Source organism: Streptomyces sp. H27-C3, from assembly GCF_030063415.1.
Taxonomy (GTDB): Bacteria; Actinomycetota; Actinomycetes; order Streptomycetales; family Streptomycetaceae; genus Streptomyces.
On sequence record NZ_JASITA010000020.1, the window covers coordinates 57,672 to 113,058 of the forward strand.

51 protein-coding genes and 9 pseudogenes (1 of these 60 running past the window's edge) are annotated in these 55,387 nt (G+C 69.3%); 28 read left to right on the forward strand and 32 right to left on the reverse strand.

What is annotated here, in order from left to right; genetic code table 11:
- Nucleotides 1-762 precede the first annotated feature (762 nt).
- Nucleotides 763-1,878: an AI-2E family transporter gene (locus QMK30_RS20915; RefSeq protein WP_283519809.1), complete on the forward strand. Its 1,116-nt coding sequence runs from the start codon at nt 763-765 to the stop codon at nt 1,876-1,878.
- 12 nt (nt 1,879-1,890) lie between these two features.
- On the opposite strand, the gene QMK30_RS20920 is transcribed toward QMK30_RS20915, so the two are convergent.
- From QMK30_RS20920 to QMK30_RS20935, 4 genes and pseudogenes are all read right to left on the reverse strand, one after another.
- Complete coding sequence (locus QMK30_RS20920; protein WP_349362101.1) at nt 1,891-2,409, reverse strand: S41 family peptidase; 519 nt, start codon at nt 2,407-2,409, stop codon at nt 1,891-1,893.
- A pseudogene (locus QMK30_RS20925) lies at nt 2,386-2,660 on the reverse strand (hypothetical protein); the annotation flags it as partial. The pseudogene QMK30_RS20925 and the gene QMK30_RS20920, both read right to left, overlap by 24 nt.
- A gap of 138 nt (nt 2,661-2,798) precedes the next feature.
- The gene (locus tag QMK30_RS20930; protein ID WP_283519810.1) at nt 2,799-3,194 is read right to left on the reverse strand and encodes a hypothetical protein; all 396 of its coding nucleotides are present in this window, start codon (nt 3,192-3,194) and stop codon (nt 2,799-2,801) included.
- A 570-nt stretch (nt 3,195-3,764) separates the two neighbouring features.
- Complete coding sequence (locus tag QMK30_RS20935) at nt 3,765-4,688, reverse strand: MurR/RpiR family transcriptional regulator (RefSeq protein ID WP_283519811.1); 924 nt, start codon at nt 4,686-4,688, stop codon at nt 3,765-3,767.
- 599 nt (nt 4,689-5,287) lie between these two features.
- Here QMK30_RS20935 and QMK30_RS20940 point away from each other — a divergent pair.
- The 5 genes from QMK30_RS20940 (at nt 5,288) to QMK30_RS20960 (ending at nt 10,684) form a co-directional block, all read left to right on the forward strand.
- Nucleotides 5,288-5,845, forward strand: coding sequence for a hypothetical protein (locus QMK30_RS20940; protein ID WP_283519812.1), 558 nt, complete (start codon nt 5,288-5,290; stop codon nt 5,843-5,845).
- Nucleotides 5,846-6,172: 327 nt separating this feature from the next.
- Nucleotides 6,173-6,325, forward strand: coding sequence for a hypothetical protein (locus QMK30_RS38500; RefSeq protein ID WP_349362096.1), 153 nt, complete (start codon nt 6,173-6,175; stop codon nt 6,323-6,325).
- Between the two features lie 158 nt (nt 6,326-6,483).
- The gene (locus QMK30_RS20950) at nt 6,484-6,828 is read left to right on the forward strand and encodes a type 2 periplasmic-binding domain-containing protein (RefSeq protein ID WP_349362097.1); all 345 of its coding nucleotides are present in this window, start codon (nt 6,484-6,486) and stop codon (nt 6,826-6,828) included.
- 248 nt (nt 6,829-7,076) lie between these two features.
- Nucleotides 7,077-9,812 (forward strand): AfsR/SARP family transcriptional regulator, encoded by a 2,736-nt coding sequence (locus QMK30_RS20955; protein ID WP_283519866.1) that lies wholly within the window; start codon nt 7,077-7,079, stop codon nt 9,810-9,812.
- A 134-nt stretch (nt 9,813-9,946) separates the two neighbouring features.
- A complete protein-coding gene (locus QMK30_RS20960; RefSeq protein WP_283519813.1) occupies nt 9,947-10,684 on the forward strand; it encodes a DUF4232 domain-containing protein in 738 nt (245 codons plus the stop codon).
- Nucleotides 10,685-10,736: 52 nt separating this feature from the next.
- Here QMK30_RS20960 and QMK30_RS20965 read toward each other — a convergent pair whose 3' ends face one another.
- The 4 genes from QMK30_RS20965 to QMK30_RS20980 form a co-directional block, all read right to left on the reverse strand.
- Nucleotides 10,737-11,054, reverse strand: a complete 318-nt coding sequence (locus QMK30_RS20965) for an SRPBCC family protein (protein WP_502963185.1) — start codon at nt 11,052-11,054, stop codon at nt 10,737-10,739.
- Entirely contained in the window at nt 11,051-11,356 is a 306-nt protein-coding gene (locus tag QMK30_RS20970) for a hypothetical protein (protein ID WP_283519814.1), read from the reverse strand. The genes QMK30_RS20965 and QMK30_RS20970 overlap by 4 nt, the downstream gene beginning before the upstream one ends.
- Nucleotides 11,357-11,484: 128 nt before the next feature.
- Entirely contained in the window at nt 11,485-12,432 is a 948-nt protein-coding gene (locus tag QMK30_RS20975) for an AraC family transcriptional regulator (protein ID WP_283519815.1), read from the reverse strand.
- 43 nt (nt 12,433-12,475) lie between these two features.
- Nucleotides 12,476-13,399 carry an NADP-dependent oxidoreductase gene (locus tag QMK30_RS20980; protein WP_283519816.1) on the reverse strand — a complete coding sequence of 308 codons (924 nt, stop codon included), beginning with the start codon at nt 13,397-13,399 and terminating at the stop codon, nt 12,476-12,478.
- 350 nt (nt 13,400-13,749) lie between these two features.
- Here QMK30_RS20980 and QMK30_RS20985 point away from each other — a divergent pair.
- Nucleotides 13,750-14,478 (forward strand): annotated as a pseudogene (locus QMK30_RS20985) (NAD(P)-dependent oxidoreductase); the annotation flags it as partial.
- On the opposite strand, the gene QMK30_RS20990 reads toward QMK30_RS20985, so the two are convergent.
- The 5 genes and pseudogenes from QMK30_RS20990 to QMK30_RS21005 all read right to left on the reverse strand — a co-directional run bounded on the left by QMK30_RS20990 (nt 14,450) and on the right by QMK30_RS21005 (nt 17,207).
- Nucleotides 14,450-15,247: an SDR family NAD(P)-dependent oxidoreductase gene (locus QMK30_RS20990; protein WP_283519817.1), complete on the reverse strand. Its 798-nt coding sequence runs from the start codon at nt 15,245-15,247 to the stop codon at nt 14,450-14,452. The pseudogene QMK30_RS20985 and the gene QMK30_RS20990 sit on opposite strands and share 29 nt — an antisense overlap.
- A gap of 104 nt (nt 15,248-15,351) precedes the next feature.
- Nucleotides 15,352-15,782 (reverse strand): annotated as a pseudogene (locus tag QMK30_RS20995) (Rrf2 family transcriptional regulator).
- A gap of 177 nt (nt 15,783-15,959) precedes the next feature.
- Complete coding sequence (locus QMK30_RS21000; RefSeq protein ID WP_283519818.1) at nt 15,960-16,268, reverse strand: SCO5918 family protein; 309 nt, start codon at nt 16,266-16,268, stop codon at nt 15,960-15,962.
- Nucleotides 16,269-16,421: 153 nt separating this feature from the next.
- Nucleotides 16,422-16,577: pseudogene (locus QMK30_RS38840) on the reverse strand (DEAD/DEAH box helicase); the annotation flags it as partial.
- A 426-nt stretch (nt 16,578-17,003) separates the two neighbouring features.
- Nucleotides 17,004-17,207: a cold-shock protein gene (locus QMK30_RS21005; RefSeq protein ID WP_006604711.1), complete on the reverse strand. Its 204-nt coding sequence runs from the start codon at nt 17,205-17,207 to the stop codon at nt 17,004-17,006.
- Nucleotides 17,208-17,863: 656 nt separating this feature from the next.
- On the opposite strand from QMK30_RS21005, the gene QMK30_RS21010 reads away from it, so the two are divergent.
- Nucleotides 17,864-18,013: a hypothetical protein gene (locus tag QMK30_RS21010; RefSeq protein ID WP_283519819.1), complete on the forward strand. Its 150-nt coding sequence runs from the start codon at nt 17,864-17,866 to the stop codon at nt 18,011-18,013.
- 11 nt (nt 18,014-18,024) lie between these two features.
- Entirely contained in the window at nt 18,025-19,023 is a 999-nt protein-coding gene (locus QMK30_RS21015) for an aminoglycoside phosphotransferase family protein (RefSeq protein WP_283519820.1), read from the forward strand.
- 50 nt (nt 19,024-19,073) lie between these two features.
- Here the strand turns inward: QMK30_RS21015 and QMK30_RS21020 are convergent.
- Both QMK30_RS21020 and tgmA read right to left on the reverse strand, forming a co-directional pair.
- Nucleotides 19,074-20,004: pseudogene (locus tag QMK30_RS21020) on the reverse strand (MvdC/MvdD family ATP grasp protein).
- Between the two features lie 15 nt (nt 20,005-20,019).
- Nucleotides 20,020-20,210 (reverse strand): annotated as a pseudogene (tgmA, locus tag QMK30_RS21025) (putative ATP-grasp-modified RiPP).
- 315 nt (nt 20,211-20,525) lie between these two features.
- Here tgmA and QMK30_RS21030 point away from each other — a divergent pair.
- Nucleotides 20,526-20,720, forward strand: coding sequence for a hypothetical protein (locus tag QMK30_RS21030; protein ID WP_283519821.1), 195 nt, complete (start codon nt 20,526-20,528; stop codon nt 20,718-20,720).
- A 286-nt stretch (nt 20,721-21,006) separates the two neighbouring features.
- Nucleotides 21,007-21,615 carry a DUF4383 domain-containing protein gene (locus QMK30_RS21035; protein WP_283519822.1) on the forward strand — a complete coding sequence of 203 codons (609 nt, stop codon included), beginning with the start codon at nt 21,007-21,009 and terminating at the stop codon, nt 21,613-21,615.
- Nucleotides 21,616-21,729: 114 nt separating this feature from the next.
- Here QMK30_RS21035 and QMK30_RS21040 read toward each other — a convergent pair whose 3' ends face one another.
- The 3 genes from QMK30_RS21040 to QMK30_RS21050 form a co-directional block, all read right to left on the reverse strand.
- Complete coding sequence (locus tag QMK30_RS21040) at nt 21,730-22,242, reverse strand: SRPBCC family protein (RefSeq protein WP_283519823.1); 513 nt, start codon at nt 22,240-22,242, stop codon at nt 21,730-21,732.
- Nucleotides 22,243-22,394: 152 nt separating this feature from the next.
- A complete protein-coding gene (locus QMK30_RS21045) occupies nt 22,395-22,955 on the reverse strand; it encodes a GNAT family N-acetyltransferase (RefSeq protein ID WP_283519824.1) in 561 nt (186 codons plus the stop codon).
- Between the two features lie 55 nt (nt 22,956-23,010).
- Entirely contained in the window at nt 23,011-23,637 is a 627-nt protein-coding gene (locus tag QMK30_RS21050) for a flavodoxin family protein (RefSeq protein ID WP_283519825.1), read from the reverse strand.
- A 166-nt stretch (nt 23,638-23,803) separates the two neighbouring features.
- On the opposite strand from QMK30_RS21050, the gene QMK30_RS21055 reads away from it, so the two are divergent.
- Nucleotides 23,804-24,148, forward strand: coding sequence for a MerR family transcriptional regulator (locus tag QMK30_RS21055; RefSeq protein WP_283519826.1), 345 nt, complete (start codon nt 23,804-23,806; stop codon nt 24,146-24,148).
- A 28-nt stretch (nt 24,149-24,176) separates the two neighbouring features.
- Here QMK30_RS21055 and QMK30_RS21060 read toward each other — a convergent pair whose 3' ends face one another.
- From QMK30_RS21060 to QMK30_RS38510, 3 genes are all read right to left on the reverse strand, one after another.
- Nucleotides 24,177-25,019: an aldo/keto reductase gene (locus QMK30_RS21060; protein ID WP_283519827.1), complete on the reverse strand. Its 843-nt coding sequence runs from the start codon at nt 25,017-25,019 to the stop codon at nt 24,177-24,179.
- On the reverse strand, nt 25,012-25,434 hold the full coding sequence (locus QMK30_RS38505; protein WP_349362098.1) for a Rossmann-fold NAD(P)-binding domain-containing protein: 423 nt from the start codon (nt 25,432-25,434) through the stop codon (nt 25,012-25,014). The genes QMK30_RS21060 and QMK30_RS38505 overlap by 8 nt, the downstream gene beginning before the upstream one ends.
- A 75-nt stretch (nt 25,435-25,509) precedes the next feature.
- Nucleotides 25,510-25,911, reverse strand: coding sequence for an NAD-dependent epimerase/dehydratase family protein (locus QMK30_RS38510; protein WP_349362099.1), 402 nt, complete (start codon nt 25,909-25,911; stop codon nt 25,510-25,512).
- An 86-nt stretch (nt 25,912-25,997) separates the two neighbouring features.
- Here QMK30_RS38510 and QMK30_RS21070 point away from each other — a divergent pair.
- Nucleotides 25,998-26,504 (forward strand): annotated as a pseudogene (locus tag QMK30_RS21070) (Lrp/AsnC family transcriptional regulator); the annotation flags it as partial.
- 386 nt (nt 26,505-26,890) lie between these two features.
- On the opposite strand, the gene QMK30_RS21075 reads toward QMK30_RS21070, so the two are convergent.
- Both QMK30_RS21075 and QMK30_RS21080 read right to left on the reverse strand, forming a co-directional pair.
- Nucleotides 26,891-28,096 carry a D-alanyl-D-alanine carboxypeptidase family protein gene (locus QMK30_RS21075; protein WP_283519828.1) on the reverse strand — a complete coding sequence of 402 codons (1,206 nt, stop codon included), beginning with the start codon at nt 28,094-28,096 and terminating at the stop codon, nt 26,891-26,893.
- Nucleotides 28,097-28,299: 203 nt separating this feature from the next.
- On the reverse strand, nt 28,300-29,253 hold the full coding sequence (locus QMK30_RS21080) for a polysaccharide lyase (RefSeq protein WP_283519829.1): 954 nt from the start codon (nt 29,251-29,253) through the stop codon (nt 28,300-28,302).
- Between the two features lie 592 nt (nt 29,254-29,845).
- On the opposite strand from QMK30_RS21080, the gene QMK30_RS21085 reads away from it, so the two are divergent.
- From QMK30_RS21085 to ligD, 3 genes are all read left to right on the forward strand, one after another.
- Nucleotides 29,846-31,642 carry a S8 family serine peptidase gene (locus QMK30_RS21085; RefSeq protein WP_283519830.1) on the forward strand — a complete coding sequence of 599 codons (1,797 nt, stop codon included), beginning with the start codon at nt 29,846-29,848 and terminating at the stop codon, nt 31,640-31,642.
- A gap of 180 nt (nt 31,643-31,822) precedes the next feature.
- Nucleotides 31,823-34,753 carry a helix-turn-helix transcriptional regulator gene (locus QMK30_RS21090; protein WP_283519831.1) on the forward strand — a complete coding sequence of 977 codons (2,931 nt, stop codon included), beginning with the start codon at nt 31,823-31,825 and terminating at the stop codon, nt 34,751-34,753.
- Nucleotides 34,754-34,929: 176 nt separating this feature from the next.
- Nucleotides 34,930-35,883: a non-homologous end-joining DNA ligase gene (gene ligD / locus QMK30_RS21095; protein WP_283519832.1), complete on the forward strand. Its 954-nt coding sequence runs from the start codon at nt 34,930-34,932 to the stop codon at nt 35,881-35,883.
- 351 nt (nt 35,884-36,234) lie between these two features.
- On the opposite strand, the gene QMK30_RS21100 is transcribed toward ligD, so the two are convergent.
- Complete coding sequence (locus QMK30_RS21100) at nt 36,235-36,828, reverse strand: hypothetical protein (RefSeq protein ID WP_283519833.1); 594 nt, start codon at nt 36,826-36,828, stop codon at nt 36,235-36,237.
- A gap of 368 nt (nt 36,829-37,196) precedes the next feature.
- On the opposite strand from QMK30_RS21100, the gene QMK30_RS21105 reads away from it, so the two are divergent.
- Nucleotides 37,197-37,754, forward strand: coding sequence for a MarR family winged helix-turn-helix transcriptional regulator (locus QMK30_RS21105; protein ID WP_283519834.1), 558 nt, complete (start codon nt 37,197-37,199; stop codon nt 37,752-37,754).
- A gap of 69 nt (nt 37,755-37,823) precedes the next feature.
- Here QMK30_RS21105 and QMK30_RS21110 read toward each other — a convergent pair whose 3' ends face one another.
- Nucleotides 37,824-38,165: a DUF5713 family protein gene (locus QMK30_RS21110; protein WP_283519835.1), complete on the reverse strand. Its 342-nt coding sequence runs from the start codon at nt 38,163-38,165 to the stop codon at nt 37,824-37,826.
- A 460-nt stretch (nt 38,166-38,625) separates the two neighbouring features.
- Here QMK30_RS21110 and QMK30_RS21115 point away from each other — a divergent pair, with 460 nt between their 5' ends.
- A complete protein-coding gene (locus tag QMK30_RS21115) occupies nt 38,626-39,855 on the forward strand; it encodes an ATP-binding protein (protein ID WP_283519836.1) in 1,230 nt (409 codons plus the stop codon).
- A gap of 86 nt (nt 39,856-39,941) precedes the next feature.
- Here the strand turns inward: QMK30_RS21115 and QMK30_RS21120 are convergent, their stop codons facing one another.
- A complete protein-coding gene (locus QMK30_RS21120) occupies nt 39,942-40,331 on the reverse strand; it encodes a VOC family protein (RefSeq protein WP_283519837.1) in 390 nt (129 codons plus the stop codon).
- A 106-nt stretch (nt 40,332-40,437) separates the two neighbouring features.
- On the opposite strand from QMK30_RS21120, the gene QMK30_RS21125 reads away from it, so the two are divergent.
- The gene (locus QMK30_RS21125; RefSeq protein ID WP_283519838.1) at nt 40,438-40,959 is read left to right on the forward strand and encodes a GNAT family N-acetyltransferase; all 522 of its coding nucleotides are present in this window, start codon (nt 40,438-40,440) and stop codon (nt 40,957-40,959) included.
- A 513-nt stretch (nt 40,960-41,472) separates the two neighbouring features.
- Here QMK30_RS21125 and QMK30_RS21130 read toward each other — a convergent pair.
- On the reverse strand, nt 41,473-42,312 hold the full coding sequence (locus QMK30_RS21130; RefSeq protein ID WP_283519839.1) for an aldo/keto reductase: 840 nt from the start codon (nt 42,310-42,312) through the stop codon (nt 41,473-41,475).
- A gap of 300 nt (nt 42,313-42,612) precedes the next feature.
- Here QMK30_RS21130 and QMK30_RS21135 point away from each other — a divergent pair, with 300 nt between their 5' ends.
- Nucleotides 42,613-42,930: a hypothetical protein gene (locus QMK30_RS21135; protein WP_283519840.1), complete on the forward strand. Its 318-nt coding sequence runs from the start codon at nt 42,613-42,615 to the stop codon at nt 42,928-42,930.
- A gap of 73 nt (nt 42,931-43,003) precedes the next feature.
- On the opposite strand, the pseudogene QMK30_RS21140 reads toward QMK30_RS21135, so the two are convergent.
- Nucleotides 43,004-43,255, reverse strand: a pseudogene (locus tag QMK30_RS21140) (oxidoreductase); the annotation flags it as partial.
- A gap of 156 nt (nt 43,256-43,411) precedes the next feature.
- Here QMK30_RS21140 and QMK30_RS21145 point away from each other — a divergent pair.
- The 4 genes from QMK30_RS21145 to QMK30_RS21160 all read left to right on the forward strand — a co-directional run bounded on the left by QMK30_RS21145 (nt 43,412) and on the right by QMK30_RS21160 (nt 47,488).
- The gene (locus QMK30_RS21145; protein WP_283519841.1) at nt 43,412-44,998 is read left to right on the forward strand and encodes a molybdopterin-dependent oxidoreductase; all 1,587 of its coding nucleotides are present in this window, start codon (nt 43,412-43,414) and stop codon (nt 44,996-44,998) included.
- Between the two features lie 82 nt (nt 44,999-45,080).
- A complete protein-coding gene (locus QMK30_RS21150) occupies nt 45,081-45,725 on the forward strand; it encodes a fasciclin domain-containing protein (RefSeq protein WP_283519842.1) in 645 nt (214 codons plus the stop codon).
- A gap of 483 nt (nt 45,726-46,208) precedes the next feature.
- On the forward strand, nt 46,209-46,745 hold the full coding sequence (locus QMK30_RS21155) for a sigma-70 family RNA polymerase sigma factor (protein ID WP_283519867.1): 537 nt from the start codon (nt 46,209-46,211) through the stop codon (nt 46,743-46,745).
- Nucleotides 46,742-47,488: an anti-sigma factor gene (locus QMK30_RS21160; RefSeq protein ID WP_283519843.1), complete on the forward strand. Its 747-nt coding sequence runs from the start codon at nt 46,742-46,744 to the stop codon at nt 47,486-47,488. Before QMK30_RS21155 ends, QMK30_RS21160 begins: the two co-directional genes overlap by 4 nt.
- 238 nt (nt 47,489-47,726) lie before the next feature.
- Here QMK30_RS21160 and QMK30_RS21165 read toward each other — a convergent pair whose 3' ends face one another.
- Both QMK30_RS21165 and QMK30_RS21170 read right to left on the reverse strand, forming a co-directional pair.
- Nucleotides 47,727-48,422 (reverse strand): L,D-transpeptidase family protein, encoded by a 696-nt coding sequence (locus QMK30_RS21165; RefSeq protein ID WP_283519844.1) that lies wholly within the window; start codon nt 48,420-48,422, stop codon nt 47,727-47,729.
- A 132-nt stretch (nt 48,423-48,554) separates the two neighbouring features.
- A complete protein-coding gene (locus QMK30_RS21170; protein WP_283519845.1) occupies nt 48,555-48,821 on the reverse strand; it encodes a hypothetical protein in 267 nt (88 codons plus the stop codon).
- Nucleotides 48,822-48,969: 148 nt separating this feature from the next.
- Here QMK30_RS21170 and QMK30_RS21175 point away from each other — a divergent pair.
- From QMK30_RS21175 to QMK30_RS21185, 3 genes and pseudogenes are all read left to right on the forward strand, one after another.
- Nucleotides 48,970-49,742 (forward strand): annotated as a pseudogene (locus QMK30_RS21175) (FAD-dependent oxidoreductase); the annotation flags it as partial.
- 591 nt (nt 49,743-50,333) lie between these two features.
- Entirely contained in the window at nt 50,334-52,130 is a 1,797-nt protein-coding gene (locus QMK30_RS21180) for a transglycosylase domain-containing protein (protein ID WP_502963186.1), read from the forward strand.
- A gap of 60 nt (nt 52,131-52,190) precedes the next feature.
- Nucleotides 52,191-53,477 (forward strand): polysaccharide deacetylase family protein, encoded by a 1,287-nt coding sequence (locus QMK30_RS21185; protein ID WP_283519846.1) that lies wholly within the window; start codon nt 52,191-52,193, stop codon nt 53,475-53,477.
- 43 nt (nt 53,478-53,520) lie between these two features.
- Here QMK30_RS21185 and QMK30_RS21190 read toward each other — a convergent pair whose 3' ends face one another.
- A complete protein-coding gene (locus QMK30_RS21190; protein ID WP_283519847.1) occupies nt 53,521-54,330 on the reverse strand; it encodes a maleylpyruvate isomerase family mycothiol-dependent enzyme in 810 nt (269 codons plus the stop codon).
- 66 nt (nt 54,331-54,396) lie between these two features.
- On the reverse strand, nt 54,397-54,906 hold the full coding sequence (locus QMK30_RS21195; RefSeq protein ID WP_283519848.1) for a MarR family winged helix-turn-helix transcriptional regulator: 510 nt from the start codon (nt 54,904-54,906) through the stop codon (nt 54,397-54,399).
- A gap of 97 nt (nt 54,907-55,003) precedes the next feature.
- Between QMK30_RS21195 and QMK30_RS21200 the strand changes: the two genes are divergently transcribed.
- Nucleotides 55,004-55,387, forward strand: the 5' portion of a protein-coding gene (locus tag QMK30_RS21200; protein WP_283519849.1) for an organic hydroperoxide resistance protein. 30 nt of this gene lie beyond the right edge of the window; only the first 384 of its 414 coding nucleotides appear in the window; the start codon lies at nt 55,004-55,006; its stop codon lies off the right edge, out of view.

Sequence of the window (55,387 nt, forward strand, 5' to 3'; positions counted from 1 at the left end):
CTGCCCGGGCCGTAGCCCGGTGAGATCTGTCGCAACCGTCCGGTCGACGGCCGCAGGATCCTGTCGCTCGACCACCGTGTGCCCCGCTCTCGGCCACCAATGCATCGGCAGTCGAACGGCCGCGGACCGTGGACAAAATGCCTCTGCCACTCCAGGCCCACCGCGCGCATCCTGTGCCGCGCGCCCCGTCGGCCGTGCGAAGTGCCGGCCGTGCTCTCCGTCGGCCGCCGTGCTCTCGCTCTCGCCGTCGCGGAGTTCGGCAACGGCGTTTCGGCGGGGGGATGTCGGCGCACCGGCCGCCATGTCAGTGCCCGCACCTAGAGTCTTCGCAAGTGATCACGGTGGCGCTGTGGCCGGGGTGCGCTGTGCGCCGGGACCGCGGCCCGACCGCCGGGCATCTGGCGTGGACGATGGGAGACAGCACAGGGCATGGTTCCCGGCGGGCGACTACGAGGTCGCCCTCGACGATGGAAAGGTCGTCTGCCGCAACGCGGCCGGATCTCCGTGGCGGAACTTTCGGCCGCGCCTGGGCCCGGGTCCGCGAGGGCGACGCCCCCGCGTTCGAAGAGCTCACCACCCGGACCACTCCGAAGGGACTTCACCGATGACCGACCAACTCGCCACACCTGACAGGGAGTCAGCCGACAGGACCGGCGGGAACGGCAAGCCTGCCTCTGACTACAGGACTGTCTCTGACTACAGGACTGTCTCTGACTAGCAGCGATACCGAAGCGCGACCGGCGTACCAACTAGGGTGACCCCATGCCCGCCACGTTGAGTTCCACAAAAGCCACCGCCACGCTCCGAACATCGGCGCGTGTCTCCGTTGAGTTGCTGCTGGTCCTCGTCATGGCTGCGACGGCACTATGGGTTCTTGGCCAGATGTGGTCGATCGTCTGGCCACTCATAGTGGCCCTGTTCCTCACCACCCTGACCTGGCCTCTGGCTCGCCTGCTGCGCGGGCGCGGGTGGCGTCCCGCCTTGGCCGCGTCGGTCGTCACCGTGCTGTTTCTCCTGCTCCTCAGCGGCATCGTGGCGCTGATCGCGGTGCCGGTGGCGTCCCAGTCCGGTGAGCTGGCCGACGGCGTGGTCGAAGGCATCCAGAAGCTGCGCGAGTGGGCCGCCGGGCCGCCGCTGAACATCGGCGACGACCAGCTCTCAGGTGCCTTCGACGCCTCGATCGACCGTATCCAGAGCAGCGCAGGCAGCATGGTCACCGCCGTCGTCACGGGAGTGAGCACGGTCCTGAACGGCGTGATCACCGCCGTCCTGGCGCTCTTCCTGATGTTCTTCTTCCTCAAGGACGGCCCGCGGTTCCTGCCGTGGCTCACCCGCCAGCTCCCCGGTCGCCTCGCCACCGACGTTCCGGTCGTGACCGCGCGCTGCTGGGACACCCTGGGCGCGTTCGTGCGTTCCCAGGCGTTCGTCGGCCTGCTCGACGCCGTCTTCATCGGCCTCGGCTTGTGGATTCTGGGGGTCCCCCTGGTACTCCCGCTGGCGGTGCTGACGTTCGTGTCCGCGTTCGTGCCGATCGTGGGCGCCCTGTTCGCCGGCCTGGTCGCGGTCCTCATCGCGTTGGTGTCGAACGGCCTCACGGACGCGCTGATCGTGCTGGTGATCATCATCGTGGTGCAGCAACTTGAGGGCAACGTATTCCAGCCCATGATCCAGAGTCGCGGGCTCGGCCTCCACGCGGCGGTGATCCTGCTGGCGGTGACGTTGGGCGGCAGCCTGGCCGGCGTCGTGGGCAGCCTCCTCGCGGTACCGCTGGCCGCGCTGATCGCGGTGGTCTGGAACTATCTGCGCGAGCAGCTGAGCGACCCGCCGCAGGAGCCGGAGAGCGACCAGGCGCACCCGGGTACCGACGTCCCCGCGTAGTCGACACCTGTCCTACCGGGAGCGGAACTCTCGCAGGGCCCGGTTCAAGGCGGGGTCGCGGAGGTGCTTGACGTCGTCCTTCGCGTAGACCGGCTCGGCGTGTCGGGGCGGGATGCCCGCTCCGTCGTAGCTGGAACCTGCCGCGTTGAGGTACTTCTCGTTGGGCAGGGTGAAAGTCCAGCCGTTCGGCAGCGATCGGTCCATGGTGTCCGAGAACACCCCCTGAGTGTTCTCGCCGATCCGCAGCGGGGCGGGGTGGCGGCCCGTCAGTGACTGGGTGAAGGTCTCCCCGGCGCTGATCGTCAGCGGTCCGGTGAGCACCGCGACGGGTCCGGTGTAGCGAGGGACACCCGGCGCCGGCCCGACTCGGATCGGCTGCCCGGCGGTGCAGCTCGCGGGGTCGCCCGGGTTGTTGCGGGCGCGTTTGGTGTACGCGGTGTACGGGCGGCCGGTCAGCCGCTCGGCAATCTGGATGCCAAGGGCGTCCGAGCCCCCGCCGCCGGGCTCAGGTCGCGGCGACGGCCACGGGATGAAAGGCAGGGGCGGCATTCCAAGAACCGGCGCGACGAAGGCGTTGGCTTCTTCTTCCCAGGTCGTCGCCCAGACCAGGTCGAAGGGGAGCGCGGCGAGCGCCGGTCCGTGGTCCGGATTGAGCCACACGCGCAGCGGCTTCACCGGTCTGTGAGGCAGCCCCCACTCCGTCAGCCGACGCCGCTCGGCGGCTTCGCGGCGTACGGATTCAGCGGCCCGTCCACATCCACGAGCAGCACCGGGCGCACCAGGTCCCCCCCTCCCCTTGATCTGTCCCCGCACGGTACGTCGCCAGGCACGTTGGCCGGATCGGCCCCAACGGCTGCGGGAGGTGCACGCCGCCGGCCTGCCCGGGCAGGCTCTACGAGCGGGACCAGGAGGAAATGCGCCTAGAGGCGCGAGCGCCTGCGCTGCGGCTGGCTTCCCGCCAGGAGCGCTTCGGTGATGAGCCGTACCCCACGGGCCAGCCGGTTGAGCTGCTCCAGCTCGACGGCGTACAGCCTGATGGTGCCCTCAATGATCGTCTCGGCGACCCCGAGCGTGGGCAGCTCCGCCCGGCAGGTCTGCAGCGCCACCCGCACGGCGCGGATCTCGTGCTGTATCTGCAGCTGCGCATGACGTGCCAGGAGGATGGGGTGCCGGGTGAGCGTCGAGTAGCCGGCATAGCGGGCCGGCAGGAGGTCTCGCAGCCAGCGGGCGGCTGTGCGCTCCCAGTCCGGGCTGCCTGGAGCCTTGACCTGGCACGGCCAGTCCGAGCTGATCGATGAGGTGGTGGTCGGGGACATCGTCGTCGCTTCCGGAGGTGGTGCGGATGGGCTCTGACCGCGGGGTGTTGTGGCGGCCCCGGCCCAGGGGTAGACCGGGGCCGCCGGGGGTCGGGCGTCCGCAAGTGGACGGAGCACCCGACGGGAACGCCATGGGACGGCGCGAGGAGGACAGCGCGGCCCCATGGCGTTCAGTCACATGGCCCGCCGAAACGCGGGCGATCGCGGTGCCGGGCGTCACCGGGACGGCGCCCGGCGTGGCGGCCCCGCAACGCCATGGCGTCGGACGAGGCGGATGGAGAGGTGATGTGCATGGTGCGGACCGTCGACTTCTCTTCATTGAGGGGGACAGGTCTGGTCGGCGCCTACGGTGCACCGTAGAGCCACGAGTAGTAAACATATATACCGTCGAGTACGCAAGGGCATGAAAACATTCATGCCTTTTCCGTGCGAATGGCCACTCTCCGTGAGCGATCCCCACCCGCCGCCGCCCTTGCGGTGGCGCGCCGCGCAGGACCCGGCATCCCTCCCCGCGAGGGCCGAAGGCGCAACGGTCGGAGGACAGCCTCGGAGGTCGGTCCTTCTCGGCGGTCAGTCCTCAAGGAAGAAGTCGTGCTGCTCCGCGACCTGTTCGTACCCCTCTAGACGCACCTGCGTCCGTTCGGGCTCGGCGTCCGCCATCGCCTGGAGCACGGCGGCCGCCATGACACCCGGCGCCGAGTACGAGTCGAAGACGAGCCGGGATCCGGTGGCTGCGCTGAGCGTGGCGTCGGCCTCGTCGACGAGTGTTCCGAGCGTCAGGTCCGTGATCAGCGCGACGCGCAACCCTGTACTGCGGGCGGCCCGCATCGCCGCCAGGGTCTCGTTGGCATGCCTGGGCATCGCGAACGCCAGGACCCACGTCCCGCCCACTGCCCGCGACTGGAGCAGCGCGTCGTAGGCGACACTCCCCCCGCGCGTCACCAGCCGTACGTCGGGATGGATCCGCCGTGCGGCATACGCGAAGTACTCCGCCAGTGAGGCGGAGATCCGCAGTCCCAGGATCGTCAGAGGCACCGACCGGGCCAGCTCGCGGCCGATGTCGAGCACATGGTGGGGGTCGGCGAGAACACGGCGCAGATTCTCCAGATTCTCGATCTCCGCGTCGACGGCCGCCTGCAGCTCATTGCGCCGGATCTCTTCCCGCGTGTCCGGGGAACCGGCGACCGCGCTGAGCGCGATGGGCTGCAGAGCCTCCCGCAACGCGGGGAACCCGCTGAAGCCCAGCGAGGACGCGAAGCGGGTCACCGAGGGCTGGCTGACTCCCACGCGCTCGGCAAGGTCGGTGATCGACAGGAAGGCCGCTTCAGTGAGGTGATCGACCAGGTACTGGGCGATACGCCGCTGCGCAGGGGAAAGCCGGTGGCCGCCGAACAGGGCGAGAACTCTGTCCGTGGGAGCCGCCTCGGTGTCGGGAGACGGCTGTCCCGGCGTGATCACAGACGCCTGTGCGCGTGCCTGCTGCCCTGATGGCACCGGCGTGCCTCCTTCTCGTCCCAATCGTGTTCAACATAGCTCACCCACCGTGGGCGCAGGCGGCTGTGCCGGGCGGAACACGGGTGAACCGGAACAGACGGGCCCGGTTGGAGCGGTCGGTTCGGGCGTACCCGCCTTGCAGCCGGCACCCGTGACCGTCGTGCAACCGCGGGAGTCACCGCGTCTTGAGCGTGCAGTGAGGGGGGCGGGCGCGCAGAGCCCGGATGTGCCCGGCGACGGGGCTCGCCCTGATGGCAGTAGTCATCGGGGCAGGTTCGTTCGCGCCGACGGCGCCCTCGGCCTGGCCTCCTGCGGTCCCGGTTTCGCGACAGCGGCACTACGCACCATTCGGTGCGCCTGAACCGACGGCGCTGGACGAACACAACGAGCCGGCCCGGAGCTGATGGGCTCTCATGTCATTTTCAGGACACGGTAGTTACTGATTTCCACCGGTCGCATTCTTCGCCTTTGGGGCGGAGTAGGGTCCTCTCTGATCCACTGCCGGATGCTCTCGGACATCGAGAGAGAACACCTGAGCAGGGCCATGGAACGGGTGTGAATTGAACAGTCAATTCCGTCGCTCGCAGAGTCGTACGACGATGTCGGTCCTCCGAAGCAGGTTCGCCGCGATGCTCGGAGCGGTCGCGATGTTCGCGGCCGTCTTCACCGGTACGGCCACCGGCACGGCGGGCGCCGCCGAGGCCGCCCCCGCGGCAGGCGGGTGGACCTGTCCCGGGACACCCGTTCCGTCCGGGTACGTCATCACCGCCTTCAATCGCAGCGGCTGCAACGGCTCGGGGTCCTGGTTGCAGGAACCCGCCCGTGACGGCATCTGGACCTGCGCGGGCTCGCCGATCGTGCCCGGGTACGTCACCACCAGCTACATCAGCAACGGTTGCAGCGGTGTCGGGTCCTGGCTCCACAATCTCGCTCGTGACGGCATATGGACCTGCGCGGGCTCACCGGTCGTGAGCGGGTACGTCACGACCAACTACATCAGAAACGGTTGCGGCGGCATCGGGTCCTGGTACCACCAGCTCGTCCGTAATGGCATCTGGACCTGCCCCTACTCCCCCATTCCGGCGGGCTATCGCAGCACCACCTACAACGCGACCGGATGTGGTGGCCTGGGCGCCTGGTACACCGTGCGGGCCTGACCTCGGTCGCAGGCTCACCGCACCCGTGAGCACCGAAGGCGCCACGTGCCGTGTGGTGCCTTCGGTCCGTCATGCGGGAGATCAACCATCTCGCCGTGGGGTGTGTGGCGTGGCCGACGGCAGGAGCCGAAAATGACTGGCTCCTGCCACATACCCGGTCGCTACTGTCGGCCCCCATGAACCAGCGCCATCAGAAGAAGCTCTCCCCGCGTCTCTTCGGAGCGATCCCCCCGGGGTGACACCGCCGCAGTCAAGGCGATTCCGCGGGGTGGAGCCGACCCGGACCGACGGGACAGCGAGGGCACCACCCCCCTGTATGAGGCATCCGTGAACGGAAAAGCCGAGATCGCACGCCTGCTCCTGATGGCCGGGGCCTCCCCCCAACGCCGAGAGCAGGGGAGTTGGCGCGGAAGGCGCGCCCTTGTGCGGAGCCGCATGCTGGGGGCATACCGAGACGGTGCGCCAACTGTTGCATTCTGACGGGCCGCCAATGGCTCGCCCCCCGAATACGCACCTCGCAGCAGCGGTACGTATTCGGGGGCGCCGATATCGACCCGTACCGGTGGCGCGATCCTCCCGACACTCCGCTGTACGGCCCACCGCGCCCCGGTCAGGGCGAGTCGGCCCGCCAACTTCGGGTGACCTGCATCCGCTCCATGCGGATCACAACGGCTGCCATCACCCGGGATCTGGCGCCGAACGGCGTGCTGCGAGCCTCAAGCAACCTGGGGAATGCGGTACTTGCCCAGGGAACGCCGACGGCACCGACCGGCATCACGGTGAACATCGCGCGGGAGGTCGGCGCGCGGCTGGAAGTACCCGTGGAGCTTCTCTGCTTCGACGCGGCGCGCAAGTCGTACGAAGCGATGTCGGCAGGCCGGGCAGACCTGTGCTTCCTGGCCATCGAGCCCGCACGCGAGATGGCCGTCCGCATGGCGATTGCGGTACGCGGACGAGACGCCCGGCCACCGTACTGCCGCTGAGAGCGCACGTGACGGCGCTCGCTGCGACGAGGGCAGGACGAGCGCGAGCACAACCGAACGTTCCCTACCGGTCCGCGAAACACCGGCGTACGGACGCTCTTCGATCGTCGCGTCACGGGGCACGGGCTCCGCCGCCCCGGAAGCCGCGGGCACCAGTGAGAAACGGCACGACCGGTCGTCCCGCGAACGCGAAATCACCCCCGCGCACCTCCGATAATCTGGCTCTTTCCCCAGAAGGAGTTACGTCAGTGGAGTTCCGGTTGCTCGGAGCGGTTTCCGTCGCCACCCGATCCGGCGAACTGCCACTCGGTCCCGCCAAACGGCGCAGCCTGCTCGCCGCTCTGCTGCTGAGACCCAACCGCCCCGTCCCGGTCGACCAGCTGATGGCCACGCTGTGGGATCACGAACCGCCGCCGCGGGCCCGCAGCGTCATCCAGGGACACGTCTCGCGACTGAGGGTCCTGCTCGCCGAGGCGGACGCGGAGATGTACGGGGTCGAACTGGCCACTCAGGGCACGGCATACGTCCTGCGGATGCCGGAGAGCCTGCTGGACGCGCACCGTTTCGAGGAGTTGGTGACGCTGGCCCGCGGTCAGCGTGCGCCGACCGACGCCGTGGCGATGTACCAGGAGGCGCTGTCGCTGTGGCAGGGGCCCGCCTTGACCGGCGCCTATCCGAGTCCGCCGCTGGAGGCCGCCGCGCACGCGTTGGAAGAGCTGCGGCTGGCCTCCGTCGAATCGCTGGCCGCGGGCTACGCACGGTTGGGTGAGCACGCCCGAGCCGCTGCTGTGCTGCGCGCGGAGGCCGACATCCAGCCGCTGCGCGAATCGTTGTCCGCCGCTCTCATGACGGCACTTCAGCGGGCAGGGCGCCGCTCGGAGGCACTCGACTGGTTCCACCGCACCCGACGGCTGCTCGCCGACGAACTGGGTGTCGACCCGGGCCGGGAGCTGGCCGACGCCTACGCTGTGGCGCTGCGCGGCGAGGGTGAAGAAGCCCAGGAGCCTCAGGTCTCTGCCCCGGCGCCCGTGCCCGTACCGGTGCACGGGCCGCCGAGCTCTCCCCTCCCCAGCACGGTCGACCTGCTGCCACGCATGCCGCGCGGTTTCCACGGTCGCGCCGGCGAACTCACCGCACTGTCCCGCGCCGCCGTCGGCGAAGCACCCGTCTGCCTGGTCACCGGGCCCGCAGGAGTGGGCAAGACCGCCCTGGTGGTGCACTGGGCACACCGCAATCGCGCGGGATTCCCCGGCGGCCTGCTCTACGTCGACCTGCGGGGCTTCAGCGATACGGGAGAGCCTACCCTCGTCGAGGTGCTGCGGGAGTTCCTGCTCGCGCTGGGTGTCGCGCCGCGTCGGATCCCGGAGTCGGCGAACGGCGCGTCCGCGCTCTTCCGGTCCCTTGCCGCCGATCGTCGTCTTCTTGTCGTACTTGACAATGCGCGCGGGTCCGAGCAGGTCAGAGAGCTACTGCCGGGCGGCGTACGGTGCGTCACCGTGGTCACCAGCCGGTACCGGCTGCGCGGCCTGATCGCCTCCGACGCCGCCCGTCCCGTCCCCGTGGACGTACTCGAACCGGAGGACGGCACGGCCCTGCTCGCCGCGGTGCTCGGCAAGGAGCGGGTGCTCGCGGAGGCGGTGGCCGCCCGTCGGCTCGCCGAGCTGTGCGGCGGACTGCCCCTCGCACTACGGGTGACCGCCGCCAGGCTGGCGGATCAGCCGGACTGCCCCCTGAGCGCGATGAGCGCCGAACTGTCCGACGAATCCAGCCGCTTGGGCCTTCTGGACGTGGAAGACACCGGCGTACGGGCCGCCCTGCGGCTCACCGTGCGCCGACTGCCCGAGGACGCCGCACACCACTTCGCACATCTCGGCCGCCATCCCGGCACCCACGTCGACCGGTACACGGCGGCGGCCCTGGCCGGCACCGACCCCGCCGCGGCCGAGGCCGCGCTGGACAGGCTGACCGCGGCCCACCTCGTCAACCGGACCGCCGCGGGCCGCTGGACGCTCCACGATCTCGTACGGCTGTACGCGCGTGACCTGGACGCCGAACCCGACGCTGTCGTCCGGGTACTCGACCACACTGTGGCCACCGCCCTGGCCGCGGCGGACGCGGTCGAGCCCGGCGACGAGCCGTGCTTCGAGCTTCCCGCAGACTTCCATCCGCCCCTGGCCATCAGGGAGTTCACGGACCGCGACCAGGCCATGGCCTGGTATGCGACCGAGCGCGACGACCTGACCCTGGCAGCGACCGCAGCGCACGCCGCCGGGCTGCACAGCAGAACCTGGCGGATCATCCTGGCGCTGTGGCCGCAGATGGTGTGGCGGGTCCTCGACGGCTGGACTCCCCTGCTGCAGACGGCACTTGAGGCGGCGAGGGCCGACGCCGATGCCCGCGCCGAGTCGCGGGTCCTGGCCCTGCTCGGATGGGTGCTGACCGAAGAGGGCCACACCCGTGAAGCGCTGGTCCATCTGGAGGCCGCCCCCGCGCTCGCCGCCAGGGCCGGCGATCGGCGCGGGGAGGCGACGGCACTGGTCAACCTCTCGCTGGCCCAAGCGGCACTCGGCAGCCCGGAAGAGGCGGCCGAAGGGTGCGTACAGGCGGCTCAACTGGCGCGCAGCGCCGGCGACCGGCACACCGAGCGGCTGGCCCTGCACCACCTCGCCCGACACCGACTGGACGCCAGGGAATGGCAGCCCGCTCTCGACACGACCATCGCCGCGCTCGCCCTCGACGGCTCGTCGGACGCACCGACGGCGTCGAGGGTGCTGTTGCTGACGGCGGCCGGCGAGGCGCTGCTGGGGATGGGCGACGAGGCCGAGGGCATCCGACGGCTGGAGGGCGCGGCACGCGAGGCGGAGTCGTTCGGCTACGACGAGGGTGTGGTGCGGGCGCTGGGCGCTCTGTTGCGGGTGTCGGCGGATGTGGCGCTGCGGGCACGGTACGACACGGCGATGGTGCGGCTCACGGCCGAGACGTGAGCGGGCCGCGCGGACCGTGGCGTCAGCGCGACATCAGCGGAGCGTGAGCGGAACACCAGCGGCTGCGACCAAGCTGGTGCCCACAGCGGGGACACGCCCGCGCTCCACGCACCACACTACGGGGGAATCTCAGCATGCCTACATCCCGCATCCGCACTGCCGCCCTGGCCGCCACCACTGCCGCCCTGGCCCTGACTTTGGCCGGCTGCGGCGTCGGCTCGGACCGCTCCGCCGACGGCGGCAGCGGTCTGCAAGCCGACGTGAGCAGCAGCGGGGACGCCGACAGCTCGAAGGGCTCGGAGACAATGGAGAGTGCGGGCGGCGAAAAGGCGGCGGAGCCTGCCCGGCCGTCCGCCGAGAGGGGCACGTCCGAGGCCGGCTCCGACTCGGGCACTGGCACCGTCACCAGCTCCGACAAGGTCGCCGCCGGGTCGGCAGGCGGCGCCCGTCCGTGCAACGGCGACGAGATGTCGTACGCCGTACTGCACCGCTTCGCGAGGCAGCAGGGCGAGCACCTGCTGATCACCGCGCACAACGCCGACAGCAAGCCCTGCTGGGTCACTTCGTACCCGTCCGTCATCCTCGGGGACACCTCGAACGTCGTGCGCCACTCGGCCAAGGACGCCCCGGGCGGCAGCATCCGTATCACGGTCAAGCCCGGCGGCACGGTCTACTCGGCCGTGAACCTCTTCACCGACAGTGCGAAGTCCCACACGTCGGTGACCTTGTCGCTCGCCCTGCGCGACCGGACCGGCGACACCGGTCCGGGCACCGAGCACGACGCCTTCGACACCAAGGGCGCTCCCACGAAGTTCACTTGGTCCAGCGCCGACGTACTGAACTGGAACACCGCCAAGCCCTACGATTTCTGAGCGAGTTCCGCCGTGGTGCGTTGGTGGCCGGCGCGGGCTTCGGCGGTGGTCTTCAGGTCGCCCAGCCATCCTTGAGGCCCTCGCATGGCGTCTTGGTCGCGGTGGGGACGTCCGCATCGACCTGGGCTCCGGTGTGGGTTTCTTCCGTACGCACGAGGACGCCGCCTTTGACCTCGGTGAAGTTCCACACGTGGACGCCGTCGATGCGCGGCCCCTCACCGGTCGCGGGGCCGGTCCAGCGGATGCAGGAGTTGCGCTTGATCTGCGGGCGGTCCTTCCGGCGAAGGCTCCTGCCGGTGCCGGGGGTCCTGCACGGCGTCGGTGACGCGGATGAACGGGAGTTGGGCGGCGATCCGGGCGGTGGTGTCACCGCGCGGGAAGGCTCCGGCGGGCTCGGTGGAGGGTCACGATGAAGGCGGCGGACGCGGCGACGATCAGCCCGGCGAACACGGGGTGCATGTCCTTGGACAGGCTCTGCGCCCCGTTGGGGCGCGTCAGCCATACGATGAGCGGGATCGTGAACAAGACGGCGACAAGTGTGGCCGCCCGGCGCACCGCCCGGTCGGGGACCCGGCGGACCGCGCCGACCAGCGCGATCACGACTGGGACGGCCGCGATGAGGGCGAACTGACCGACGACCATGACGGGGACCGCCCAGGCGGAGACGGTCACGGACAGCGGAACGCGTCGGCGGACCCCAAGACCCGGGCCTCCACCGCCCCCGCCGCCGCCGCCGCGTCGCGGCTAATGGCCGACCCGGTCGGTCGGCTGCGGGATCGAACCCGCCGATCGGACTCGCCCTAGGCTGCTCCGACCTGGCGCCGATAGCCGCCGGGCGCCAGTCCGTACTCCCGCTTGAAGGCTTTGGCGAAGGCGAACTCCGAGCCGTACCCCGTACGGGCGGCGACTGTCGTCAGCGGCGCGTCGGACTCGCGCAGCAGTCGGGCGGCGGTGGTCATGCGCCAGCGGGTCAGGTAGGCCATCGGCGGTTCGCCGACCAGCGTGGCGAACCGCCGGGCGAAGGCGGCGCGGGAGAGCCCGGCCCGCTCGGCCAGGGATTCGACGGTCCACTGGGCGGCCGGGTCGTCGTGAATGGCGGACAAGGCGGGCGCCACCGCCGAGTCGCCCAGTGCCGCGGCCCAGCCCTGGACGGCGGCCGGGGACTGGTCGTCCAGCCAGGCCCGCAGAATGTAGAGGAGCAGGGAGTCGATCAAGGTGGGCACGATGCCGTCCGAGCCGATGCGCGGGTTCTCCAGCTCGGAGCCGAGGAGTTGTACGGCCGCGCTCAGCTCGGGATGGCGGCCGTGCCGCGTCGACAGGTGGATCACCTCGGGGAGCTGGCGTACCAGCGGGTGCGGGCGCCCCTGGTCCAGGTGGTAGTTGCCGCACAGCAGGCTGGTCTCGGGGCCGTCACCGCCGATGGTGAGCGAGCGGATCGGCGAACCACCGTGAAACTGCTCGCCCTTGGGCTCCTCGGCCGGGGTGGAGGGGTGGTCGGCGAGGATATGCCCCCGCCCGTCGCGCAGGAAGACGACATCGCCGGGGCTGAGCGGAATCGGTTTCAGGGGTGGTGTGGGATCCGTGGGATCGCGCAGGGGGACCAGCCAGCAGGTGCCGTACAGCACCACGTGGAATCCGGCGCCCGCGACCGGCGACAGCCGCAGACCCCAGGGGGCGCGGCCGTTGGTCCGTACGGACGCCGGGTGCCCCGTACGCATGGAAGCCAGCGCCTCGGTCAGGATGTCCATCGGGCCTCGCCCTCCCTGGAGTGGTCGGTCGCGGTCGGACCGTTCAGACCGTCAGGACAATCTTGCCCTGTACGTGTCCCGCGCCGACCAGGTCATGGGCCTTGCCGACCTCCTCCAGCGGGAAGGTCCGCTCGACGTACGGGCGGATCCGGCCCGCGTCGATCAGCTCGGCGATCGCTTCGAGCGCGGCGCGGTCCGGCTCGACGAGGATGCCGGCGAAGCGCCGGCCGGCCGCCTCGACGCGGGCCGCGAGCTCCTCGTCGCCGTGCTCCAGGATGGTGATGAGTACGCCGCCGGGGCGCAGCACGCCGAACGAGAGATCGCCCTGGGCCATGGAGTCGAGGACCACATCGACATCCTTGACAGTCTCGGTGAAGTCGGTGGTCCGGTAGTCGATGATCTCGTCGGCGCCAAGGCCGGTGACGAAGGCGCGCCGGGCCGCACTGGCGATGGCGATCACATGGGCGCCGCGCGCCTTCGCGATCTGCACCGCGAAGTGGCCGACGCCACCGGCGGCCCGCTGGATCAGCACCCGGTCACCCTCCTTGACGTCGGCCGCCCCGACCAGTCCCTGCCAGGCCGTGAGGGCCGCGAGGGGGACGGCGGCAGCGTGCACATGGTCGAGCGAGGCGGGCTTGCGGGCCAGTTGGCTCGACGGGGCGGCGACGTATTCGGCGTATCCGGTGGCGGCGCGGGGGAAGAACGGCATTCCGTAGACCTCGTCACCCACCGCGAACCCGGCGCCGGGGCCAACCTCTTCGACCACCCCGGAGATGTCCCATCCCACGCCGAACGGCGGCTCGCCGAGCAGCGGGAAGGCGCCGGACCTGACGGCCACGTCCACCGGATTGATCGCACTGGCGTGGACCTTGACGAGGACTTCCCCGGCCAGTGGCTTCGGCCGCTCGCTGTCGACGAGTTCCAGGACCTCGGGGCCGCCGAAGGACTTCTGGATCATTGCGCGCACGGTGGGTCTCCCTGAGGGTCGGCCGGCTGATGTCCGGCTCGGTGTCCTGCTTGATGTTTTCAACCCTAGGGAGATCGAACGAGCCGGAGAATAGCCTTCCGTCTCAGTAACATGTCCCAACGTCTTGCCGGATGAAGTTTTCGGCTATATGCGCGTTCGTGCCGGAACGAACATCCTCGATGCGCATCCCTCTCCGTGTTGGTCCTTGGTCATCCCTGGGTGCTATGCGGGACACCACAGACTAGTCAGCGGGATGTACCTCCATACCCCGGGAGCCATACACACACTGGACGCCGCGGTCGGGCCGGGCCGGGAACGTCACAGCCACCGAGAGCAGAAGGACAACCGACATGCGACTGCGCTGCGCCATCATCGACGACTTCCAGAACATCGCCACCACCGTCGCCGACTGGAGCCCGCTCGCCGATCGTGTGGAGCTCAGTGTCTTCACCGAGCACATCACTGGCGAGGACGAACTGGCCGAGCGGCTGAGGGAGTTCGACATCCTGGTAACTCTGCGCGAGCGGGTCCCGTTCCCGGCGTCGCTGATCGCCCGGTTGCCCCGGCTGAAGCTGCTGGTCGCCTCGGGGATGCGCAACTCGGTGATCGACCTGGCGGCAGCGTCGGATCACGGGGTGACGGTGTGCGGCACGCAGAGCTCCTCGACTCCGCCCGTGGAGCTGACCTGGGCGCTGCTGCTGGGCCTTGCCCGGGGCATCGTGGGTGAGAGCAACGCGCTGCGTGACGAAGGCCCGTGGCAGTCCACGGTCGGGGCGGACCTGCACGGGCGTCGGCTGGGCCTGCTGGGCCTTGGGAAGATCGGCGGCCGGGTCGCCCGGATCGGGTCGGCCTTCGGCATGGAGGTGACGGCCTGGAGCCAGAATCTCACCAAGGAACGTACCGCCGAGGTGGGTGTGACCCTGGCCACCTCCAAGGAGGAACTGCTGCGGGAGAGCGACTTCGTATCGGTGCACCTCGAGCTGAGCGAGCGCACCCGCGACCTGCTGGGCGCAGCCGAGCTGGCGCTGATGAAGCCGGACGCCTACCTCGTCAACACCTCGCGCGCGGCCATCGTCGACGGGCGGCATCGCACGGGCGACAGCGAACGTGTCCTCGAACAGGTGAAAACGGGCGCTCTGCCCCTCGTGGACGACGAGGTGCAGAGCCACCGGAGTGCTGAAGCGACGTCCCGACGACTTGGCCGCGTGACTGAAGCTGCCGAAGATCGCCACGTCGGGCCCGTCCACCAGGATGTGGTCGATCGCCGCTTCGCTCTCCCCCTCGACGAAGTGGGGGGCACACGGTGCGGAAGTCGACCGGCACTTCCTCGCGGCGCGTGCGCGGGCCCGTCCAGGGGAGGTGATCCGCACCGGGTACGAACCAGTCGATCTGCTCGGCGAATACCTCGGCGACGCCGTCCGTGTCCTGCACGGCCAGCCTGGACAGGAAACGGTCAATTGTGGCGCGCGACAAGCGCAGTGGTTTCAGACATGAGAACTCTCCAGGAGAAGAAGGGAGGGAAAAGGAAGGGCAGGGGCTCGCGGCAGACGATGGTGCGCGAGCCATACCGGCCGGACGGTGGTCGGACTCTTGGCGGGCGGGATCTCCCATACCCGCGTTGGCGACCACGGTGTCGAGACGACGGCCGTCCGCACGGATCGTGCCGAAGAGACGGTCGAGGTCGTCGGCCATGGACACGTCGCACTGAGCGGCGACAACGCTGGAGCCGATCTCCGACGCGGTGGACTCCAGCTCTGCCGCGCGCCGGCCGGTCAGATGGACGCGGGCTCCGTCGTCGGCGAAACGCTGAGCGATCGCCCGGCCGATCCCGCTGGAAGCGCCGGTCACCGAGGCAGCCTGCCGGTCATCTGCGCCATGATTCTCACCTTCGCGTCGTAACAACTACTGTTACATCGAGGCCGCATAAACCCCGCACACGCTCGTACGGGGTTTCACCGGGCAGCGAGGGTGCCCTTGAGGACGTCGGCGACGGTCGTAGTCGCCAGCTCCGCCCGCAGGGTCTGATCGATGCGGCCGTACACACTCTTCAGGGCGGGCTGAATACCGGCCCCTACAACGCACTCCTGATTGGGCTCCGCCCGGTGCATGCCGAACAGGGAGCCCGATCCGATGGCGTCATAGACATCCAGGAGCTGATCTCCTCCAGGCGGCGCGCCAACATCCAGCCGGCCCCGGCACCACGCCGCGAGTTCACCAGCCCCGCCACGCGCAGCTCACCGAGCAGGCGTCTGATCACCACAGGGTTGGTGCTGGCGCTGTCCGCGATCTGCTCCGAGGTGGCGACCTCGTGTCCGCGGCTCTGATAGAGCCCCACCCACGCCAGAGCGTGCAGCGCAACGGTCAGCTTGCTGTTCGCACTCACGGACCACCTCCTGGACAGTCGTTACACTTCCAGTTACGTCAGGTGTGCGCCATTCGGGGCGCCGACTCACCGAGCCTCCCACGCCCCCGAACGCGTTGAGGGCCCCGACCGGATGCACTGGGATGCACTGGTCGGGGCCCTCAACGCTGTCTCGCCTCGGCTGAGACTTTCTCCCGGTTACGCCGGTGCCGGCGCGCCGAGCAGGGCCGACGCCGCCTCGAGCGGGGCCGGCTCAACGGCGGGGGCAACCTCGGCGGCCGCGCGGCAGGTGAAGCCGAGGCGCGTCAGCGCCCTGGTCACCTCACTGGCAGTGAAGTCGCGGCGGTCCTGCCGGGTGATGACTTCGCCTACTTGCTTGACGGGGTAGTGCCGACGGCCGATGATCACGGACTCACCCTCGATGGGTTCGGGCTTGATGCCCTTCATCGACTCCTGCACGCCGGCCTTGACCAGATCGAAGGGGAAACGGGCGATGACGCAGCGCATAATGCCTCAGCAGGGTTGAGGGGACAGGCAAAAGGGTATCGGCCGATGGGGGACCGACACTTACGTTAGTCCTACACGGCCGCTCCCAGAAGGGTCTACGGCTAGCAGGTTCCGGGCACCGCGCGGGAATGCGAGTCCGTACGACGTGTCCGAGCGGGACGACAGCGTCCCCGTGACCACGCTGTCCGACTCACCAGCACGGGCCGTACGGCCGCCACGATGCAGGTAGTTCTTGTGGCCACCGGTCCGGTCGCGCCACGGCTGGGGCTTGCCGCCGTGCAGCGGGGCGACTCGTGCACCGCTGCTCAGCGGGCACATCTCAGGTCCACGACGGCGTTGTTCGTGTGAGCTGTGCGGTTCACGCGGAACCCTCCTCGATACGACACGTCCCCAGGAAGTACCGGCGCGACTGGACAGCACGGGGATCCGTAGGAACGAGCCGAGGTGAAGATCAAATCGCAGCCGGGCCGACGGGGCCGTCCGGGGCCAGATGCGTCGAGAAACGATCGACACGCCCGAGCAGGGGCCGGAAATGCCGGATCACAGGGCTCGGGCGGACTTGCGTCCGGAGCCATGGGCGGAGCGCCCGCCGTACGGTGGAGCGACCAGCGCACAGTCAACTGGCGTCGCTCGCGCAACGTACACGACGCGATAGGCGGACAGGCGCTGGAGAAAGCAACGAGCTGGGGCCCGCACCCCAAGGTGCGGGCCCCAGCTCCGTCGTACGCTTGAGCGTCAGGCGGGAACGATGTTCTCCGCCTGCGGGCCCTTCTGGCCCTGCGTGACGTCGAAGTTCACCTTCTGGCCCTCCTGCAGCTCGCGGAAGCCCTGGGCTGCGATGTTCGAGTAGTGGGCGAAGACGTCAGCGCCGCCACCCTCCTGCTCGATGAAGCCGAAACCCTTTTCCGCGTTGAACCACTTCACGGTGCCAGTAGCCATGTCATATCTCCTTCGGGGCAATGCCCAGGGCTCGCACTGTGCGAGCCTCGAGTCGCCGCAATGATCGCCCCGACCGGAAACCAACTCCGGCACACAAAAATGCACCTACCGGCATTGGGGGCCGGTAAATGCACTTGAAGTCTTTGGGAACCACAACTGCAACTGAGATCAACACTAGCACGGGGAATGGGTCAAGTGTGGAAAGTGACGCCACTCCTTCCGACAGCACATAACCTTCACCGCGCATTTCGCTAATTTCTGTGCCTGCCGCAATAGGTATTCACTTGCGTGGACCGCAGCGTCTGACCGCGCAGCGAGTTCCCGCAGTCACGACGCGGGGCGCGCGGGCCGCGCGGACACGGCGCACACCGGCCCCAGTGCGCCGGGCGCGCCACCGTTGCCGCGCGTCCTCGCGCTCGTACGCCGCCACCTGCGAGCCGGCACCGAGGCCCGCGATACGGTGTGGACACCCACGTGCCAGGGGCCTCGCCCTCGCCGAGGGATATCTGCCCGGGCCCTCACCTGCCGACGACTGCACCTGGTGCCTGCCCGGCGGTCCCGTGGCCGGGCAGGGATACCCGGGCGCTGAGTCCCCCGCCGGGGTTGGGGGGCCGGGTCAGGTCGCCGTGGTGGACGCCCCGACGATGCCGGCGACGATGGCAAGGCAGCTGGCGGAGTTCCCCGGCGGTCACGTCGGCTACGCGAAATGGCCGGCTGAATTCGTGGGCCGCCTCGTCGACATGTTCGCCCCCAGGCCGGGAGCGCATCCCAGCGGCGATCCGGGCCGCGTCACCGCACGGAGTTGAGGATTGCGTCCATGGACAGTCTCGTGATCAATGAAAGTCTCGTTCGAACCCTTCTGCATGAGCAGCACCCGGACGTTGCCGGACTGCCCCTTCGGCAGGTGCCCGGTGGCTGGGACAACCAACTGTGGCGACTCGGGGACGACTTGGCCGTCCGTCTGCCTCGCACGCCACGCGCCCCGTCACTGCTGCGACAGGAGCAGAAGTGGCTGCCCGTTCTGGCGCCGCGCCTCCCGCTCCCCGTACCGACCCCCGTGCGCATCGGTGAACCGTCCGCGCACTTCCCGAGCCCCTGGAGCATCGCGACATGGGTTCCCGGCGAACCGGGCGACCGCGCTCCAATGAGCCGCGCCCACCATGCGGCCGACACCTTGGCGGGATTCCTCAGATCTCTCCATCACGAGGCACCCGCGGGTGCGCCGGCCAATCCGAATCGCGGTGTTCCTCTCGACAGGCTCACGCAGGAGTTTGATCGCCGCCTCCGGGCCGTCACCTCCAGCGGCGTCGCCGCGGACGTCCGAGGCATATGGGACGAGGCCGTATCGGCTCCCACCTGGGAAGGTCCACCCGTATGGCTGCACGGTGACCTGCATCCGGCCAATTTCGTCGTCTCGGCCGGGACGCTCTCAGGCGTGATCGACTTCGGTGAACTCTGCGCCGGCGATCCGGCGACGGATCTCGCGGCCGCGTGGCTGCTCCTGCCTGCAGGCGCGGCCCCACGATTCTTCGACGCGTACGAGGACGTGCGCGCAGACGTGGACACAGACGTGGACACAGATGCGGGCCATGCCGGGAGCCCAGGCCCAGCTACAGACCAGCGCATGAACCTGGACGCGGCGATCCGGCGCGCGCGGGGGTGGGCCGCCCTGCGCGCAGTTTCCCTCATCGGAATTGGGCAGGCCTGGGAGAGGGGTCTCCCCGGTGGCCAGCCCACCTGGGGACTCGCAGGCCGAACGGCCCTCGCCCGTGTGCTGGCACCCCCACACAAAATGGTGATCACCCGCCGCGCGTGAGCCCCTGACGCATCCGGGCCTCGTCACATACCGCCGCTGTGCACAGCGCTTTACGCCATTGAGGAGACGGCCAGCCAGGGGGCGACGGTCGCCGCGATCGGCTGGCCGGTCTCCAACTCGATGAAGCCGAACTGACCCCCTGATCGCACTCCAGGAACCACCACACCCCGTCGGCGTCCTCGGCGAAGTCGAAAGCTCCGCAGGCGAGACCAGGAAGGCCGGTGTACTCGTGGGCGGCCCGGCTGATGCGGTGCGGCACCGCGACAGCCTCCCAGACATGGCCGGTGTCGCCGTAGCGCCCGTCCACCTGGCCGGATGCCGCGATCTTCCGCGCGGCGAACAGGTTCCCGCCGACGAACGTCAGCCGGATGTCCGCCCGTTTTGTGATGTATTGCTGAAGGAGGGTGGGGCGGCCGCGACACCGGCGAAGTCCGTCTCTGGGCCGATGCGGGTGGTGGGCAGGATGACCGGCGGGTCTCCGGGCGGCGGGCCCGAGGCGGCCTCCACCACGACATCCCGGTACTGCGCCGCGAACGCGCGCGCCACCCGCGGGAAAGTGGTGACGAGCGTGGCGGGCACGGCGAAGCCGCTGCGGTGGGCGATACGCAACTGCCAAGGCTTGCAGCGTGCCTGCGTGGCCATGGACGGATGGTTCATCCAACGAGCCTCGGTGGAGAGCAGCATCCCGTACAGGGCCTGTCCGGTCTCACGTGTGAGCCAGGGCGACGACTCGGGAGCATGTGCGGCGGGCTCGCCCGGCCTGCGCACCCATATCGGGCGCAGGCTGTCCATGCTCAGCAGGCGGCCGTCCGTGGCGAGGAAACCATGAAGGTCCCCCTGGAGATATTCGGCCGACAGATCGGCCTCTTCGGGGAGATCCGCGGGATCGAAGCGCAACAGCGGGACATCCCGCTCATGCAACCCGGCCACCACCATGTCCGCCGCCACATCCTGACGGCAGGTCAGGATCGGCACAGTCATCGCTGTCCCGGCCGTTCAGTCGTCGAAGTGCGTCTTGGAACCGGCGGTGGACGTGGTGGTTCCGGTCGCCCGCAACACCGCCCGGTCCGTGATGGCGGAAGCCCGTCGGTGAGGACGTTCAGCTGAAGGGAGGAGTCGTATGTGTACGGAATGTCGCCCGCGGAATTCTCAGCCGGAATTGCGTACTTCAACACGAACGGTCGCATGACTCTCCTCCGCACACCGTGGGAACCTTTGCCCCACGCGCAACAGTACGTAGCAAACACGTAAAGGTCTCGACACGTTCCGTCACACGACTTCCTCCGGAGGTGAAGACCGTCACATTGCCTCCCTCCGCCGGGCCCACCTCTGGGCCGCCAGTGGTGCGAGTCCCGGACACCGAACCCCGCCAAGTCGTGGCTCCTACCGCTCTTCTCCCGCTGTACAGCACGCTCGGCGGAGATACCTGCCCGTCGCGCGCCGCCGGGGACATCTCTGTCGGCACCTGACAGATCACCGAAGAACGGGCAGGATCAACTGTCATGAGTACTGCAGAGATATCCGAGCATCCGCCGATCTACGACCGCTTGATTCAGGAGCGCGGCGACGTCCCCGCCGAGACCCGCGAGGCGGCCGAGCAGGCCAAGCACCGGATGCAGCAGGCCCTGGACTGGAGCAGCGTGCACCCTGCCATGCGGGAGAGCGGGGACGGGCGCACCTTCTCCGCTTTCGGCTGAGACGCTCGATGGAACGTTGACGCCTTCCGACGCGGTTACGGCGTCCCACACAGTCGGGAACTCGCCCGGCTCGGCCAGGCCCCCCGAGGCCCTGGTCGAGCCGGGCGAAGCTGTGTGCGGCTCGACGGCCCGCGCGGCGTCGCATCCGTAGCCCCAGTCGGCCGGACGGGACCAATCCCCCGGCGCCTTCGCACCGAATAGGGAGTAGCAAACCAATGCATAGGTGGATCAGCGAGGCCATTTCGCCTGCTCCTCCCCGGGCACTCCCTATCGCAGGAGGCCGAACATGGCTGCAAGCCATTCTCTACGGGCGCAGGTAGGACGCGGCCCGCGCGTTCATCTCGACGAACATCTCCCCGTTGATCATCACCTCAGCCGCGTCTACCGCCGGGGCGCCGGCCTGATGGGGTTGTTCTTGCTGGCCTTCGGGGTCCTTGGCCTGATCGACCGCATCGGCTTCTTCAGCACCGGAGGCGACACCGTCGCGGGACTGAACACCAACGGCGCCCTCAGCGTGCTGTCCGTCGTCATCGGAGGAGCGCTTCTCGCGGGCGCGTTCGTCGGGGGCAACACCGCGTCGGCGGTGAACATGGTGCTCGGGTCGGCCTTCATCCTCAGCGGGTTCGCCAACCTCGCCCTGCTGGAGACGGATTACAACTTCCTGGCCTTCCGCATGCAGAACGTCCTGTTCAGCTTCGTACTCGGCCTACTGCTGATGACCTTCGGCATGTACGGCAGAGTCACTGGCAGCCTCCCGCACGACAACCCGTACTGGCTGGCGCGGCACACCGGACCGGATGACGCCGTCCATAACCGGAAGGCGCTGTCCGGCCCGACCGCCCCGGAGCAGCCGGCACGGTCGGGGAGTCCGCAGAGCGTGCGGCCCGGCCAGTGACCCTCCGCGGCGAGTCGCGTCACCTGCCCGGGGAGCCAGGCAGGTGACGTACGCACGGGAGGGCCAACCGCCCGCCCTAGCCCGGCGCGGGCCGGGGCTCCGGAGGGCCCTGCCTCAGGGCGTTACGGCCGGAGCTTCGAGCGCCGCTTTGAGATTGCTCAGGGTTTTGCGGATGTTTCCGCCCTGGAAGTGGGCGAAGGTCTGTCCGCCCGTCGCGATCTTGTCGAAGGTGTTGGCCACGAAGTCGGGCCACGACCGCCGGTCGTCGGTCCAGGTCTCCGTCACCTTGACACCCTCGCCGGCCGGCTCGAACCGATACTCCCAGGTGGCGATGGGGCCCCGCAGCCGCGGCTGCTTCAGACCGATGGCGTGGACCCGGAACCGGAACAGCTCGCCTTCGTCGGCCGCGGTCACCGTGCAGCGAGTGGTCCATCGGATGGATCCCCGCTTGTTGTGGCCGTCGAAGACCATGCCGACGTGCGCCGGACGCTGTTCACCGATCAGGGTGGCGCCGAGATTCTCCGGGCTCCAGCGGCCCATGAGATTCGGGCTGGAGACATGTTCGTAGACCCTTGAGGGGCCCGCCTGGATGATGATGCTGTCGGAAACAGTGAATGTGCGAGCCATGGAACTCCGATCCTCGGCCCATGACGTTAGTCCCCGGCCCACGCGACCCAGCGCCTACCCCTGCCGCCGGCCCCGGACGCTGCTCGACGTGCCGCCGGCCCGCGAGGCGCTGTCCGTTCCCGGGGCCGGGTGACCCACATCGCGTGAGGAACTCACGAGGCGGGTCTGCCCGCCCGCCAGTCCGGCGCGAGCACCGACCAGATCTCCTCGTCGTGCCGCTTCCCGCGGTACAGATAGCTCTCCCGCAGCACGCCGTCCTTCGTCATCCCGAGCCGTCGGGCCACGGCGATGCTGGGCTCGTTCGCCGACGAGACCCACCACTCCACGCGGTGGATGCCCCGCTCCTCGACAGCCCAGTCGATGATCACGCGAGCCGCCCGGGTCACCAGCCCTCTGCCCACCGCGGCCGGCTCCAGCCAGCACCCCGCCTCCGCCGCGCCCTGCTCGACGTCCATCTTCCGGAAGAGGACCGCGCCGACCAGCCTGCCGTCCGCCCGGATGCCGTAGAGCCGCCCGGCGTCGGATGCGGCCTTCTCCGCGTACGCCTGGAGGAACGCGCGGCTCGACCCCAGGTCCGTCACGATGTCGGGGAGCGCGTTGTGCTGCCCGATGAACTCGCGGCCCCGATCCACGTGGGCGAGGAACTCCTCGGCCTGCCACGGTTCGAGCGGGCGCAGTTCGGCGCCGTCGTCGCCCAGGGATATCGCGTACAACTTCATCCTCCACGGTCGGGCCCGGCGCGCGTGGCGATCTTCTCACGCGTGTCGGCTACCGCTTTCCGTCCTCATCCTCCCGGGGAAAGCGGGCGGCCTCACTCTGAAAGAACGTCTTGGCGCGGATCGTCGCCCGCTCGTCGTCCCGCACCTGCCCCGGGCGGGAGCCGTTGCCCAACAGCACCCCGCCGAACCGCATCCGCAGATACGCCGCCGAGTGGCTGAGGGTGGTCACCAGCGCGTCGGCGACGACCTCGTCGCGGTCCGACATGACCGTCACTCCCCACAGGGTCCGGCCCGCCATGCGCTCCTTGAAGTCCAGGCCGGGCACCCCGAGCCAGCCCGACCAGTAGTCGAGGTAGCGCTTGGTCTGCGCGGACAGGGTGTACCAGTACAAGGGGGAGGCGATGACGATGTCGGTGGCCTCCAGGGTGGCCTGCCGCAACGCTTCCTCGTTCTCCCCGACGGGCCAGGTGTCGGTCTCGTGGCGGCCGTCCTGGAAGTCGGGCAACGGCACTTGGCTCAGGTCCACCCAGCGCTGTGGGACATCGGCGGGCAGCTGCTGGGCGGCGGCGCGTGCAAGGGCCTCGGTGTTGCCTTCGGGGCGGGAGCTGCCGAGGACGAAGAGGAAGGAGCGGCCGGTCGCCGCCCCACCATTGTGTTCAACACCCTTGGTGGTCATGCTTCACTCCTGCGGTAAGAAATTGCGCGGGACGGGTTGAAGTGGACAAAACCCCGCATGTGACCGGACCCGGGGACACCCTGACCGGTCACGGAATGCCTGTCCACGGGGTGACGTTAAGGCTTCACATCAGTGGCAAGGTCAAGCTCGGACGGGGTGGGGTCGCATGCTGATCGGAGAGTTGTCCCGGCGTACCGGAGTCAGCGCGCGGTTGTTGCGCTACTACGAGGCTCAGGGACTGCTGGAGGCCAGGCGTGGCACGAACGGCTATCGCGACTACGACGAGGACGCGGTACTCGCCGTACGGCAGGTTCGTGCCCTGCTGCATGCGGGCCTGTCGACCGAGGTGATCCGTTCGGTGCTGCCGTGCGCCCGGGGCGAGCAGCCGGAGTTCGACTGGTGCGCGGAGCTGCGGGACGTCCTGGACAGGGAGTTGGCCGTCACGGACGAGCACATCGACACCCTCCGGCGCAACCGCAGCGCTCTCGCCGGCTACCTGGCGCAGCCCTGAGCCACCGGATCCCGAACGGCCCCCGGTCTCATCCGGCGTCCAGCAGGGCCCGCTCCTGCGCGTCCAGCGTGAGTTCCGCGGCGGCCGCCGCGTCGCGGATCGTCGACGGCCGGCTCGAACCCGGAATGGGGATGGAGACGGGCGACCCGGCCAGGTGCCAGGCGAGAGCGATCCGCTGCGGCCCGACCCCGCGGCGTTCGGCGATCGCGTCGAACGCCTTGCCCAGGCTGCCGGTGTTTCCGATGCCGCCGAGCGGGCTCCAGGGCAGGAACGCCAGCCGCAGCTCCTCGCAGAGCCGCAGCACCTCCTCCGACGCCCGCTCCTTGGGCGAGTACTCGTTCTGTACGGAAACGAGACGGTCGCCCAGGATCTCGTACGCCTCTCTCACCTGCGGCGCGTCCGCGTTGGAGATCCCGGCGCGCTGGATCTTCCCCGCGGCCAGGAGGTCCCGCAACGCGCCGACCGATTCGGCCCACGGGACGGCGGGATCGGGCTTGTGCAGCTGGTAGAGACCGATCGCCTCGACACCGAGGCGGCTCAGCGACGCTTCACAGGCCCGCTGCAGGTGTGCGGGGTCGCCGTTGACGGTCCAGGAGCCGTCGGCGGGATGGCCCCGGCCGCCCTTTGTGGCGACCAGCACGCCCTCGCGGCGGCCTGCGAGCGCGCGGGCGACCAGGAATTCGTTGTGTCCGGGCTCGGCGCCGGGGTGGTGGTAGGAATCGGCGGTGTCCAGCAGGGTCACGCCGACGTCGAGGGCCGCGTGCACGGTGGCGATGGCACGTGCTTCGTCGGGGCGGCCCTCGACGGAGAGCGGCATCATGCCGAGGCCGATGCCGCTGACCTTGATGTCGCCCAGGGTGCGTTCACGCATGACGGGATTCCTCCACTGCGGCAGGCAGCCATTCGGTGACCCGGGAAAAAGCGAAACCCAGGGATTCCGCCCGGCCATTGCTCATCGGGTAGTAGCGGTCGAAGGAGAACGGTGAGGCGTTTTCGGTATCGGTGACGACATAGGTGGCCGCGCCTCCGGTACCGAGGGCCACTGTCTCGCTCAACTCGATCACTGTAAGAGGAGTGTGCGAGGCCGCGTTGACGGGCCCGGTGAAATCGGCTCGGGCCGCCCAGTCGATGAATTCCACGATCTCGTCGTGGGAGATGAACGTGGTCGGGTGTATCTCGCGGTGCACCGCGATCGGTTCGCCCGCGCGGACGCGCCCGATGTAGTGGGCGAGCCTGCCGGTGAAGTCGTCGGCGCCGCCGAGGACATGAGCACTGCGTACCGACACGTACGGGAAGGCCGGATCCTGGGTGAAGACCGCTTCGGACTGGCGCTTGCCCTCCGCGTACCGGTCGTCGTACGACTAGTCCAGGTCCACGGGCCAGCCGGCCGGGTCGACGGCATCCTCGGTGAGTGGCTCACCGGGCCGGGTATGCCGGATCGCTCGCGAGGTGGCCGGGTCGTACACCTCCATGGTGGAGGTCATCACATAGCGCCCGGTGCGGCCGGCGAACACCCGCTTGGCGATGGCCGCTTGTTGCGGCGTATAACAGATTTGGTCGATGATGGCGTCGAATTCACGGTCGCCGAGGACCGTGTTCAGTGCGACCTCGTCATTGCGGTCGGCAATGAGATGAGTGGCGCCGTCCGGTACGGCGTGGGAGCCCCGGTTGATCACCGTGACCCTCACGCCGGATTCAAGCAGTCGCACGACCAGCTGCTTACCAAAATACCGGCTCCCGCCGATGACGCAGATTTCGCGCATTTCCCCAACCTCTGTGATTCCGGTTCCACTTCTGTGGCCGTGCGCACCAGTGTTACGGTTCTGGCCGGAGCAATGAAGGGGAGATCATGGGAGCTTCGGCCGCCGCACCGAAAGAACCTCGGCATCTGCGCGGGATCGCCCACGATTCCTCAGCCGGTCTCGACGCGGTGGACATCCAGCTACTCGAACTCCTCCAGGAGGAGGGCCGGATCACACTCAGTGAGCTGGGCCGACGGGTGAGTCTCAGCCCGGCCGCGGTCGGTGAGCGGATCAAGCGTCTGGAGAGCAGCGGCACGATCACCGGCTACCACGCACGAGTCAGCCCGGAGCGGCTCGGCTATGGCATCCAGGCGTTCATCCGGGTGGCGCCGCATGCGGGGTACTCACTGCGCCACCCGCGTACGAAGGAACTCGTGGACCGCCCCGAAATCCTTGAGGCGCACCACATCGTCGGCGAGGACTGCTGGATGCTGAAGGTGGGGGTGAGCAGTACGGCGCATCTGGAGGAGCTCTTGGACGCGGTCTCCGCGCTGGGCTCCACAACGACCTCGATCGTGCTGACGTCACCCGTGGGACGCAAGGTCATGCGGCCACTCGCTTACGACCTCACCCACGATTGGCAGCGGCGTCGCGGCGTCTGGGACCTCCGCCTTGGATTCGAAGGCCCCAGACGTCGCTCCTTCTCCCACTGTCAATCGCGGGTGAGGTCGTTGGACGGAGCGCTGTGCTGTGCTGTGGGATACCGGTTCGACGGACCCGTCGACCATGCCGCGCCAGGTGCCGTCTTCTCGATCGGCTGAGAACCGACCTCCGCACCGCACACCCTCGGATGCTCGCCCTTGAGTGAGTGCGGGAGCAGCCGCGTGGCCGGTTTGCGGCAAACGCGACCATGGCTCATGCGCGGCGGCGTCGGTCGACACCATCGCGCATGGCTCTGATCATGACCGTGCACCCCGCTCCCGCCGATCTGCGAACGCGGTCAGCGCAGGCTCCGTCCGCGCCTCCCCCGCAGAATGACCACTGCTGCAAGACAGGTCGCGCCGACGACACCGCTCAGCAGGGCGTACGGGATCCCTGAGCCCGTCTTCTCCGCCAGTACGGCTGCCTGCGTCACGGGCTCCGGCCCGGGCTGTGGAGCCTTGCGTACCGGAACCGGGCGTGTCAGAGGAGCCGGAGGCGCGAGGGATCCCACGGGCTCGACTCGTCCGGCGGCGGCGAAGCCCCAGTCGAGGAGTGAGCGGGCGTTCTCGTACACCTCGTACCCCCCGCCCCGCTGAGGATTCATCACCGTCACCAGCAGAGTGCGCCCGCCGCGGCGGGCAGCGGCGATCAAGGTGTTGCCCGCGCCGGAGGTGTAGCCGTTCTTGACGCCGATCAGTCCGGGGTAGCGTCCAACCCCGCCCGCTCCGGTCAGCAGCCGGTTGGTGCTTTGGATCCCGTACGTCCAGGTGGGTCGTCCGTCGCTGTGGGTCCCGCCGGGAAACGGCGCGTCGACGGTGGCCGCGTACTGGGCGAACTGGGGGTTCGCGAGCCCGGCCCGGCCGAATACCGCCAGATCGTAGGCGGAGGAGACCTGGCCCGGGGCGTCGTAGCCGTCCGGGGACATCACCTGGGTGTCGAGCGCGCCCAGGGCTCGGGCCTTGGACTGCATCTGACGGGCCGTGGCCTCCCAGCCGCCGTTCATTTCGGCCAGTACGTGTACGGCGTCGTTGCCGGAACTCAGGAAGACGCCCCGCCACAGATCTGCCATGCGGTAGGTGTTGCCGGGGGCGATGCCCACCAGGCTGCTGCCCTCCCCCACTCCGGTGAGTTCGGCTTCGGTGACCTTGTGCAGGGTTCTGCCGGCCAGCCGGGGCAGCGTGGTGACAGCGAAGAGAGTCTTGAGCGTGCTGGCCGGAGGCAGTCGGCGGTGGGCCTGGTGGGCGGCGAGAACCTCACCCGTGCGGGCGTCGGCCACCAGCCACGACAGGGCGGACACGTCTTGCGGGAGCAGCGGGGCCCCGCGGTGTGTCCGCACATGGGTTCCCGGACGGTGGAGTGGTGACAGGTCGGCGGACAGGGGCTGCGGCGGCAGCGGATCGGCCTGCGGGGCGGCAGCGGCCGTTGGCGCGAGGGCGCCCAGCGCACCGATGGCGAGGGCAGCCGCGCCGGAAACCACCCTGCGAACAGAAACTCTGATGATCATTCAGTCAGCGTAGGAACGGACACGGTTCGGCGCAGTTCCGTCTGCTCCGACCGGCCGTATCGGCCGCGTCCAGGTCGACGGCCGATTCCGCGTGACGGGCCGGTTCCATCAGCGGTTTGCCCCGGCACCTGCCCCCTACGGCCGGCTCCCTCCGCGCTTCGTGCGGGGCAGACCGGCCGTATCGCCACCTCCTGGGCCTGGTGTCAGAACTTGCTCGTACCCACGGCGAAGTTGGAGAAGTACGCGTGTTCCTCGTGGTCGGGGCCCCAGCTGGTGTCGTGGCCGCCGAAGAAGGTGGAGAAGAAGACACCGTTGAAGGGAATGCCACCGATGCCCGGCGCCGCGTTCTGCGACAGGACCTGCTGGTTGTCGTACCAGACCGTGATCTTGCCCGTGGAGCGGTTCACCGACTGCTGGATGGTGTGGGTCTTGTTGTCGGGCGAGAAGTTCCAGGCGCCGAGGCCTATGTCCTTGCCGTAGCCGTCACCGGCAGGAGTATAGACATAGACCTCGCCCTTGCTGCCGTTGCGGAACATGACATAGGTTCCTGGCCGGTTACCGGCCTGTTCCTCGACCGTTCCGCGCCGGTCCCCAGCCGGTCCCTCGCCGCTTCGTCCGCCGACGACCTGGTCGCCGTCCGGTACGTCCTCGACCGACACCGCATCACGCGGCTGCCCCAGCCCCTGCGCCACCGCCCGGGCGAGGCCGCCGAGGTCCTGGCCGTCCGGGATAGGCACCTGCTCCCCGTCGCCGTAACTCTCGATCGCCCTGCTGAAGTAACTCGGGTGCCAGGCGCCGGTGGCCCCCCTGACCTCGATCGCGGTCACCGGGCGATGGCCCACCAGAGTCTTCAGCGCTGCCAGAATCTCGTCGGAACGCAGCTCACCCGGTACCTGGAACAGGCTCGCGTGAGCGCCGACGAAGCCGCCGTCCCGGAACCGGACGGTCACCGTGAGGCAGCTGGTGACGCTCGGATACGTGATCACTCCCCCGGACGCGACCTCCTTGACCTGCCCTTCCGTCACGGCCACCTCGGCAGGCGCCGTCGGACTGCTCGCCAAGCGCAGCCCTCTGACGTGGGGTTCCTGGGCCTGCGCCGGGGCACTGAGGCCGAGTTGCAGAGCAAGCAGTGCCGCCGACAGCACCAGGGCGCCCATGTGGGTGGCCCCGCGCCCTGGTGCCAGGACAGTTCGGGGAACGGCGAGGGGGACGGTTCGGGGAACGTGGTGAAGCGGCTGGTGCACGGGCATCGAATCTCCTGAAGCGAAAACCGGCCCGCCGGCCGGCCGTGGCGGGCGTGGCCGGCGTACGGCGAGGCGTACACGGAAGCAGCTGCGCGGCCGACCGGCCGACCACTTTACGTACTCGGGCCGGGCCACCTTCCCAGTACGCCTCGCCGACGCCACGCCCCCTCCCATGGCCCGGTGAGGCCCTCGCGGGGGTGACAAGGGTTTTCCCCGTATCGGGTTCATCCCGCCGTTCCCTACTGTCTGCCGCACCGGCGCATTCCGAATCCCCGATTCTGGCTCCTGACACCCGAAATGTCAGGTCCATGCAAGGGGCGGGTGTGCCGGGGACGGCCTTGACCAGGGTCGTAGCGCCGGCGGCGGCGCGTGGGCTCACCCAGCCCAGCAACCGCGTACATGTGGCCCCACACCACTCGCGGTTGTCGCGCCGCCGCCTTCGCTCCGCATGTACGTCATGAAAGGGAACACCTTGAACGGTTCCAGGCGGAGACTTATATCCGCCGTGGCCGCCAGCGCCACGATCGCCGGGCTCGTTGCCACGTCCTCCGTGGCGTCCGCCGCCGCGGGCCCCTCCCCTCAGCCAGTTCCGGCTGCGCAGGCGATGTCCTCACCGCCGGTCGCACCCGTCGAGAAGGTCATCGTCACCTACAAGTCCACGGCCGCCGAGGCCGGTTCCAACACCGCGGCCAAGAGCGACGCGGATGCCAAGGGCAGGGCGACCGGCGAGGACCTGTCGTTCGAGCGCCGCCTCGCCGGCGGCGCCGCCCTGGTCGACCTGGGTGGCGATGCCTCCAAGAAGGACCTGGGCGAGGTCATCGACGCCTTCCGTGCCGACACCTCGGTCGCCTCCGCGGAGCCCGACATCCGCGCCTACCCGCTGGCCGTCGCCCCCAACGACACCGACTACGCCAAGCAGTGGGACCTGTTCGAGACCACCGGCGGCATGAATGTCCCCGGCGCCTGGGACAAGACCACCGGCAGTGGCGTCACCGTCGCCGTCATCGACACCGGGTACGCCACCCACACGGACCTGGCCGACAAGGTCGTCGCCGGGTACGATTTCATCTCCGCGTCGGCGGACGCCCGTGACGGCAACGGCCGTGACAACAACGCCAAGGACGAGGGCGACTGGAACGCCACCGACGGCGAGTGCGGCCCGACCTCCAAGGCGAGCAACTCCTCCTGGCACGGCACGCATGTCGCGGGCACCATCGGCGCCACGGCCAACAACACCAAGGGCATCGCCGGTATCGCGTACAACGCGAAGATCCAGCCCGTGCGCGTCCTCGGCAAGTGCGGCGGCTCCTCCTCGGACATCGCCGAGGCCATCACCTGGGCCTCCGGCGGCAGTGTCCCCGGTGTCACCGCGAACGCGACCCCGGCCAAGGTCATCAACCTGAGCCTCGGCGGCCCCAGCTCCACCTGCCCCAGCGTCTACCAGAACGCCATCAACGGCGCCGTCTCGCGCGGGACCACCGTGGTCGTGGCAGCGGGCAACAACAACACCAACGCCTCCGGCTTCACGCCCGCCAACTGCAACAACATCATCAACGTGGCATCGACCAGCCGTGAGGGCAACCGCTCCTTCTACTCGAACTACGGCACCATCGTCGATGTCGCGGCGCCCGGCGGCGAGACCCGTCGCGCCACGGACACGCCCGGTACCGTCACCACCCCGGAGAACGGCATCCTCTCGACGCTGAACTCCGGCACCACCACGCAGTCCGGTGAGAACTACAAGCCCTACCAGGGCACTTCCATGGCCGCCCCGCACATCGCCGGGCTCGCCGCTCTGCTGAAGTCCGCCAAGAGCACCCTCACTCCGGCCGACATCGAGTCCGCGATCAAGAGTAACGCCCGGCCTGTGCCCGGCACCTGCACCGGTGGCTGCGGCTCGGGTATCGCCGACACGACGAAAACCGTGAACGCCGTCACCGGCACGACGACACCCGGCGGCGCCACCTTCACCAACGCGGCCGATGTGACGATCGGTGACAACACGACGGTCGCTTCGTCCGTCGCCGTGACCGGCCGCACCGGCAACGCACCCGCCGCCCTCAAGGTCGACGTGGACATCAAGCACACCTACCGCGGTGACCTGGTCGTCGACCTGGTCGCTCCGGACGGCACCGTCCGCAGCCTGAAGGCCTCGTCGTCCTCGGACAGTGCCGACAATGTACTGGCGACCTACACGGTCGACGCGTCCAGCGAGGTCGCCAACGGCACCTGGAAGCTCCAGGTGCGCGATGTGGCCTCAGGTGACACCGGCTACATCGACAGCTGGAATCTCACCTTCTGAGACGCCCATTGAATCGTATTACTGCTGTTCAGGGGCGTCGTCCGCGGATATTTCGCGGGCGCGCCCCGCACCAGGTCCGTCCGTATGCCGGACGGTCGGCCTGGACGGCGGCTGCCGACTTCGTATTCTCTGCTCGCACGGGCAGAGGGCTCGCGCACACCGGAAGGTGGTGGTGGGTTCGTGACGTCGGCGGTGTACAGACCCGCGCCCGTCGGGCGCACTGAGCTCCTCGCGCGGCTCGACCGCGTCCTGCACACCCGGGGCCGGGCCCTGCTGACCGGCCCCGCCGGGGTCGGCAAAACCGAGCTGGCCCTGGCATCCGCGGCGCACGCCGAAGCTCTCGGCGAGTCGGTGATCTGGCTCGCCACACTCCCCGCCGACCGGGACATCCCAGGTGCGGCGGCCGCCGCCCTCGTCGCATCCGTCTCCGCCTGCGTGTCCTGGCCCTCACCGGGCACGGCCCACAGCCGCCCCGGCGGACCTGGCGAATCCGGCGGACCCGCAACGTACGACATTCTCGACGGGCTGCCCGGCCCGCAGCGCACCGCGGTCGCCATGCTGTGCCGTGAGGCACCCGTCCCTGCCGAGGGCTGGGACCCCATCGCCCTGCGGCTCGCCCTCGCCCGGATCCTGCGGACCCTCGCCGCACGCGACCCGGTACTCCTGGTGGTCGACAGCGTGCAGCACATCGACGAAACCAGCGCCGACCTGATGCGTTTTGCCCTGCATCTGGCGCCGCCCGCGCTGCGGGTGATCGCCGTGGAGACTCCGGCGGCGTACGGATCCGACTCTCCGCACGGTGTTGCGCCACGCTCCGGTCCGACGACCGGCCCGGAGCCCCTGTGGGTGCCCTCCGAGGCCGACGTACTGTTCGTACCGCCCCTGCAGGCCGACGAGATCGCCGAACTGCTCATCCACCACCGGCTCCCCTCCCGGATGGCCGGGCGTATCCACAAGGCCAGCGGCGGCAATCCGCGCCTTGCCCTGGCCGTCGGCAGGTCCCTCGCCGACGCGCGCACTCCGGTGCATCACGCCGAGACGCTGTCCCTGTCCGGACGCGCCCGTGACCTCGCCCGCCAGTTGCTCGGCGCCGCCTCGCCCGACGTGCGCGCCACACTGTTGCTGGCCGCACTGGCGCTGCGCCCGACGACCGCGCTGATACGCCGCGCGGGCCGCCCCTCCGCCGAGGCCGACCTGGCCGCCGCCGAACGCGCGCACCTGGTCTCCCTCGACGAGGACGGGAAGGTCGCTTTCACCGCGGGAGTGCTGCCGTCCACGCTCGTGCACGACGCCTGCTGGACCAAGCGCAGCGCGGGTCACGCGGCGCTCGCCCAGGTCGTGGACGATCCTGTCGAAGCGGTACGCCACCGGGCACTGGCCACCGACATCCCCGACGAGGCCCTGGCCACCGAGGTCACCGCGTCCGCCGACACCGCGCGGCGCCGCGGCAACAGCGCCCTGGCCGCCGAACTCGCCCTGCTCGCCGCCGAGTCCACCCCCGTACAGCACGGCGCCAAACGCATAGCCCGGCTGGTCGAGGCCGCCGAGGAAGCGGCCCGCGCCGCTCGCGCGGACCTGACCATGCGCGCGGCCACCGACCTACTGGCCAGGGACGCGTCCCCGGCCGACCGCGTCCGCGCGCGGCTCGCGGTGCTGGACACGGCGGGCCAGGGGCTGTGCAACCTCGACGAGATCTACGTACACGCCATGGAGGACTCCGAAGGCGATACATTGCTGCGCGCGGCCGTATCGCTGCGCCTCGCGGTGAAGTACGTCCTGGCCGACGGCGACCCGGTACGCGCCCGGGCCGCCGCCGTGGAATCCGCCACGCTCGCCGACTCGATGGGCGACCGCAGGACCGCCGCGAGGGCATTGACCCTGCAAGCACGCATGGACCGGGTCCTCGGCTCGCCGGACGCGGAGCGGGTACTGGCCGAGGCGCGGACCCTGGAGGTGTCCGAGCGCCCGCTGGGCATCCACAACGACGCGCAGATCCTGACGATCCGTCACGCCATGTTCGACGGCCGGCTCACCGATGCCCGTGGCCAGCTCAACGCGCTGCTGCCACTGGTCGAGCGCCGGGGTCCGGTGGAGGACGCCATCGAGCTGCTGAGTACGCTCGCGGAAATAGAGTCCCGCCGGGGGCAGTGCGCCGCGGCGCTCGCGCACGCCGGCCGGTCACTCGCGCTGACGCTGGAGGCCGGTCTCTCCCCCGGTCCCGCCTGGTACGCCCTGGCGCTCGCGGAAACCGCAGGCGGCAGCTTCCGGCGTGCCGCGAGCTACGCCCGGCGCAGTGTGCGCGCCTCCGAGGAGGAGGGCGACCACGTTTTCCTCTCCCGTGGCCTGTACGCCCTCGGCCGGGTCCAGCTGATCAACGGGGACGTGGCATCGGCCCTGGAGAGCCTGCGCCGGGTCCAGGCCGACGAGCACGCCCAGTCGACCGTCGACCCGTCCGCGCTGCGGTGGCACGAGGAACTGGCGGAGGCCCTGCTGGCGAACGACACCCCTAAGGAGGCCGTGGCCCTGCTCGACGGCGTGCGGCCGGTCGCCGAACGCCTGGGCCGCGCCACGGTTCTTCTCGGCTGCGACCGGGCGTACGCCCTGTGCCTGGCCTCGGCAGGTAGGCCGGACGAGGCAGCGGTTCTGCTGGCGCGCACGGCGGAGAGTTTCGCCCTGGCCGGTCTGCCGCTGGAGGGCGGCCGGGCACTGGTCGCGCTCGCCCGCGTGGAGCGCCGCCGACGCAGACGGTCGGCCGCGCAGGGCGCGTTGCAGGCCGCGGCCGCGGTCTTCGAGCGAGCGGGCGCACTTCCGTGGCTGGGACTCACCACGGAGACCTCTTCGCGTACGACCGAACCCGCCCCGGCCCGCGGTGACATCCTGCCTTCACTCACAGACGCGGAACTGCGCCTCGCGCTGCTGGTCGGGCAGGGCGCCAGCAATCAGGAAGCGGCGTCGAAACTGTACTTGAGCGTCAAGACGGTCGAGGCCCGGCTGACCCGCATCTACCAGAAACTGGACGTCCGCTCACGCGCCCAGCTGGCGACGGCCCTGACGGCCTGGCCGAACCACCGGGCGACACCGGCCGCCACGGAAAACCCGGCGACGGGCTGATCCCCGCTCACACCACAGGTCGGGCAGCGTCCCGGCATCCGGCACGACAGCTGAGGACGACGCGAACGATGTGGCCCGCGCCTACGTCGAGGTGGTCACGGGAGGAGTGCAGGGACAGACCGTGTGCCCTGGGGCGTCGTAGCGAGAAGACCGACGTGCCCAGTGAGAGTGGTGTCATGACACTCCCTCGGATCGCTCCGATGCTCGCGACACCGGGCGCCCTGCCCACCGCCCAGGAGGGGTGGGCGTTCGAAGTCAAACAGGACGGCCAGCGGGCCCTGCTGCATCTGCCGGGCGACGGCTCGGTGCAGTTGCGTGCCCGGTCGGGCGCGGACATCACGGCCGTCTACCCCGAACTCCATTCCCTCGGAGCCGTCCTCGGCGAAGGAGTTTCCGCGGTTCTGGACGGGGAGATCGTCGCCCTGGACCAAGGGGGGCGCAGCGACTTCGAGCTGCTGCAGTCCCGGATGGGGTTGTCCGGACCACCGGCGAAAGCCGCCCGGCTGGCACGCGAGGTCCCGGCCCACCTGATCCTGTTCGACGCCCTGTATCTGCGCGGCGACACTCTCATGCACCTGCCGTACGCCGAGCGCCGCCGGCACTTGGAGAGCCTCGTGCTCTCAGGGACGCACTGGTCGACGCCGGCCGCGCTCGTCGGACACGGTACGCAGGCACTCGAAGCCAGCCGGGAACACGGTCTGGAGGGCCTGATCTGCAAACGGCTCGACTCCGTCTACGTCCCCGGGGTGCGCTCCCGAGACTGGATCAAGGTGCGCAACAAGGTGACGGTGGACGCGATTGTCGGCGGCTGGGTCCCCGGTCGGGGCAGGCTCGCCGGACTCTTCGGAGCCCTGCTTCTGGGCCGGCGCGAGGAAGGCGCGCTGCGGTACATCGGGAGCGTGGGAACGGGGTGGAGTGAGCGTGAACGCGCTGTCCTCGCCGACCTGTTGCGGGTGGCTGCCGTCGACTACTGCCCCTTCAGTACCGTGCCGCCGATCGCGGGCGCGCACTGGGTCCTGCCACGGCTGGTGGGTGAAGTCGGCTACGCCACCCGCACCAGGGCCGGGTTTCTGCGCCACCCCTCGTGGCACCGGCTCCGCCCCGACCTGGCCGCGGAAGACACCGACTGACCTGGAGGGCCGGGCCTACCCACCGGGGAACGGCCGGTAGGTACGTACCTGCATGCCCGTGCCGCCGGTCACGGTGGCGACCAGGTTTTCATCGGGGACTGTTTCCGACGCGGGCGGGCAGCCGGTGCGGCGGCAACCCGTGCGTGGTGCATCCCACATCGAGGCGCCGCGCAGACGGACGCGAGGTTCGACGGGCAGGGTGATCCGGTCGGTCCTGTCGGCCTCCGTACGGGACGACGGTGCGGAACCCCACGGCCGCGACCACTGCCCCGTGCCACCCGGCCTGGGCAAGAAGCACCAAGAGTTGGCGTTGCTCGGCCAGCCGGAGGAGCAATAAGTGTCAGGCCTCGGCTACGCGTTCGCGTCGCTCGTTGCCACACTCGCCTGTGCCGTTGCCGAACCATCCTGAAGAGCGGTGTAGTACACGAACTTGCCCTGCTTGGTCCGCGTGCTCTGGTTCTTGGCAACCGATGCCTCAAGAGCGTTGCGTACGAGGGTGACGTTCACCGCGCGCTCCGGCTGTGCCTGGGCCAGTTCGGCGGACACTTCGGCTGCCGAACGCGGCTCGTTGTGCTGCCCCAGCAGGGCAACGACAACCTCGCGCAAGGACGGCGACGCGCTACGGGCCGACGTCGCGGTGTTCGCCTTCACCGACTTCTTGGTGTTCTTGGGGCTCTTCGCGGCGTCAGCAGTCACACTGCCCTGGGCACGCCGTGCCTTGGGTACCGCTGCGGTCTTGGTCGGCTTCACCGCCGGGGCAGCAGCGCCGCCCAGGGCCGACTGCATGCCTTCCAGTAGCTCACAGTCCAGCTTGAGCACCTCGAGCTGGCCCTGCAGCGCGGCAACCTCAGCGGCGATGCGCTCCTGCTCGCCCACGTTGCGCTTCAGATCTGCGGCCACCTGCTGGGCGTACTGGGTTTGCAGGGTTTGCGTCTTGTTGGACATGGTGGCTCCTTTGCCTCGGATGTCTGTTGGTGGCGGATGCTACCCATAAACCCGCTGTTCACAGAATGCTGGGGCAAGAACCTGTAGATGAGCTCCATCGAGGAGTTGCCTCGTGGGCCTCACGGCGGCTGATACCCGATGCCGTCCGCACGGCCCGCTCCCGACCGCGGTCGACCCACTGTGCGCCAGGGATGACCATCAACGTCCTGGCTGGTCAGCGGCTGTTCGCCCCTCGGGCCAGTGTGTCACGCCGCCGATGGTGACCGGGACCCGTACGTCGTCCGGCTCGGGCGACGAGGGTGCGTGTGTGGCGTCCCGGCACTACTTTCGGGCTAACGCCCGAACAACAGAGAGATATTGCCGCACCCATGAACCCGGTGCCTGCCCACACCACCGACCAGGCACCGGCCGACCCCGCCGCCACCGACGACATGCCGACCTCTCAGCCCATCGGCTATTGGGCCGGGCTGGTCCACACGGCAGTTACCGGGCGGCTGCGTGACGCGATGGCCAGGATCGACGCAACCCAACCGCAGTACTGGGTACTCAACCGCGTGCACGGTGGACCCGCGGCACCGAGCCGCGAGGAAGTCGGTCACCAGCCGACCCCACTCGCGGACGGACCTCACGAGATCACTCGGGTCATCGACGAACTGCTGCACCGCGGCTGGCTCCGGACCGACACAGGACAGCGCCTGCACCTCACCGACACCGGCGAGGCCGCGAGGGTGCGACTGCGCGAGCTGGCCACCGGGCTGCGTGCCGAGATCCACCAGGGCATCAGCGACAAGGAGTACGTCGCCGCACTGAAGGTATTGCGCACCATGCTCACCAACATCGTTGACGACCCGGGCGTCTTGGCTCGCCCTCGACGCGCTCAACCAGTCGGCTACCGAGCCGGTCGAGCTTCGCCTGCGGGAGGTTGACCCCGGCCGCTGCCCTTGGCAGTCGGCCGCTTCGGTGACGCGCGGCGGCGCCGCGCGTCACCGGCGGCGTCACCAGTCCCGAGCGGCGATCAGCTTTTCCACGTCCGCCTCCGCGAACCCGTACGTCGATGCCACGAACCAGAAGTCCTCGGCTATCTCTTCCCGAGCAACGGTCTCGATCCCGCTGCCAGCCGCTTCGAACTCCGCCTCCAGGGCGTTGAATTCCTCCGTCGCCACGTTCGTGAGCACATAGAGGGCCGTCAGGTCCGCCGGCTGCTCGGCCTCGATGCGCTCGCAGAGCCGCAGCAGAATCGCCTTGCCCTTGTCGAGCACATGGTCCGGAAAGTACCCGTCCGCGTAAAGAGCTCGCAGAAACGCGCGCTCCGCCACCTGCTGGCTTGTGACCGACACCGCGACTCCCTGTTCCCGTCGATGAACTGATGCTGCGATCCTGCCTCACGGCACTGACAACGCCCCGCTCACGCCGGTTGGACGTCTTCGAGTTCCAGGTGCGGTCGAAGTACGGCTGGAGGGGTCCGTAGAAGCGCGTCTCGATGCCCAGCTGCCGCAGCGCCGCCAGTAAGAGACGGTCGCACCCGTCGACGATCTCGCGCAGGTAGATGTCGGGCAGCCGCGCCCAGTACTCCAGGCCACAGACCGGGTATTTCACGCGCCGCAGGCAACCGGGCCGGTGTGCCTTGCGCCACTAGAATCCGCATCATGCGGTTGCTCGAGCGGGAGCACGTTCTCGGCGTACTGCGCGGCTGCCCACCGGGCCGGGACGGACGGCCCGTCGGCCGCCGCGCTGCACGCCCGCACCGGCGGGAATCCCTTCTTCGTCACCGAAGTCCTCGCGGATCCCGACCGCGCGGTGCCACGGACCGTACGCGATGCGGTCCTGGCCAGAGCCGCCCGTCTCGGCGCGCCCGAGCAGGACGCGCTGAAGGCGGTGGCTGTCTTCCCCGGACTCGCCCACCTACCGCTGATCCGGGCCGCGCCCGCGGCGGTCGACGCCCGTGTCCGCGCCGGGCCGCTGATCAGGGACGGCACGCGGATACGCTTCCGCCACGAGTTGGCCAGGCTGGCCGTCGCGGAAGCCACGGCACCGGGCCGCAGAATCACCCTGCACCAACATGCACTGGCCGACCTCATGCGCCAGGGCGCCGATCCGGCCCACCTCGCCCACCACGCGTACGCGGCAGACGACGGCGCGGCAGTCCTCCTGCACGCACCCCACGCCGCGCGGCGGGCGTCGGCGCTGGGCGCCCACCGGCAGGCCGTCGACCACTACGCGCAGGTGCTGCGGTTCGCCGACCCGCTGCCGGTCCGGGACCGCGCGGAGCTCCTCGAAAGCTACGCCGAGGAGTGCGCGCACGTAGGGCGTGGCAGGGAGGCGGTCACCGCTTCCCCGCAGGCACTTGAGGTCTGGCGTGCGCTGGGGGATCAGCAACGCGAGGCGGCGCTGCTGGCCCGGCGTTCCCACTACCTGTGGATCACCGGTGCGAACTCCGCGGCGCACGCGTGCGTACGGGCCGGGCCCGACCTCGCCGAGTGGCTGGCCCCCGGTCCCTGGCTCGCCGCCGCCTACACCTGGTCGGCGTATCTCCTCATGCTCGCCAATGAGTCTCCCGACGCGATCGAGGCGGGCAGCCGCGCGGTCGGCCTCGCCGAGCGGTTCGGCGACCGGGCCCTGCTGACCAGAGCCCTGAACGCGGTCGGCACAGCGCAGTTCTTCTGCCGGCCCGAGTTGACCGGCGGAACCGGCGTGGCGTCGGCCACCGTGGCCGGGGCCGCGCCGGCCGACGACCGAGGTACCCGGGTGGCTCCGGCGTGCCGACTCGTCTCGGATCTCTACCGGGACGGGAACACCATCTACGCCAATGCTGAGACCACCTGCCGGGTCCCGATCGGCCTGAGCCTGTTCCGCGACCATGCGCTCGTCACCCGGCAGAGCGGGGGCGCAGCGATCAACCTCGCGCAACCCTGCACACCCGTCAGTTTCGACGTGCTCTGGACGACAGGTGCCGGCGATCGCCTGACGACCCCGGTGTTGCTGATCAGTCGTCACCCACGCTTCCCGCAAAGGGGATTCGGAGCCTGAGCGACCACTTTCGACGCCTCGGGCGGTTCCTGGCCGATGCGGGTCGGGAACCGCACGACCGGCTCTGCGCGCGCCAGTCAGTCGGATCACTCAGGGGTGGCGTCCTGCGGGTACCAGCGCAGCTCCACGGTGTTGCCTTCGGAGTCCTGTACGTAGATCGATTCCGCCTCGCCACGAGCGCCGAACCGCTTCACAGGTCCCTCCAGCACGGTGAAGGTGCCCGCGTCGATGATCTGCTGCCAGTCCAGTGGTTCGACCACCAGGCAGATGTGGTCCACATTCGATTCACCCCGGGGGCGGTTCAACAGGTCGATGATGGTGGTCGGACTGACCCGTACCGAGGGGAAGGGCACCTCGCCGGCCCGCCATTCGGCCACCCGGACCGGCTCCAGGCCAAGGGGGCCGCAGTAGAAATCCAGCGCCCGATCGACGTCCCGCACATTGAGCACCAGATGATCGAATTCCTTGACACGCATGAGGCCCTTTCGTTTCGCGGATCCGTCCGCTCCGGACGGCTCGGTTCGACGTCTCATTCCGAGGCGGCCCACTCTCTCGCAACGCGACGATGACATGATGTGAATCATGCGCCTCGATGTGACCCTGCAACCGCTCGACGAACCCCTGCTGGGGCGTCTGTTGGACACCGCGACAGCCGATGCCGACGCCGAGGACGTGATGCCCGAGGTTGCCGGGCCCGCGGGATGGACCCCGGCACGACGGGCGGCATTCTCACGATTCCACCGGTCGAGGACGCTGACAGCGGAGCCCGAGGAGCGCACCTACGTCATCGTCGTGGATGAAAAGGTGGTGGGAGCGGCACGCCTGTGCCCGCTCCGGGACAGGCCGGGTACGGCCGAGGCCGGAGTGTGGATCGGGCGCTCCCACCGCGGCGGCGGAGTCGGAGGGGCGGTCCTGGAACAGCTCCTCGACCTCGCGGGCACGGCCGGATTCGCGTCGGTGTTCATCAGTACGACCGCGGGCAACACCGCCGTCCACCGCATCCTGGCCGCACGGGGCGTCCCGCTCGCCCATGACGGGGACGGGGTCACCGCATGGGTGAACCTCGACGGGGCCCGCCGCCCGCCGCGCAGGGTCGCTCTGTAAACCGCGCACCCCTGGAGCGGAAGAGCCGGAGGGGAACTCCGACCGCGGTGCGCCCGACGTCGTAACGACGCCCCCACGGGGGCAACCGCCGCAGAACACACCCGGCAGGCCGTACGGCAGCGTTTCGCTCGGCCACCATGGCCGTCACTCGCGTCGTGACGGCTAACGACCTCCCCCACGATTGGCAGCGGCGTCGCGGCGCCTGGGACCTCCGCCTCCGGCGTTGTCGTCAGTCGCGGGGGTCGTAAGCCGGCAGGCCCAGCAGACCGTGCCGCCCCGCCGAGACCGGTGAATGATCACCTCATGGGATCCAGCAGCGGCCATCAGCAGACCGAGGACGGTACGAGCGAACGGCGCGCCGGGGCCCGTTGCCCGGGGGGCGATTCGACCATGGTCACTATCTAGCCTGACCCGGTGTGGTGTGTGGTGGGGGTGGGAGCTTTCGCCCCCGCCACACACCACACCGGCCCACCACGGGACGGAACGGCGCCGCCCGACCGGAACAACACGTGACTACGCCAGCTCGGCCAGCCGGTCGAGTCGGTCGCGATGGGCCGGGGTCAACTGGACACGCGTCGCGGCAAGGTTCTCCTCCAGGTGGTCGATCCGGGCGGTGCCCGGGATCGGGAGGATCACCGGAGAGTGGCCGAGGAGCCATGCGAGCGAAACCTGCACGGGGGTGGCACCGAGGTCGGCCGCCACCTCGGCGATCCGCGCCGCCGCGTCCGACGCCGCTCCGGCGACCGGCCGCCACGGCAGGAAAGCGATCTGCGCCGCCTCGCAGGCCGCGAGCACGGGCTCGTGCTCGCGGTCCAGCAGGCTGTAGCGGTTCTGCACGCTCGCGACCTCAATGATCTCCCGTGCCCGACCGAGCTCGGCCACGGTGATCTCGGACAGCCCGATCCGTCCGACCTTGCCCTCGACCTGAAGCTCCCGCAGTGTGCCGAGCTGGTCGGCCAGAGGCACCTCGGGATCGATGCGGTGCAGTTGGAGCAGCTCGATCCGCTCGACGCGAAGCCTGCGGCAGCCGTGTTCGACCTGCTCGCGCAGGACCTCCGGCCGCCCGTCGAGCCCCCACTCACCGGAGTCCGCCGATCGCGCGACGCCGACCTTGGTGGTGATGGTCAGCCCGTCCGCGTACGGGTGCAGTGCTTCGGCCAGGAGCTCCTCGTTCGCTCCGCCGCCGTACAGGTGGGCGGTGTCGATCAACGTGACACCCAGCTCGACGGCCCTCCGTGCGACCTGGACGGAGGTCTCCCGGGCGGCACCCTGCTCGGTGGGCAGCCGCATGGCTCCGAACCCGAGCCGGTGTACGCCCAGATCGCCGCCGATGCGAAACGTCGTAGATGTCATCAGTTGTCTCCACCCCTCGCTCAAAGGGCAACGTTAACAACGCGGTTGGCCCTGTGGTGGTGCCGACGACAAGGCGCCGCAACACCGGCGTACCAACTCGTCGCCTGTCCCCCGGCCCCGGACTAGGTTTCGCCGTGAAGCACGCGACCGGCCGGTGGTACGGGGCGGGTGTCTGGCGGCGGTTGACCGGCGGCCGTCGAGGTGGTCCTGAACGTGGAGGGGACACGGTGGCGTCGGATCACGAGCGCAGGCTTGTGGAGGCAGCAGCGCGCATGCGGGAACGACTGCTGGTCCATCCCCTTGAGGGGGCACTGGGACGAGCCGGCCTACTGGAACCCGCTGCCCACCGTCCGCCGGTTCACGGACACCATGGGCACGGGTCGCTGGGAGGACCGCAGCCGGCTCAACGTGCCCGGCCCGTTCCTCGCCGGGGAGACCGACGACGGGCAGAACGAGAAGAAGGCCCTGCAGCGTTACGCCTCCTTCCTGGACAACGGTCTGGAGCAGTACTTGCGGGGCTGTCTCTTCTGGCTGGATCGAGGCCCGCGAGCCTCGCCGCGACGAACCGCTGCCGATCCTCTGAGCCGGCCTCGGGACCGCGTCGGGTTCCGGTCATGACTGCTGACTGGCGTAGGGATCAGATCGGGAGGTGCGCTGCGGGGCGGGAGGGCCGGGCGAACTCAGGCCGCTCTCACAGACGGCGAGCCGACCGCGAGGCGAAGGCGTCGACTCCGGTGAGTTCGGCGGAGAGCTGCCACAGTCGGGCGGCCCGCTCCGGGTCAGTGGCCCAGGCATTCACTCCGCTGCCCAGAACCGCGTCCGGGGCAGCGGGCTCGGCAACGTCGCAGTCTTCGCCATACACGCCGCCCACGCCGCCCAACTGTGCGGAGGTGGCTGCCCACACCTGGGTGGCCGCGCCCTGCTCGGGTGCCTTCCAGCCGCTGTTCGTCGGGGCGGCGCTGATCACTACGAATTGGAGCGCACGCGAAGGCAAGCCCTTCGTGCCCTCCGGCCCTCACAGGCAAGGAAAAGCGCAGCGGCTCGGCGGATCTTCACCTTCTTCCAACCGGCGACCAATCCGCCGGGCCGGTGGCTCCGAATGAAGGGCGTGAGGATCTCAGGTTCAAATCTAGTGCGCGGCGGTCTTGCCGCGCTGAGCGGTCTCCTTTCCGGCTTCACGGCGCTTGCCGTCGCCGAATTGGCCTCGGCGGCCGTCCGGCCCGAGGCAGGCCCCATTACCGCGGTGGGCGGAGCAGCGATCGACCGCACGCCGGCGGCCGTCAAGGACTGGGCGATCCGCAACTTCGGTGAGGACGACAAGCTCATTCTGCAGCTCGGTATCCTTGCCACGCTTGCGGTCCTGGCGCTTGTGCTGGGTTTGGTGGCGCTGCGGTATCGGCGGATCGGTTCGGCCGGTGTCCTGATTTTCGGCGTGGTGGGTGCGGCGGCGGCCGTGAGCCGCCCGGATTCGACCGGATTCGTGGACGGGCTGCCGTCCCTGGCCGGCGCGGTGGCGGGCGCCGCCGTGCTCTATGTCCTCATCGGCAGGCTCACCGCGACGCTACGCCCGATCGTGGAAGGCCAGGAGAGCGGCTGGGACAGGCGAGGATTCCTGATCGCGGCCACGGCCGCGGCGGTGGCGTCCGCCGGCGCCGGTGTTCTTGGCCGGACCCTGAACGGTCAGCGCAGTGAGAACGCGGTCGCCTCGCGGGCCGGGGTGTTGTTGCCGCAGCCCGCTTCGGCTGCCGCCGCCATTCCGTCCGGCGCCCAGCTGCTGCGAGTCCCCGGCATCAGCTCCTTCACGACGCCAAACAAGACGTTCTACCGGGTGGACACGGCCCTGGTGGTGCCGAAGGTCGATGCCAACAGCTGGCGGCTTCGTATCCACGGCAAGGGCGTGAAGCGTCCGCTGACCGTCTCCTTCCAGGATCTGCTGGACCGTGAGCTGATCGAGCGGGACATCACCCTGACCTGTGTCTCCAACGAGGTCGGCGGGCCGTATGTGGGCAACGCGCGCTGGATCGGCGTACGACTGTCGGATCTGCTGAAGGAGGCGGGAGTGAAGCCGCCGTCCAGGGGCGGGCCGGCCGATCAGCTGGTGGCCAGGTCGGTGGACGGCATGGCGCTCGGCACCCCGGTCGACGACGTCATGGACGGGCGCGACGCGATGCTCGCGGTCGGCATGAACGGCGAGCCGCTGTCCTTCGTCCATGGCTTCCCGGTCCGGATGCTCGTCCCGGGCCTCTACGGATATGTCTCCGCCTGCAAGTGGATCGAAGACATCGAGCTGACCAACTTCGACGACTACGACGCGTACTGGGTCAAGCGCAAGTGGGCCCGTAAGGCTCCGATCAAGACCCAGTCCCGTATCGACACACCCAAGCCCTTCGGCCGGCCCAAGGCGGGCACCGTCATGGTCGGCGGCGTGGCCTGGGCCCAGCACCGTGGCATCGACCGGGTGGAGATCCGTGTCGACGACGGTCCCTGGCGACCGGCCGATCTCGCCGCCCAGGACACCGTGGACACCTGGCGGCAGTGGTCCTTCCCGTGGAAGGCGACCCCCGGCGGCCACACGCTCACCGTGCGAGCCACGGACCGTACGGGCGAGATCCAGACCGAAAAGCGCACGAAGACCGTCCCGGACGGGGCGAGCGGCTGGCACTCAGTAGTCGTCACCGTCGACTGACCGATCCGGCCCGGGTCCGATTCGAGCCCCTCAGACCTTCATTCTCTTACGCATTGTTACAACACCACTCCAAGGAGACATCATGAATACCCTTCGCATCCGTCGCGCCGCCATCGCGGTTGCCGCCGCCGCAGTTCTTCCCCTGTCGCTGACGGCCTGCTCCAGCGATGACAGCTCCGACACCAAGGCCGACTCCACCCCGACGGCCGCCGAGGAGAAGTCGACTCCCCCCGCCGACGACGCCTCGATGACGGACAAGCCCTTCGGCCCCGCCTGTGCGGGCGTTCCGGCCGACGGCGCCGGCAGCTTCGACGGCATGGCCAAGGACCCGGTCGCCACCGCAGCGTCGAACAACCCCGAGCTGTCCACCCTGGTCACCGCCGTCAAGAAGGCCGGCCTGGTCGACACGCTGAACAACGCCAAGAACATCACGGTGTTCGCGCCGACCAACGCCGCCTTCGCGAAGATCCCGAAGGCCGACCTGGACAAGGTCCTCGCCGACAAGGCCACCCTCACCAAGATCCTCACCTACCACGTCGTCGGTGAGAAGCTCGCCCCCAAGCAGCTTGAAAAGGGCACCTACCCCACCCTCCAGAAGAGCACCCTGACCACCGCCGGCTCCGGTGAGTCCTACAGCGTCAACGACACCTCCAAGGTCGTCTGCGGCAACGTCCCCACCGCCAACGCCACGGTTCACATCATCGACACCGTCCTGATGCCCAAGTAACCACGGGATTTCCGGGGTGGCGTAGGCAGCACGTCGCCCCGGAGTTCAGGTCCGACCCCATGGCACCCCTGGTGCCGATGAGACCGCTGGGTGACCCCGAGACGGGCCACCCAGCGGTCTCGTCGTGCTTTCCCCACCAGAGGTGGGGCCGCTCGCGACGGGTGCGTCCCCGAGGCTGCCCTCACAGCCCCGAAGCCGCCGCTTCCCTCACGTTGTTGATTCGTCGCGGAGGCGCATACGGATTGGTCGGCCGAGTTCTCGCATTCCATGAAATGGGTCGGCCGACCCATCCGCGAAGCCATCGGCTACGAAGAAAGTGGAGAACAACTTTCAAAGGTCGGCATTCGCTCACCTTTATCACTCGGAAGGGTTATGCATGGGTGACCAATACGCCCCGCCTCTCCCCGTGCCCTCAACTCATCGGAAAGGCCCGCGGTGATCGGGATCGCACGTATCGGAGACCCCCTGCGGGGCGGGCCCGAAATGGCCGAGGTCATGGGCCGCGTCGCGGGCGGTGACCAGGAAGCCTTTTCCACCCTCTACGACGCGATCGCGGGGCCTGTTTACGGGGTGGTACTCAAAGTTCTACGTAATCCGTCCCAGTCCGAGGAAGTGGCACAGGAAGTCATGGTCGAGGTGTGGCGTACGGCTGCCCGGTTCCGTCCGGAACAGGGCAGCGCCACCTCCTGGGTGATGACGATGGCGCACCGGCGTGCCGTGGACCGTGTCCGCTCCGAACAGGCGGCCACGGACCGCGAGCAGCGCAACGCACATCGCGAACACACCCCCGACTACGACACGGTCAGCGAAGAGGTGACGATCCGGCTGGAGAGCGAACAAGTCCGCCGCTGCCTGCGCACTCTGACCGAGCTTCAGCGTCAGGCCGTGACGCTCGCCTACTACCAGGGCTACACCTACCGGGAGGTCGCGGCCTCTCTGTCGACACCCCTGGGAACCGTCAAGACACGTCTGCGCGACGGGCTGATCCGGCTTCGCGACTGCATGGGAGTGGACGCATGATCGAGGAACACATGCAGGCACCCACCGGCGCCTACGCCGTGGACGCGCTGCCCGACGACGAACGTGAGGCATTCGAGCGCCACCTGCTGGACTGCCCGGCCTGCGTCCAGGAGGTAAGGGAGTTGACGGCCACCGCCGCCCGTCTGGCCACAGCCGTCGCCGCCGGGCCGCCTCCCGAGATGAAGAAGCAGGTCATCACCTGGATCCAGAACGTGCGCCAGCTCCCCCCGCACGTACCCTTCGCCGATGCCACGCACCGCGTGGAGAGCGCCCGCGGAAGACATCTGCCCCGCCTGATCCTGGCGGCATGCGTCGCGGCGGCCACACTGCTGGCGGGTGGGGCCGCCTGGCAGTTCCAGGAGGCGCAGCAGGCCGAGCAGCGGGCCCAGCAGGTCTCCGCGAAGGCCGCGGACATGACCCGTGTGCTGACCGCCTCGGACGCCCGTAGCGCGACGGGCAGTGTCAAGGGTGGTGCGCGGGCCACGGTGATCGTGTCCCGCAGCCACAACAGCGCCGTCTTCCTGGCGTCCGGCCTGCCCGAACTCCCCCACGACAAGACGTATCAGCTGTGGTTCGACGACGGCGGCACCATGCGGGCGGCAGGCCTTGTCGGACACGACGGCGGCCGGATGATGACGGGAGACATCGGGGCGGCCACCGGAATAGGCGTCACGGTCGAACCCGTGGATGGCTCCCTCGAGCCATCCACAACGCCCCTGACACTCATCGCGCTGCCCGCCTGACGCGACCGGCGAGCAGGCCGCGCGGAGCACGGCACGCCAGCCGATGGCCAGACCTGTTCCCTGCTCGTCCCACTGATGCGGACCAGCTGATACCCACCCGCCTCCGCAGCGGAAAAGACACCGGCCCGTGGCCCACATCGCTGGGCCACGGGCCGGACGGAACTGCCGAGGTGCGCCCACGGTCACCGTGGCGCCGGTACGGGACGCCCGGGTCATGACCCGACGCCCGCGCCTCGTGTCAGGTCCCGGACTTCCGTCCGTAGACGAACACGTCGTCCCCGTTCTTCAGCCTGTCCCAGTACGCCTTGGCGTCAGCGGTCCGCATGTTGACGCAACCGTGCGAGCCGGGCTGGGACCACACGCTCACACCGACCGAGTGGAAGGCCTGCCCCCCGTCGAAGAACTGGCTGTACGGCATGCTCACGTGGTAGATCGACGACACGTGGTTCTTGTTGCGCCAGTAGACCTTCTTGGCGCCGGTACGGGTCTCGTAAGTGTCGCGGCCGGTACGGACCGGCACCGGGCCGTACTTCAGCGTGGCGCCGTCCTGGATCCAGCTGAGCTGCAGCGTGAGGTCGACGCAGGCGATGCGGCCCTTGTTCGTGGGGCACTTGCCGCTGCGGTTCGGCTTGTTGCCGACGGCCTTCTGCCGGTTCATCAGGTCCATCACCTTCCAGGTGACGGGCCCGGCGTAGCCGATGTTCGGGCTGATCCCGTGCTTGGTCTGGAAGGCCTTGGTCGCCTTGCAGTCGGCGGTGGACTGCCGCCCGTCGACCGGCCGGCCCAGGAACCGCTCCACCTGCTTCTGGTTCGGACCCACCTGCGTCGTACACGAGGCTGCCGTGGCGCTCCCCCCGCCCGCCACCACCACTGCGGGCGCCAGCAGTCCCACGACTGCTGCTCCCACGACCATCCTGCGCCGTCTGTCCCCCATGACATGTCCTTTCGGTTCTGTGTCAAGGGAGACAGCGATCGGGCCACAATGGTTGCACCGTCGGCCGTACGCAATCGAATGCCTCGCGGGCGTACGCACGCATTCGAACGCTCGGCAGTCCGGGGCCGGGCGTCAGGGCGTATCGCCGTCCCAGTCCCACCGCCGGGGGTCCGTCGGCCGCGGCAGGTACAGCGCGTGGCCGCCCGGCCCGAAGGCTCCGATCTCGGTGCTCAGCGCGGCCCCCTCGCGCAGCTGCGCGTCCGTCCAGTCGGTGACGTCCAGCAGCAGACCGTCGAGCGGCCCGGCGACCAGCTCGCGATAGTGACGCCCCGGCTGCGGCCCGGGGTCCGGGTCGTCGTGGTCCGCGCCGTACACCCGGCCCCGCATCAGCTCATCCATGCGTGCCAGCATCCCAGGCAGCACTGACAATCCTCCGGCGGCGGACTCTCATACCCCCTGCGGAGATGACCCGGCTCAGGAAGGGCTTGCAGGAACGGCTTGCCGAAACGGCACCAAGATGCGCGGTGGTCGTGCCGTCCGTCGCATGAGGAAGATCACCGGGGTCCGCCCTCTGGACGGCGGCCGCCACGAGGTCACCACCGCCGGCGGGCGCCGCCTTCACCACCGACCTGCTCATCGGCGCCGACGGCGCCTGGTCGAAGATCCGCCCGCTGGCCTCCGACGCCACCCCCGCCTACTCCGGCGTCTCCTTCGTCGAGCTGGATCTGCTGGACGCCGAGGTACGCCACGCCGCGAGCACGGCGCTCGTCGGCGGCGGTTTCTTCCTGGCCCTCGGCGACGGCCGAAGCTTCCTCGCCCACCGCGAACCCGATGGCAGCCTGCACGCCCACACCGCGCTCAAGGCGCCCGAGGACTGGCTCTTCACAATCGACTTCGCCGACAGCGGCGCCACCAAGGCAGCCGTGCTCGCCCAATTCGACGGCTGGCACGACAGCCCGCGCGCGCTGGTGACCGACGCCGACGACACCCTGGTGCCCCGGCACGTCCACGCGCTGACCACCGAACACCGCTGGAACCGGACTTCTGGCGTCACACTGCTCGGAGACGCCGCCCATGTGGTGTCCCCGTTCGCCGGTGAGGGCGCCAATCTCGCCATGTTCGACGGAGCGGAACTCGGCCAGGCCCTCGCCGCCCACCCCGACGACACCGAGGCCGCGCTCGCCACGTACGAACAGGTCCTCTTTCCCGCGCGGCGAGGCGTCGGCCATCGTGTCCGCCACCGGCCTCGACCTGTGCTTCCGTCATGACGCGCCCCAGTGCCTGCTCGACCGGTTCGCCTCCTACAGCCGGGCGAACTGACCCCACGCGACCTCCCGCCTCCTGCGCCCCGTCGGCCGAAGACGGCGGCCGTCCCGAACAGCGCCTGGTCCGGCCTCCGGGCGGCAGCTGCCGAAAGCTGTCAATTCGACCCGCTCGACGGTAGGTTCGATGCTCCTGAACAGTTCAATTGCCGAGCAAATCGCGACATCTGCTCACTTTGCCGCGCTTCGAACTGCTGTTATCTTTACGTAACTTCGCAGCGGGACTCTCCGTAACGCTCACACCCGAGATTCATCTGCGTCGTCACAGGGGGAATCGGGGGGATCCGACTGTCGCCCTCAAGCAATGACCACTATCTGTGCGAGGGCGCGACCACAGCATTGCGGAACCGCCCCCGCCCGTCACCGCCGGACAGGGATGACCCAGCACAACAGGCTCAGGAAAACCGCGCACGCGGCGCGCACGGCATTGGCACCGGGGCGAGGCACCAGGGGGCGGCCGAGGAAGCTCTGGCCTCCACGGCTGCCGGACTACCCGCGGCCGGGCCGGCGGGGCTGGCGCAGGTGGGTTCCCTCATGGCGACTGGTCCTGGGCTCCTTCCTGACGGCCCTGGGCACGCTGACGGCGCTGGTGACCATCGCGTACGCGCAAACGGAGATACCCGAGGACCTGAACTCCTTCGCCACCCAGCAGGACAACGTCTACTACTGGGCGGACGGCACGCCGATGGCCCGTACGGGCTGGGTGAGCCGGCAGGAAATGCCTCTGTCGAAGATCCCCGAGCACGTCCGGTGGGCCGTGCTGTCCGCCGAGAACAACGACTTCTACTCGGATCCCGGCATCTCGGCCCAGGGCGTCACCCGCGCGTTCTGGCAGACGGTCGGCGGTGGGGACACCCAGGGCGGCTCCACCATCACCCAGCAGTATGTGAAGAACGTCTACCTCACACAGGACCGGTCCTTCTCGCGCAAGTTCACCGAGATGCTGATGGCGATCAAGCTGGACCGTCAGCTGAGCAAGGACAAGATCCTTCAGGAGTACCTCAACACCAGTTGGTTCGGACGTGGTTCCTACGGCCTTCAGCGGGCCTCCCAGGCCTACTACGGCAAGGAAGTCACGGAACTCAACGCGAGTGAAGGTGCCTTCCTCGCCTCGCTGCTCAAGGGCGCCTCGCTCTACGACCCCACGCTCGGCCCCCACAACCGCAAGCGTGCCGTCGAGCGGTGGACGTGGACGCTGGACCGCATGGTGGAAACCGGCAGGCTGACCCCAGCCGAGCGCGCCCAGTACACCAAATTCCCCGAGCCGAAGGCGGCGCCCAAGCCGAACAACGCGAGCGGACAGAACGGCTACCTCGTCGCACTCGCCGAGTCGTACGCGAAGCGATCAGGAAAGATCCCCGAGGCGCGCTTCGCCCTGGGCGGCTTCCAGATCTACACCACCTTCGAGAAGCCGCGGATGACCGCGCTCACCCGGGCGGTGAAGGACGCCCGCGCCACGCTGGATCCCAAGCGGCGCGCCACCGACCGGCACGCCAGGTTCGGGGCCGCGTCGGTTGCCGCGGACGGGCGGATCCTCGCGGTGTACGGCGGGCCGGACTTCCAGCGGCAGGCCTTCAACGAGTCCAACGCGGCGACCGTCCCGGCGGGTTCGGCCTTCACGCCCTTCGTGTACGCCGCCGCTCTGGAGCACGGTATCCAGCTCGAACGCGAGGGCCCCCGTACCCCTGTCACTCCGTCGACCCCGTACAACGGGGACGACAATGTGCCGTTGGTGACACCGGAGGGCCCCTACTGGGACCGCGGCGGTAAAATGCTCAAGGGGCAGAACACCGACGACCGTTCCTACGGCCGGATCGCTCTGGGCGATGCCATGGCACAGGGAGTGGACGCGCCGTTCCTCCAGCTCGGCACGGACGTGGGCCTGGACCTCGTGCGCCAAACGGCCGAAGGGTCGGGAATGCTCGCCTCCAACTTCGGGCCGCCCGTGCCCGCTTTCGCGATGGGCACGTCCACACCCAGCGCCATCCGCATGGCCGGGGCGTACGGCGTGTTCGCGGCCCGCGGCATGCACACCGACCCGTACTCGGTACGCAAGGTCACCCGCAACGGCGAGCCGGTCCTCCTGCCCCGTCCCCGGCGGGCACGCGCGCTGCAGCCCGACGTGGCCGACCAGGTCACCGAGGCGCTCACCCCCACCGGTCGGGAAACCTCCCGCAAGGCCGGAACCACGCAGGACGACACCGCACGCTGGTTCGTCGGCTACGCGAAGGCGGAGGCCACCGCGGTGGTCGTGTACCGCATGAACCTCTCCAGCAGTCTCGCGCCGCTGCCGCTCAAAAATTTCGGCGAGGACCCGGCCGCGGGCAAGGAGTATCCGGCCGAGATCTGGAGCCAGTACACGGACGCCCTGGAACAAGAGCACTGAACAAGTGCCTCGTCCGCCGCTGTCCGCGCCCCTTCCGCCCGTCTGCCTGGAGTCGTCGTGATGATCTGGAAGAAGTCCGCCGTGCTCCGCGCACGGGTCAACAAGATGCCCGGCATCAGTGTCGGTATAGCCGCGGTTCTGGTCACCTCGCTCACCGCGACATTCGCCATGTCCACCACCGACAGTTCGCCGAAGACCGTGGTGGCGCCGGAAGCCACCGCTGCGGCCCCGAAACCCAAGGACGGGAAGGGCGCCGCGGCCGCCGGCAAGGACGAGGAGAACTGGGACGGCCAGGTCAAGGTGCTGGGAGACGGCTCCACGTCCTATACGGGGCCGCAGCCGGGCAGGCTGAAGGCGAAGCGGCTCAAGCCGGGCGAGAAGCCACCCCAGTTCGTGGTGTTCTCGTGGGACGGCGCGCTGGAGGGCGACGACCAGCTGTTCTCACGCTTCCGCCGTGTGGCGAAGGAGAACAACGCGCACATGACGTTCTTCCTCACCGGCATGTACCTGCTCCCGAAGGCGCAGAAGAACCTCTATAGGCCGCCCCAGCACGAGACCGGGGCAGCAGCGATCTCGTACCCGACCGACGAGCACATCCGCATGACGCTGGAGCAGCTCAGCGGGGCCTGGCTGGAGGGCAACGAGATCGGCTCCCACTTCAACGGCCACTTCTGCGGCGAGAAGGGGGGTGGCGAGTGGAGTTCGGCGGAGTGGACCAAGGAGATCGACCAGTTCTACTCATTCGTGCAGAACTGGAAGACGAACACCGGCATGACGGACATCGATCCGCTGCCCTTCGACCCGACGCGTGAGGTGGTCGGCGGCAGGGCCCCCTGTCTTGAGGGGCAGAAGACGCTCATACCGGCGACCAAGTCCTTCGGCTGGCGCTACGACGCGAGTTCCGCGGGAGATTTCCAGATCTGGCCCTCCAAGAAGGATGGAGTCTGGGACCTCCCGCTGCAGATGCTTCCCTTCCCCGGCAAGCAGTTCCAGGTGCTCTCCATGGACTTCAACTACCTGTACAACCAGTCGAAGGACAGCACCGAGGGCGATCCGGCGCAGTACAGCACCTGGCGCCAGCAGACCCGTGACTCCTACCTCTCGGGCTTCCAGCGGGTGTTTCACGGCAGCCGGGCCCCGATGTTCATCGGCAACCACTTCGAGGACTGGAACGGCGGTATCTACATGGATGCCGTCGAGGACGTGATGAAGGATGTCTGCCCCCGCAAGGGGGTGCGCTGCGTCTCCTTCCGGGAACTGACCGACTGGCTGGACGCGCAGGACCCCAAGGTCCTGGCCCACTGGCGCACGCTGGATCCCGCGCAGCCGTCGGGCTGGAAGCGCTAGCTAGCCACCCGGCCGGTGGTCCGCGCGAGTCCGCGGACGAGTCTCAGAACGCGGAGTTGGCGAACCACCGCAGCAACAGGTCGTCGTCACCAGAGATCTTGAAGGCGTCCGAGGTCCGCCCGAAGCGCCCGTACAGAAGCAGCAGCAGATCGGCTGAGGCCCCCTCGACGGTCGCGTCGACGACCGCGTCCTTTCCTGCGCCCGCGCCTTCGTCCGCCTCAGTGAGCCGTTCGACCACGAAGTCGTCGGGACGCAGCCGGACCAGCCAGCCACCGTCCCGGTCGGTGCAACGGAAGCGGATGGTCTCGTCGTCGCCGCGCAGGTGCGCGGTCCAGGGCGCGAAGGACGCGGCGAAGGGCAGATTGACCAGGAACTCGTCGATGCCGTCGACGGCGAGACCGGGATCGATCACGGGCCGCTGCCCGAGGGCCAGTTGTACGTCGACGCGGTGCACCAGCGTCTCGAACAGCATGCGCCGGATCCAGAACCTGGCGTGCTGATCGGCACCCCACGCCCACATCGGGGCGTCCGGGTCGGTTTCGGCGAACGCGGCGGTGGCCTCGGCCGAACTCGCCGTCAGCCAGTCGGCATAACCGTCCTCATGCGCCGGCAGCCGCAGCTCCACCTCACGGCTCCGGGGCGGCTCCTGAACGCGTTGGCGCAGCAGCACGGAGAACCAGCGCTGCACGCTCCCGGTGTGCCTGACCAGGTCGAGGAGGGTCCACCCCGGACAGCTGGGCACGGGAGTGGCCAGGTCCACACCCTGTACGAGGGCGACGAGCCGGGCGGTCTCCGCCGGCACAGCGTCGCGGTAGGCGGGCGGTGTGCTTGCCCAACGGGAGTCATCTGACATGTCTGTGCGGCTCCGCCTTCTCAGTTGTTCGTTCTCACGGTGTCGCCGCTCGGACGACGGCGTGCTTCAGTCGCTTTTCGCGCAGTCCCCGGTGGCCGTGGCGGTCGCCGTACTCCCGTCCAGCGCGGCCGTCAGGGTGTTGAGCCGGTCGCGGAGATCGACGATCTCGTCCAGGGAGAGGCCGGTGGAATCGGCGATCGCGCGGGGTACGGCGAGCGCCCTGTCACGCAGCGCGGCGCCCGCCCCGGTGGGGCGGGCTGTGACGGAACGCTCGTCGTCGACGCTGCGCCTGCGCTCCACGTGGCCCGCGGTCTCCAGCCGCTTCAGCAGCGGCGAGAGGGTGCCGGAGTCCAGCCGCAGTCGTTCGCCGATCTTCTTGACCGGCAGTTCGCCGTGCTCCCAGAGCACCAGCATCACCAGGTACTGCGGGTAGGTGAGCCCCAGATCCTTCAGAGCCGACCGGTAGACGCTGTTGAAGGCGCGCGAGGCGGCGTGCAGCGAGAAACAGATCTGGTGGTCGAGGCGCAGGAAGTCCTCGTCGCGTACGTCTGTCGTGTTCATCAGCGACTTCTCCATGAACCCAGGCTACCGCACGCGATTTAGTTGTGTACAACTTAATTGTGTGCTCTAGTTGTCCCAGGACGTTTCCCCCAGAACGACGAGGATGGACACCATGGACGCGCTGTACACCGCTGTCGCCACCGCCAATGGCCGCGAAGGCCGCGCCGTCAGCTCCGACGGCCAGATCGACCTGCCGCTCGGCTTCCCCGTAGCCATGGGCGGCAACGGCAAGGGAACCAACCCCGAGCAGCTCTTCGCCGCCGGGTACGCCGCGTGCTTCGCCAGCGCGATGGGCTCGATCGCACGCCAGGAGAAGCTCGACGTCAAGGACGTGTCGGTGACGGCCGAGGTCAGCATAGGCAAGGACACCGACGGTGGCTTCGGGCTCTCCGTCGTCATGCGGGTCGAGCTGCCCGAGCACCTCGAGGGCGCGGCGGGCCAGGAGCTCCTGGAGAAGACCCACGCCTACTGCCCCTACTCGAAGGCCACCCGCGGC

What these genes read in the sequence shown, in the direction of transcription:
- QMK30_RS20915 (WP_283519809.1), top strand. Translation starts at nt 763, where the DNA reads ATGCCCGCCACGTTGAGTTCCACAAAAGCCACCGCCACGCTCCGAACA.
- QMK30_RS20930 (WP_283519810.1), bottom strand. Translation starts at nt 3,194, where the DNA reads ATGTCCCCGACCACCACCTCATCGATCAGCTCGGACTGGCCGTGCCAG.
- QMK30_RS20940 (WP_283519812.1), top strand. Translation starts at nt 5,288, where the DNA reads ATGTCGGTCCTCCGAAGCAGGTTCGCCGCGATGCTCGGAGCGGTCGCG.
- QMK30_RS20960 (WP_283519813.1), top strand. Translation starts at nt 9,947, where the DNA reads ATGCCTACATCCCGCATCCGCACTGCCGCCCTGGCCGCCACCACTGCC.
- QMK30_RS20975 (WP_283519815.1), bottom strand. Translation starts at nt 12,432, where the DNA reads ATGGACATCCTGACCGAGGCGCTGGCTTCCATGCGTACGGGGCACCCG.
- QMK30_RS21000 (WP_283519818.1), bottom strand. Translation starts at nt 16,268, where the DNA reads ATGCGCTGCGTCATCGCCCGTTTCCCCTTCGATCTGGTCAAGGCCGGC.
- QMK30_RS21005 (WP_006604711.1), bottom strand. Translation starts at nt 17,207, where the DNA reads ATGGCTACTGGCACCGTGAAGTGGTTCAACGCGGAAAAGGGTTTCGGC.
- QMK30_RS21010 (WP_283519819.1), top strand. Translation starts at nt 17,864, where the DNA reads ATGGCAAGGCAGCTGGCGGAGTTCCCCGGCGGTCACGTCGGCTACGCG.
- QMK30_RS21015 (WP_283519820.1), top strand. Translation starts at nt 18,025, where the DNA reads ATGGACAGTCTCGTGATCAATGAAAGTCTCGTTCGAACCCTTCTGCAT.
- QMK30_RS21030 (WP_283519821.1), top strand. Translation starts at nt 20,526, where the DNA reads ATGAGTACTGCAGAGATATCCGAGCATCCGCCGATCTACGACCGCTTG.
- QMK30_RS21035 (WP_283519822.1), top strand. Translation starts at nt 21,007, where the DNA reads ATGGCTGCAAGCCATTCTCTACGGGCGCAGGTAGGACGCGGCCCGCGC.
- QMK30_RS21040 (WP_283519823.1), bottom strand. Translation starts at nt 22,242, where the DNA reads ATGGCTCGCACATTCACTGTTTCCGACAGCATCATCATCCAGGCGGGC.
- QMK30_RS21050 (WP_283519825.1), bottom strand. Translation starts at nt 23,637, where the DNA reads ATGACCACCAAGGGTGTTGAACACAATGGTGGGGCGGCGACCGGCCGC.
- QMK30_RS21055 (WP_283519826.1), top strand. Translation starts at nt 23,804, where the DNA reads ATGCTGATCGGAGAGTTGTCCCGGCGTACCGGAGTCAGCGCGCGGTTG.
- QMK30_RS21060 (WP_283519827.1), bottom strand. Translation starts at nt 25,019, where the DNA reads ATGCGTGAACGCACCCTGGGCGACATCAAGGTCAGCGGCATCGGCCTC.
- QMK30_RS38510 (WP_349362099.1), bottom strand. Translation starts at nt 25,911, where the DNA reads ATGCGCGAAATCTGCGTCATCGGCGGGAGCCGGTATTTTGGTAAGCAG.
- QMK30_RS21075 (WP_283519828.1), bottom strand. Translation starts at nt 28,096, where the DNA reads ATGATCATCAGAGTTTCTGTTCGCAGGGTGGTTTCCGGCGCGGCTGCC.
- QMK30_RS21080 (WP_283519829.1), bottom strand. Translation starts at nt 29,253, where the DNA reads ATGGGCGCCCTGGTGCTGTCGGCGGCACTGCTTGCTCTGCAACTCGGC.
- ligD (WP_283519832.1), top strand. Translation starts at nt 34,930, where the DNA reads ATGACACTCCCTCGGATCGCTCCGATGCTCGCGACACCGGGCGCCCTG.
- QMK30_RS21100 (WP_283519833.1), bottom strand. Translation starts at nt 36,828, where the DNA reads ATGTCCAACAAGACGCAAACCCTGCAAACCCAGTACGCCCAGCAGGTG.
- QMK30_RS21105 (WP_283519834.1), top strand. Translation starts at nt 37,197, where the DNA reads ATGAACCCGGTGCCTGCCCACACCACCGACCAGGCACCGGCCGACCCC.
- QMK30_RS21120 (WP_283519837.1), bottom strand. Translation starts at nt 40,331, where the DNA reads ATGCGTGTCAAGGAATTCGATCATCTGGTGCTCAATGTGCGGGACGTC.
- QMK30_RS21125 (WP_283519838.1), top strand. Translation starts at nt 40,438, where the DNA reads ATGCGCCTCGATGTGACCCTGCAACCGCTCGACGAACCCCTGCTGGGG.
- QMK30_RS21130 (WP_283519839.1), bottom strand. Translation starts at nt 42,312, where the DNA reads ATGACATCTACGACGTTTCGCATCGGCGGCGATCTGGGCGTACACCGG.
- QMK30_RS21145 (WP_283519841.1), top strand. Translation starts at nt 43,412, where the DNA reads ATGAAGGGCGTGAGGATCTCAGGTTCAAATCTAGTGCGCGGCGGTCTT.
- QMK30_RS21150 (WP_283519842.1), top strand. Translation starts at nt 45,081, where the DNA reads ATGAATACCCTTCGCATCCGTCGCGCCGCCATCGCGGTTGCCGCCGCC.
- QMK30_RS21155 (WP_283519867.1), top strand. Translation starts at nt 46,209, where the DNA reads ATGGCCGAGGTCATGGGCCGCGTCGCGGGCGGTGACCAGGAAGCCTTT.
- QMK30_RS21160 (WP_283519843.1), top strand. Translation starts at nt 46,742, where the DNA reads ATGATCGAGGAACACATGCAGGCACCCACCGGCGCCTACGCCGTGGAC.
- QMK30_RS21165 (WP_283519844.1), bottom strand. Translation starts at nt 48,422, where the DNA reads ATGGGGGACAGACGGCGCAGGATGGTCGTGGGAGCAGCAGTCGTGGGA.
- QMK30_RS21170 (WP_283519845.1), bottom strand. Translation starts at nt 48,821, where the DNA reads ATGGATGAGCTGATGCGGGGCCGGGTGTACGGCGCGGACCACGACGAC.
- QMK30_RS21185 (WP_283519846.1), top strand. Translation starts at nt 52,191, where the DNA reads ATGATCTGGAAGAAGTCCGCCGTGCTCCGCGCACGGGTCAACAAGATG.
- QMK30_RS21190 (WP_283519847.1), bottom strand. Translation starts at nt 54,330, where the DNA reads ATGTCAGATGACTCCCGTTGGGCAAGCACACCGCCCGCCTACCGCGAC.
- QMK30_RS21195 (WP_283519848.1), bottom strand. Translation starts at nt 54,906, where the DNA reads ATGGAGAAGTCGCTGATGAACACGACAGACGTACGCGACGAGGACTTC.